39 protein-coding genes, 6 rRNA genes and 1 riboswitch (2 of these 46 running past the window's edge) are annotated in these 57,671 nt (G+C 46.3%); of the genes, 27 read left to right on the plus strand and 18 right to left on the minus strand.

The annotated features are described in order from the left end of the window. Positions 1-646, plus strand: partial view of a prenyltransferase gene (locus AB3Y94_RS08505; RefSeq protein WP_367296501.1) — the 3' portion only. The gene continues 272 nt to the left of window position 1, outside the view; 646 of the gene's 918 nt are visible here — the last part of the coding sequence; its start codon lies beyond the left edge, outside the window; it ends in the stop codon at positions 644-646. Between the two features lie 158 nt (positions 647-804). On the opposite strand, the gene AB3Y94_RS08510 is transcribed toward AB3Y94_RS08505, so the two are convergent. Both AB3Y94_RS08510 and AB3Y94_RS08515 read right to left on the minus strand, forming a co-directional pair. Continuing rightward, positions 805-2,115: an NCS2 family permease gene (locus AB3Y94_RS08510; protein WP_125693174.1), complete on the minus strand. Its 1,311-nt coding sequence runs from the start codon at positions 2,113-2,115 to the stop codon at positions 805-807. 205 nt (positions 2,116-2,320) lie between these two features. Further along, a complete protein-coding gene (locus tag AB3Y94_RS08515) occupies positions 2,321-3,304 on the minus strand; it encodes an aldo/keto reductase (RefSeq protein WP_367295845.1) in 984 nt (327 codons plus the stop codon). A gap of 147 nt (positions 3,305-3,451) precedes the next feature. Between AB3Y94_RS08515 and AB3Y94_RS08520 the strand changes: the two genes are divergently transcribed. From AB3Y94_RS08520 to AB3Y94_RS08530, 3 genes are all read left to right on the plus strand, one after another. Next, positions 3,452-4,054 (plus strand): NAD(P)-binding oxidoreductase, encoded by a 603-nt coding sequence (locus AB3Y94_RS08520; RefSeq protein ID WP_367295846.1) that lies wholly within the window; start codon positions 3,452-3,454, stop codon positions 4,052-4,054. 67 nt (positions 4,055-4,121) lie between these two features. After that, positions 4,122-4,496 (plus strand): hypothetical protein, encoded by a 375-nt coding sequence (locus AB3Y94_RS08525; protein ID WP_367295847.1) that lies wholly within the window; start codon positions 4,122-4,124, stop codon positions 4,494-4,496. A gap of 127 nt (positions 4,497-4,623) precedes the next feature. Continuing rightward, the gene (locus AB3Y94_RS08530) at positions 4,624-5,640 is read left to right on the plus strand and encodes a polysaccharide deacetylase family protein (RefSeq protein WP_367295848.1); all 1,017 of its coding nucleotides are present in this window, start codon (positions 4,624-4,626) and stop codon (positions 5,638-5,640) included. 58 nt (positions 5,641-5,698) lie between these two features. Here the strand turns inward: AB3Y94_RS08530 and AB3Y94_RS08535 are convergent, their stop codons facing one another. Then, positions 5,699-6,841, minus strand: coding sequence for an ArgE/DapE family deacylase (locus AB3Y94_RS08535; RefSeq protein ID WP_367295849.1), 1,143 nt, complete (start codon positions 6,839-6,841; stop codon positions 5,699-5,701). A gap of 176 nt (positions 6,842-7,017) precedes the next feature. Between AB3Y94_RS08535 and AB3Y94_RS08540 the strand changes: the two genes are divergently transcribed. Together AB3Y94_RS08540 and addA are read left to right on the plus strand one after the other, a co-directional pair. Then, on the plus strand, positions 7,018-10,623 hold the full coding sequence (locus AB3Y94_RS08540; RefSeq protein ID WP_367295850.1) for a PD-(D/E)XK nuclease family protein: 3,606 nt from the start codon (positions 7,018-7,020) through the stop codon (positions 10,621-10,623). Next, complete coding sequence (gene addA, locus AB3Y94_RS08545; protein ID WP_367295851.1) at positions 10,607-14,377, plus strand: helicase-exonuclease AddAB subunit AddA; 3,771 nt, start codon at positions 10,607-10,609, stop codon at positions 14,375-14,377. The genes AB3Y94_RS08540 and addA overlap by 17 nt, the downstream gene beginning before the upstream one ends. Before the next feature lie 51 nt (positions 14,378-14,428). On the opposite strand, the gene AB3Y94_RS08550 is transcribed toward addA, so the two are convergent. Further along, positions 14,429-14,620, minus strand: coding sequence for a hypothetical protein (locus AB3Y94_RS08550; protein ID WP_367295852.1), 192 nt, complete (start codon positions 14,618-14,620; stop codon positions 14,429-14,431). 66 nt (positions 14,621-14,686) lie between these two features. Beyond that, on the minus strand, positions 14,687-15,853 hold the full coding sequence (locus tag AB3Y94_RS08555; RefSeq protein ID WP_367295853.1) for an acetyl-CoA C-acyltransferase: 1,167 nt from the start codon (positions 15,851-15,853) through the stop codon (positions 14,687-14,689). Positions 15,854-16,015: 162 nt separating this feature from the next. Between AB3Y94_RS08555 and AB3Y94_RS08560 the strand changes: the two genes are divergently transcribed. Continuing rightward, complete coding sequence (locus tag AB3Y94_RS08560; protein ID WP_367295854.1) at positions 16,016-16,975, plus strand: hypothetical protein; 960 nt, start codon at positions 16,016-16,018, stop codon at positions 16,973-16,975. A gap of 42 nt (positions 16,976-17,017) precedes the next feature. Here the strand turns inward: AB3Y94_RS08560 and AB3Y94_RS08565 are convergent, their stop codons facing one another. Together AB3Y94_RS08565 and lysS are read right to left on the minus strand one after the other, a co-directional pair. Then, a complete protein-coding gene (locus AB3Y94_RS08565; RefSeq protein WP_367295855.1) occupies positions 17,018-18,532 on the minus strand; it encodes a UDP-N-acetylmuramoyl-L-alanyl-D-glutamate--2,6-diaminopimelate ligase in 1,515 nt (504 codons plus the stop codon). Positions 18,533-18,552: 20 nt separating this feature from the next. Further along, the gene (lysS, locus tag AB3Y94_RS08570) at positions 18,553-20,064 is read right to left on the minus strand and encodes a lysine--tRNA ligase (protein ID WP_125684602.1); all 1,512 of its coding nucleotides are present in this window, start codon (positions 20,062-20,064) and stop codon (positions 18,553-18,555) included. A gap of 232 nt (positions 20,065-20,296) precedes the next feature. Here lysS and AB3Y94_RS08575 point away from each other — a divergent pair, with 232 nt between their 5' ends. The 4 genes from AB3Y94_RS08575 to rrf (AB3Y94_RS08590) all read left to right on the plus strand — a co-directional run bounded on the left by AB3Y94_RS08575 (position 20,297) and on the right by rrf (AB3Y94_RS08590) (position 26,887). Further along, complete coding sequence (locus AB3Y94_RS08575; RefSeq protein WP_367295856.1) at positions 20,297-21,478, plus strand: MFS transporter; 1,182 nt, start codon at positions 20,297-20,299, stop codon at positions 21,476-21,478. Positions 21,479-21,992: 514 nt separating this feature from the next. Then, positions 21,993-23,558 (plus strand): 16S ribosomal RNA (locus AB3Y94_RS08580). 224 nt (positions 23,559-23,782) lie between these two features. After that, positions 23,783-26,701, plus strand: a 23S ribosomal RNA gene (locus AB3Y94_RS08585). Between the two features lie 69 nt (positions 26,702-26,770). Further along, positions 26,771-26,887: ribosomal RNA gene (gene rrf / locus AB3Y94_RS08590) — 5S ribosomal RNA — on the plus strand. The 16S, 23S and 5S rRNA genes sit together here, the layout of an rRNA operon. Positions 26,888-26,934: 47 nt before the next feature. Here rrf (AB3Y94_RS08590) and AB3Y94_RS08595 read toward each other — a convergent pair. Further along, on the minus strand, positions 26,935-27,933 hold the full coding sequence (locus AB3Y94_RS08595) for an IS30 family transposase (protein ID WP_367294841.1): 999 nt from the start codon (positions 27,931-27,933) through the stop codon (positions 26,935-26,937). A 556-nt stretch (positions 27,934-28,489) separates the two neighbouring features. Next, the gene (locus AB3Y94_RS08600) at positions 28,490-29,074 is read right to left on the minus strand and encodes a helix-turn-helix domain-containing protein (protein WP_367295857.1); all 585 of its coding nucleotides are present in this window, start codon (positions 29,072-29,074) and stop codon (positions 28,490-28,492) included. Between the two features lie 142 nt (positions 29,075-29,216). On the opposite strand from AB3Y94_RS08600, the gene AB3Y94_RS08605 reads away from it, so the two are divergent. From AB3Y94_RS08605 to AB3Y94_RS08630, 6 genes are all read left to right on the plus strand, one after another. Further along, complete coding sequence (locus tag AB3Y94_RS08605) at positions 29,217-30,119, plus strand: ABC transporter ATP-binding protein (protein WP_367295858.1); 903 nt, start codon at positions 29,217-29,219, stop codon at positions 30,117-30,119. A gap of 3 nt (positions 30,120-30,122) precedes the next feature. Further along, positions 30,123-30,896: an ABC transporter permease gene (locus AB3Y94_RS08610; protein WP_367295859.1), complete on the plus strand. Its 774-nt coding sequence runs from the start codon at positions 30,123-30,125 to the stop codon at positions 30,894-30,896. A gap of 541 nt (positions 30,897-31,437) precedes the next feature. Then, positions 31,438-33,003 (plus strand): 16S ribosomal RNA (locus AB3Y94_RS08615). Between the two features lie 224 nt (positions 33,004-33,227). Continuing rightward, positions 33,228-36,146: ribosomal RNA gene (locus AB3Y94_RS08620) — 23S ribosomal RNA — on the plus strand. 69 nt (positions 36,147-36,215) lie between these two features. Beyond that, a 5S ribosomal RNA gene (gene rrf / locus AB3Y94_RS08625) occupies positions 36,216-36,332 on the plus strand. A 223-nt stretch (positions 36,333-36,555) separates the two neighbouring features. After that, the gene (locus tag AB3Y94_RS08630) at positions 36,556-37,845 is read left to right on the plus strand and encodes a dicarboxylate/amino acid:cation symporter (RefSeq protein WP_367295860.1); all 1,290 of its coding nucleotides are present in this window, start codon (positions 36,556-36,558) and stop codon (positions 37,843-37,845) included. Between the two features lie 606 nt (positions 37,846-38,451). Here the strand turns inward: AB3Y94_RS08630 and AB3Y94_RS08635 are convergent. Continuing rightward, positions 38,452-38,592 carry a hypothetical protein gene (locus tag AB3Y94_RS08635; protein WP_367295861.1) on the minus strand — a complete coding sequence of 47 codons (141 nt, stop codon included), beginning with the start codon at positions 38,590-38,592 and terminating at the stop codon, positions 38,452-38,454. 260 nt (positions 38,593-38,852) lie between these two features. Then, positions 38,853-39,021, minus strand: a riboswitch (M-box (ykoK) riboswitch). Positions 39,022-39,234: 213 nt separating this feature from the next. Between AB3Y94_RS08635 and AB3Y94_RS08640 the strand changes: the two genes are divergently transcribed. Beyond that, positions 39,235-39,798 (plus strand): redoxin domain-containing protein, encoded by a 564-nt coding sequence (locus tag AB3Y94_RS08640; protein WP_367295862.1) that lies wholly within the window; start codon positions 39,235-39,237, stop codon positions 39,796-39,798. Between the two features lie 55 nt (positions 39,799-39,853). Here the strand turns inward: AB3Y94_RS08640 and AB3Y94_RS08645 are convergent, their stop codons facing one another. Beyond that, positions 39,854-40,201 carry a hypothetical protein gene (locus AB3Y94_RS08645; protein WP_125690945.1) on the minus strand — a complete coding sequence of 116 codons (348 nt, stop codon included), beginning with the start codon at positions 40,199-40,201 and terminating at the stop codon, positions 39,854-39,856. 198 nt (positions 40,202-40,399) lie between these two features. Between AB3Y94_RS08645 and AB3Y94_RS08650 the strand changes: the two genes are divergently transcribed. After that, entirely contained in the window at positions 40,400-41,041 is a 642-nt protein-coding gene (locus AB3Y94_RS08650) for an SDR family oxidoreductase (RefSeq protein ID WP_367296502.1), read from the plus strand. Positions 41,042-41,128: 87 nt separating this feature from the next. Further along, on the plus strand, positions 41,129-41,392 hold the full coding sequence (locus AB3Y94_RS08655; RefSeq protein ID WP_367295863.1) for a hypothetical protein: 264 nt from the start codon (positions 41,129-41,131) through the stop codon (positions 41,390-41,392). A gap of 91 nt (positions 41,393-41,483) precedes the next feature. On the opposite strand, the gene AB3Y94_RS08660 is transcribed toward AB3Y94_RS08655, so the two are convergent. The 3 genes from AB3Y94_RS08660 to AB3Y94_RS08670 all read right to left on the minus strand — a co-directional run bounded on the left by AB3Y94_RS08660 (position 41,484) and on the right by AB3Y94_RS08670 (position 44,371). Continuing rightward, entirely contained in the window at positions 41,484-42,119 is a 636-nt protein-coding gene (locus AB3Y94_RS08660; RefSeq protein ID WP_367295864.1) for a helix-turn-helix domain-containing protein, read from the minus strand. Positions 42,120-42,297: 178 nt separating this feature from the next. After that, positions 42,298-43,740: an NADP-dependent phosphogluconate dehydrogenase gene (gene gndA / locus AB3Y94_RS08665; protein WP_367295865.1), complete on the minus strand. Its 1,443-nt coding sequence runs from the start codon at positions 43,738-43,740 to the stop codon at positions 42,298-42,300. Between the two features lie 199 nt (positions 43,741-43,939). Continuing rightward, complete coding sequence (locus tag AB3Y94_RS08670; RefSeq protein WP_367295866.1) at positions 43,940-44,371, minus strand: MarR family winged helix-turn-helix transcriptional regulator; 432 nt, start codon at positions 44,369-44,371, stop codon at positions 43,940-43,942. Between the two features lie 81 nt (positions 44,372-44,452). On the opposite strand from AB3Y94_RS08670, the gene AB3Y94_RS08675 reads away from it, so the two are divergent. Together AB3Y94_RS08675 and AB3Y94_RS08680 are read left to right on the plus strand one after the other, a co-directional pair. Further along, positions 44,453-44,896 carry a GNAT family N-acetyltransferase gene (locus AB3Y94_RS08675; protein ID WP_367295867.1) on the plus strand — a complete coding sequence of 148 codons (444 nt, stop codon included), beginning with the start codon at positions 44,453-44,455 and terminating at the stop codon, positions 44,894-44,896. A gap of 298 nt (positions 44,897-45,194) precedes the next feature. Beyond that, the gene (locus tag AB3Y94_RS08680; RefSeq protein ID WP_367295868.1) at positions 45,195-47,489 is read left to right on the plus strand and encodes a MucBP domain-containing protein; all 2,295 of its coding nucleotides are present in this window, start codon (positions 45,195-45,197) and stop codon (positions 47,487-47,489) included. A 49-nt stretch (positions 47,490-47,538) separates the two neighbouring features. On the opposite strand, the gene AB3Y94_RS08685 is transcribed toward AB3Y94_RS08680, so the two are convergent. Continuing rightward, positions 47,539-48,381: a MurR/RpiR family transcriptional regulator gene (locus tag AB3Y94_RS08685; protein ID WP_367295869.1), complete on the minus strand. Its 843-nt coding sequence runs from the start codon at positions 48,379-48,381 to the stop codon at positions 47,539-47,541. A gap of 195 nt (positions 48,382-48,576) precedes the next feature. Between AB3Y94_RS08685 and AB3Y94_RS08690 the strand changes: the two genes are divergently transcribed. From AB3Y94_RS08690 to ulaG, 4 genes are read left to right on the plus strand one after another with little or no spacing between them, the layout of a single operon-like run. Next, positions 48,577-49,035 (plus strand): PTS sugar transporter subunit IIA, encoded by a 459-nt coding sequence (locus tag AB3Y94_RS08690; protein ID WP_367295870.1) that lies wholly within the window; start codon positions 48,577-48,579, stop codon positions 49,033-49,035. 2 nt (positions 49,036-49,037) lie between these two features. After that, complete coding sequence (locus tag AB3Y94_RS08695) at positions 49,038-50,363, plus strand: PTS ascorbate transporter subunit IIC (RefSeq protein ID WP_367295871.1); 1,326 nt, start codon at positions 49,038-49,040, stop codon at positions 50,361-50,363. A 37-nt stretch (positions 50,364-50,400) separates the two neighbouring features. Beyond that, positions 50,401-50,685 (plus strand): PTS sugar transporter subunit IIB, encoded by a 285-nt coding sequence (locus tag AB3Y94_RS08700; RefSeq protein ID WP_367295872.1) that lies wholly within the window; start codon positions 50,401-50,403, stop codon positions 50,683-50,685. 29 nt (positions 50,686-50,714) lie between these two features. Next, on the plus strand, positions 50,715-51,788 hold the full coding sequence (ulaG, locus tag AB3Y94_RS08705) for an L-ascorbate 6-phosphate lactonase (RefSeq protein ID WP_367295873.1): 1,074 nt from the start codon (positions 50,715-50,717) through the stop codon (positions 51,786-51,788). Between the two features lie 52 nt (positions 51,789-51,840). Here the strand turns inward: ulaG and zwf are convergent, their stop codons facing one another. Both zwf and AB3Y94_RS08715 read right to left on the minus strand, forming a co-directional pair. Further along, a complete protein-coding gene (gene zwf / locus AB3Y94_RS08710) occupies positions 51,841-53,328 on the minus strand; it encodes a glucose-6-phosphate dehydrogenase (RefSeq protein WP_125682330.1) in 1,488 nt (495 codons plus the stop codon). 391 nt (positions 53,329-53,719) lie between these two features. After that, complete coding sequence (locus AB3Y94_RS08715; RefSeq protein ID WP_367295874.1) at positions 53,720-55,810, minus strand: MucBP domain-containing protein; 2,091 nt, start codon at positions 55,808-55,810, stop codon at positions 53,720-53,722. A gap of 712 nt (positions 55,811-56,522) precedes the next feature. Between AB3Y94_RS08715 and AB3Y94_RS08720 the strand changes: the two genes are divergently transcribed. After that, complete coding sequence (locus AB3Y94_RS08720) at positions 56,523-57,368, plus strand: Ig-like domain-containing protein (RefSeq protein WP_367295875.1); 846 nt, start codon at positions 56,523-56,525, stop codon at positions 57,366-57,368. A 196-nt stretch (positions 57,369-57,564) separates the two neighbouring features. Here AB3Y94_RS08720 and AB3Y94_RS08725 read toward each other — a convergent pair whose 3' ends face one another. After that, positions 57,565-57,671, minus strand: partial view of a heavy metal translocating P-type ATPase gene (locus AB3Y94_RS08725; protein ID WP_367295876.1) — the end only. 1,795 nt of this gene lie beyond the right edge of the window; the window shows 107 of its 1,902 coding nt (coding positions 1,796-1,902); its start codon lies beyond the right edge, outside the window — the gene reads right to left on this strand; the stop codon is at positions 57,565-57,567.

Genomic DNA, 57,671 nt, shown 5'->3' on the forward strand with positions numbered 1-57,671 from the left:
AAAACGTGGTGTCGCTCAACTTGCTTGGGGGTTATATTTACTGGCTGCGATTCCTGGCCTAATTTTGGTCTTGAGAACTGGCTGGCCGGTTGCGGTATTTGGCGCAATTGGATACGCTATTGGTATTTTTTACACGGCTGGACCGCACCCAATTAATGCAACACCATTTTCTGCGGCAGTTGTGGCCTTGGCTATTGCCTTTTTAATCCAGTTAACGTGTGTCTACGTGTCCATCTATGGTCAGCGACCCTTATCCTGGACCATTGTTGGTGTGACATTTCTGCTGTGTCTGCCACTTACACTAATCTTCTTCACGCTGCAATTAGCCAATGATACAGCTGACCGTGCTGAGGACATTGCCAATCGACGGTATACGTTGGCTTACTACACTGGAAAAAAAGGGGCCATCCGGTTGATCAAGGTGTTTTTAGCGGTGGGCAGTTTGTGGCCACTACTAAACGTCATCTTGGGATTGGCCCCAGCAATTACAGGTTGGGCAGCCATTTTACTTCCAGTGATGTGGCGCGGCATGGCACCATTCTTTCAGCTCCAAGACAAACAACGGACGTTCATGACAACGGTGAAAAGCGCTTCATTATTCTTCCTAGCCTATCCGGTATTATTTGCAATCGGAACCTGGCTTTAGGAGGAGTGTCTGATTATGGGGCACCATCGTTTAACCCGGGTTATAGTTAGTCGCTAATGTAGTCTTAAAAAGTGAGCGATGCTATCAGCAGTCGTGCTGATACCGGATAAGAAAAGCGTCGCCAGAATTAACTGGCGACGCTTTTAGACGTTCATTGGTTATCCGGCATTCAAAATCCACAGGAAGAGGACAAAGACAACGGCTAGACCATACATCATTGGTCCAACATCCTTGCCCCGTTTAGCAGCTAGCATAGTTAAAGGATATGTGATGAATCCCAAGGCAATTCCGTCTGAAATGCTGTAGGTCAGGGGCATGCCCAAGACAATCAGGAAAGCAGGCGCAGCGACTTCGAATTTTTCCCAATGGATGTTCTTCAGAGATTGAGCCATGAGTACGCCAACGATAATCAGAGCGGGGGCCGTAACTTGGTTCGTTACAACGGCCAGTAGCGGGGAGAAAAAGGCACCAAAGATGAAGAGGATACCCGTAACGATAGCAGTGAAACCAGTTCGGCCACCAACGGCGATACCCGCTGAGGATTCAACGAAGGCACCCATTGGAGAGGTTCCTAACAGTGAACCGACAACCATTGTGCTGGAGTCAGCCATCAAGGCTTTACCAATACGAGGAAGCTTATTGTTCTTAACCAGACCGGCTTGTTCAGCCAAACCAACCAACGTCCCGGTGGTATCGAAGAAGGTAACGAGCAGGAACGTTAAAACAACAACGACTAGTTGCAGGGAATTAATGCTACCCACGTGGGTTAATCCAACCATGAAAGTTGAACTGATACTAGGAATTGCGGAAACGATGTGGTGGGGCATAGGAATCAATCCAGTTGCAAGGCCTAAGACAGAGTTAGCGACCATCCCAATAAAGATAGCACCGGGCACCCGGGCACTCATGAGAATCATGGTGACAATCAAGCCAAAAATAGTCAACCAGGTACTCCCAACTTGCAAAGAACCAAGTGTGACAACCGTTGATTTATCAGCGACAATCAATCCACCCTGACTTAAACCGATAAAGGCGATAAACAACCCAATCCCGGCACTAATTGCCATCTTTAAATCACGAGGAATTGCATCAACCACCATTTCGCGAATCTTAAATGCGGTCAAAATCATGAAGAGAATTGAAGCCACAAAGACACCAGCCAGTGCGGTTTCCCAAGGAACCTTCATACCAATGACCACTGAGTAGGCGAAGAAAGCGTTGATTCCTAAACTAGCGGAGATGGCGATGGGGTAGTTAGCCAGTAAGCCCATCAGGAAACAGCCTAACGCTGAGGCGAAGGCTGTTGCTGTGAAGACGGCCCCTTGACTGATACCAGAAGCTCCTAGCACCTGGGGATTTACAAACAAAATATAGGCCATGGATACGAAAGTTGTGAGACCGGCTAACATTTCAGTCCGGAAACTGGTTCCTAATTCATCAAAATGGAAAAAGTTCGCAATGCGTTGCATAAATGATGCTCCTTAAATTAAATTATTTATGAAAACCCGAACATTTAAATGGAATGTTCGGATATAATTGCTAAATCACTACTTAAAGAGCATATCATTTTTATCAATAGAATACAATCACGAATTACAACTAAATTTATAAAACAATCGTTCGGATAAAGATAAAAGAGCCAGAGCGCTTGCTCTGACTCTTAGGAATGTTCAATTAATCCGGGTCAGCTAGTGATTTGCCACTTGTGACAGTTCGGAAACCAGCGAAAGCTTCGTCAATCGTCTGATATTCGGTAGTGCTCAGTGTCACATCTAAAGCGCCAGCGTTGGCTTCAACTTGAGCGGCTCTTTTAGCGCCAGGGATGACAACGCCAATTAGTGGGTTTTGCATGTACCAGGCTAGGACGGTCTGAGCTACCGTTGCTTGATGCGTTTTTGCAATTGGTCGAATCTTTTCAATAGCTGCTAAGGCCTGACTGTAGCGGGGGTCTTTGAAGTCGCTGATTTGGCTACGAATATCGTCGGCAGGAAAGCTAACATCATGATTATATTTACCTGTCAGCAGTCCAGAAGCGAGCGGAAAGTAGGGGACGAAGCTGATTTGATGATTCTTTAGGTAAGGTAGTAGGTCGGCTTCATGGTCTCGATGTAGGAGACTAAATTCATCTTCAACCACGTCTAGGTAGCCATCAGCATTGGCCTCCTTAACTTGGTCTAGGCTGAAGTTAGAGACCCCAATTGCCCGGATTTTCCCTTGCTCACGTAAGCGTTGCAGAGCACCAACGGCTTCTGCCTTAGGGGTTTGCTTATCAGGGAAATGAATGTAATAGATATCAAGATAATCGGTGTTGAGCCGTTTTAGACTGGCTTCGACTTGGTCAGTTAAAAACTGAGGATCATTGTTGATGACCTGCTCGCCGGATGAAAAATCTTGAGCACCTTTGGTTGCTAATGTAAAACTGTGGCGGTCGAAGGTGTGCATTGCTTGGCCGACCAACTCTTCCGAATGGCCTAAGCCATAAACGAAGGCCGTATCCAAGAGCCTAATGCCCTGATTTAAGCCGGCCTGGACTAGGTTGATACCATCCTCATCTTTGAGATCAGGAAAGAGGTTATAACCACCGACTGCATTGGTACCAAGTCCCAAGGGCGTGGTTTGAACGTCAGTCTTACCAATAGTTACCATATCATGTGTCATAGTTTACCTCCTAATAGTGATGAAACCGGATTCAATACACACTCATTATACCCAAATTGATTGGATTTCAAAATCACTTTATCCAGAAGTTCCTCAGTTGAGATGCTTTCTGGTACACTAGAAGGCAAGGGAAAAGGAGCGGATGATATGACAACTTATTTGATTGTGGGTGCAAGTGCACTGGGCCAATCCGTAGCACGTCAATTGACCCAAGCGAAGGAGTCGACCGTGCGGGTATTGCATGCAGTTGATGACACGCTACCCCAGGATTTAGCGAAACAAGTCGTTGAGCTGACAGGTGATTTAACGAAAGAAACGACTTACCTAGCTGCGTTACAGGATAATCCAATCATTTTTTCTGCGCTGGAAGGCATGGACGTTGATTTAGCCTTTGAAGCGTTGTTCGATGCGCAATATCACAATCAACTGGCATTAACGCGGTTCGTGATGTTGAGTGCCGCTGGTGTGGATCAGGAAGTGACCGGAGCCATCCAATACCCTGGTATTACTGATGTCAAAGAATATTTGAATCAGCAACGGTACGCGGCTAAATTAGTCGATGAGGCAGAATTTCCTTATACCATTCTGCGGCCGGTAACGCTGCTAGATGGTCCGGCCACGACACCCAAAATAATTCCAGAAGGATCAGCGGTACCGGCGGGGACTGTTTCACGTGAAACAGTTGCGACGGTGACAGTTGCGATTTTACAAGCGGGTGGCTACGATTATCAGTCATTAGCAATTTGCTAACGTTTCGTGAAACCTAACGAAATGTTACGTCATTATATGAATTATTTGTTAAAATGGCTGTAGTGGGGTGAATGCATTGGCATTAAATATTGATGATGAGCAGTTACAAGCAATTCGTGAGCGAATGGATGAAGCTAATCAACGTGCCCACTTTGTTATTTTTCAATCTGTTGAAAAGCAAACGGGAAAGGCCCTGCGGTTAATCACAGATATTGAAAGTTTTCGGTCGATTGAAGATCAACATCAGGAAGATTCTGATATGGCCATCATCCAAGACATTGTTCCAATTACGGATGCCTTGGCTCGTTGGGCGGTTGCTGAAAATATGGCAGCGCAACAAGGTGACGATACGGCTGTTTTAGCTGATTTGGAGTACTATACGAATGAAGTTTTGAAGGAAAACCATCAGGCAGTCAATCCACCTGATAGCACCGACGATTAGGTAGTCTAACATCTGTTAGGCTATTTTTTTATGGAGAAACTTGTAAGGCGTTTTGTAGGGCTTGTTACTAGACAACTGGTAAACTAAAGGAGGATACAGGGGAGTCATCTTTTGAGGAGGGATGAGGATGAAGCGAGCAAAATGGTTGTTTACGAGTATTGTGGTAGCCGTCGCTGTCTTAATTGTGGGGATGAGTCCGACAGGGGCACAAGCTAGGAGCACTAATCGGACCGTTACGTTCAGTCAGTTGACAAACAAGAATTCGCATCGGCTGGCTGCCATTCGGCAAGCTGCGCGGCAACAGATTCTGAAACAGAAGAAGGCCAAAGGAAGTCGAGTCAAGGCAGTTTATCAGGTGAAGCTACCGAAAAACATGGCTAAAAAAGCGACGTTGACGCCTAATGGGCTTCGGATGAACCTACTGGCTAATAGTTTTAAGGTCAAAAGGATTACGATTCCTTACGCACAGCTAAAAGGTAAAATCCTGAATAAATACTTACCCAAAGCCAATAGAACGCACCCGGTTAAGACGAATAAAATGGTTGCGTTAACCTTTGATGATGGGCCAGATCCAACGTTAACGCCACGCTTATTGAAAACGCTGAAAAAGTATCACGTTCATGCGACGTTCTTTGAAGTGGGGCAGAGCGTTAGTCGTTATCCTAAAATTTCGCGGGCGGTCTTAGCCGGTGGTAATGAATTAGGGAATCATTCTTGGAACCATCCCGACTTCGACAGCATTGGTACGTCAAAAACTTTTGATCAAATTATGCGTACGAATCGCGCTATTTATCAAGCTACTGGGACCTTACCACAGTACGTTCGACCGCCATATGGAAACATTACGGCCGCCGAGGGACGAGCCATTGAGCAACCAATTATTCGATGGTCAGTGGATTCCCGTGATTGGGCTTACTTGAATACTCAGAAGGATATTAATGAAGTTATGCGTGATACTCGTGGTGGCGACATTGTACTGATGCATGATATTCATGCACAGTCCGTTGCGGCCGTACCGACGATTATTAAGCGGTTAAAGGCTAAGGGATATCACTTGGTGACTGTCAGTCAGTTGTTGAATAGCCAAGCACTACCAGGGTTACAATACTTTGGTGCCCACGATTATCGTCGTGCTGGTAAATAAAAGCAGATAAAAACGATGAGCTTTTCGGTCACAACCGTAAGTTCATCGTTTTTTTGGACTAGCTTAGATACTTTTGAACAAGCTGCTGATAAACATGTTGAACGTGAATGAATAGATCGAGGTCTACGGATTCGTTGAGTGCGTGAGCGTCGGACCACTGACCGGCACCATAAACGATAACTGGAAATTGGTTGGCCGATTTGGTGAATTCGGAGGCATCGGTGGCGCCGTGGATGACCTGAAGCTTAATTGGTTGTGCAAATTCAGCGTCGGCAATTTGTTTCGTCAATTGAACGAGGGGAGAATCTTGCGCACTGATGATCGGTTTAAAGCTATAGTCGACATGTAACTTCAGGTCTTCTTCTTTTTCCTGATTGAGATGGTCGACGATGGCATTTAACCGTTTAATAACGGCGGCATTATCAAATTCCGGAATTGGACGAATATTTCCTTGAATTTCGGCTTTGGCCGGGATGCTGTTAACTTGTTCACCACCATTGAAGACGGTGACACTGTGGACCAGTGGTCCGAGCTCTGGGCTAGTAGGTACGTCATCGAATGCGGTCGCCTCAGCCGTCACATATTTAACCAGGTTAGTGATGGCATTGATACCCTTCTCTGGCATGGAACTATGTACACCCACCCCATGCGAATAAACGTGATAGTTCAGAGAATCGTTATGAGCGTAGACCAGATTGCCACCAGTGGGTTCACCGATAACCATTGCGCTGAGGTCATCAGCGTAGCCTTGTTCGGTTAGCATCCGCGACCCCATAGCGCCGTTTTCTTCACCAACGGTACCAATGAAACGTAGCCGGCCGTTTAAGGGGACCTTTTGATCAGCTAAATTAATCAGAGTGATAACCATTGCGGCTAGACCGCTCTTCATATCGGCTGCACCACGGCCGTATAGTTGATTATCGGCAATGTGTGCTGCAAATGGATCGAAATTCCAGTCAGCTAGATCGCCAGTTGCGACGGTGTCTAAGTGCCCAGCTAGCGCGAAGACCGTCTTGCTATCCGGGTTACCAATTTCGGCTACGATGTTGTCGCGGCCATCCGTGTAAGGGATAATTTTAGCAGAGATATTGTGTTTGGCTAAGAGTTGCTTGATATAAGCGGCAACTTCACCTTCGTTGCCGTTGACAGAATTAATTTGTACAAGATGTTGTAGAATTTGAATTTTTTCGCTATCTTCCATAAAATATTAGCCCACTTTCTCATCGTTTTTTAATGTTAAGTCCTAGTTTATCACGGTTTGCGTTGTATGGCTGAACTAATTTGTAAAGTCCGTGTAAAGGAGACGAACATCAGTTCGCTTTTGGTTAAAGATATGCTAAACTATAATCAATAGCAAAGTGTCCAAGGAGGTTGCTGATGAGTTTACAATTTATTTTAGGGAGTGCGGGATTGGATCACCGCGAGCCGATGGTGACCACCTTGGCTCAACAGTTAACGACGCACCCAGAAGAATCCTATTATTATTTAGTGCCTAACCATATCAAGTTTGAGACTGAAGTGGATGTTTTAACGGCTTTGAAACAGCGGATAGCTCCCAAGCAACGCTTATTTGCACAGACGCAAGTACAAGTGTTTTCGTTTACTCGGTTGGCTTGGTTCTTCATGAAGAACGAGCCGGTCTATCAGTTACCACGTATCTCCACAGCGGGGCTGAACATGTTGATTTATCAAATTATTCAAGAACATGCAGAAGACTTAACTATTTTTCGCGGAGAAGTCGACCGGCCAGGATTCATCAGCCAACTGACCACCCAATTATCCGAATTTAAAGTTGGTCAGGTAACGGCTGCTGATTTAATGAGCGCCATCGGTCAGCTTCCAACTAAGAATGCAGATTTACAGGCCAAGTTGCATGATTTAATGGTGATTTACGAATCCTTTGAAGCAAAGATGCTCGGCAAGTATGTTGAAAATACAGATCTGCTGAATCAATTGGCAGACTACTTAGAAACGAAAATTGATTTAAGCCATGCACATTTTTACTTAGAAGGATTTTCACAGTTAAGTGCGCAAGAGCGTCGGTTGGCAGCCGTTCTAATTCAGCGGTCAGCCAGTGTTACCGTAGCCCTGAACTTAAATAAGGGTTACCCACAGGGCTTACCAGATACGACGGCGCTCTTTTTTCAATCTGCAAAGCTTTATCACCAGCTGTACACGGTAGCGCAGACCAATCACGTACCAGTACTGGTCGATGAACGCGCTAAAGTGTCGCGGGTCTCAGCTGATTTAGGTGCATTAGATGCATATTGGCAGGCTAGTAGTACCCTGTCGCCGATACCTGATAAACCGACAACTCAGCCAACCGATATCCAAATCGTACAGGCAGATAATCGCTACGTTGAGGTGTCTCGAGTAGCAACTCAGATTCGGCAGTTGGTGGCAACTGGGAAATATCGCTATCAGGATTTCTTAGTGCTCGCCCGGCACTTAGATACATATCAGACGGTGATTGATCCAATTTTTCGTGCACAAGAAATTCCGTACTTTGATGATGCTGATGTTCAGATGGCAGATCATCCCTTTGTGGAGTTAATTAATGCTTTGTTTGATGTTCAACGGCGCAACTATCGGTATGCGGACGTATTCCGGGTTTTAAAATCAGAACTCCTGCTACCCAAAGATGATGCGGGTGAACCTATGTCACTGACAAATTATCGTCAGGCGTTGGCGCTTACGGAAAACATGGTCTTGAAGAATGGTTATGAGGGCCAACATCGATGGACACAAGAAAAAGACTGGGTATTTCACCGATTTGCTAGTGGGGACATGGGTGTCCAAACAACGCAGGATGACCGGGTAACGAAACAAGTTAATCAGATTCGTCATTTTGTTAAACAGACCTTACCGCCATTTTTTGCCCGTCTAAAGGTCGCGAAAACTTATACAGATGCAGCGGCAATTCTGTATCAATTCTTGGATGGTGCTGGCGTGAGCCAACGTTTAATGACTTGGCGAGATCAGGCGATTGAAGCAGGTGACTTAGTTCGGGCCGGTCAACCAGAGCAAACGTGGGCGACTTTCTGTCAGATGTTAGATGAATGTCACAGTATTATTGGCGATTTGGCCTTCAGTCAAACAGACTTTCAAACTTTGTTACAGGCGGGATTTGTTGGCGCTAAGTTTAGTCAGATTCCTTCAACGTTAGACCAAGTGACCATTTCAGAAAGTGGAATTGTTCAAGCAAATAATCGAAAAGTCACTTTTCTGATGGGAGCTACTGCCGATGCCATGCCGGATAATCAAGTTCCAACAACACTGTTGGCTGATAACGATCGTCAGGATTTAAGTACACAATTGCAATCTGTTGATGAGACGAGTTACCTACGAGATGATGCGGCTACACAATTAGCAGGTGAGCCATATCTTAACTACCTGGCCTTTCTGAGTGGCAGTGAGCAATTAATTTTTAGTTACCCCGTGAATAGCGATGGTGATCGGAATGGGTTGGAAATTTCCCCCTACGTGGCACGCATTAAGGACTACTTCAACTTGCCGATTATCAAGGCGCAGGCAGCACCTAGTGCAGATGAAACGGCAATTTTACCGTTTGTGGGGACACGACGAAGTACACTTCGTCATTTGGTTCAAGCGAGTCGGGACAGTCAACTACGTGAGGAGCCCTTATCCAAACAGTGGTTGTATGTGTTACGGCTACTTAGAGCAGACCGAAACTATGGGGATCTTACGACAAAACTGCTAGGTAGTTTAAGCTATCGCAATGTGCCAATGCAATTGACTCCTGATATTGTGACCCACTTATATGGACAGAAAATTAGTACATCGATTTCTAAGTTGGAGGAATACTACGCTAACCCATACGCCTACTTCCTTAAATACGGGCTAAAATTACAGGAGAGAGATGTTTTTGAACTTTCACCAGCAAGTACCGGGGAATTCTTCCATGCGACCTTAGACGGACTAATGAAGCTAGTTAAACAGCAGCATTTAGACTTGGCCAGTTTGGACACGCAACAGCTACACGAGTTGACTGATGAAGTCATCGCTAAGGTATTAGATACTTCAGAAAATCCGCAGTTTGCCATCTTAGAGAGCTCCCACCGCATGGGCTATATCCGTCAGCAGCTGATAAAGACGATGCGTCAGATGGCGCGAACCCTTCATGAGCAAAGCACGCGCACCAAGTTACGGCCGCGACGAACGGAAGTGCAGTTTGGACTAGGGGATGAGCGTGGGCTAAAGCCACTATCATTTGACTTGGGTAAACGGCGTCAAGTGTCGGTTCGTGGGCGGATTGACCGGTTGGATGCCTTGGAAGTTAATGACAAGACATTCTTGGGAATTGTAGATTATAAGAGTTCTGAGCATAAATTTAGCTATCAGGATGCCTACTATGGGCAAGCTATGCAAATGTTGACGTACCTAGATGCTGTCAAAAAGAATATGCCAGATTTACTGGATGATGATGAACAAGCGGCCGAACTAGCGGGTGCTGTTTACTTGCACTTACAAAATCCAGTTCTAAAAGCGGCTGATGTTTTAGGTGAGGATCCCTTAGTAGCGTTGTTAAAAGAGGAACGTTATCAGGGACTATTGCTAGATGATCCCGACCTTTTAACGAATATTGATACGTTGTTTAGTGAGCCAGATTATACTGGGAGTTCGCTTTTATTCCAAGGATTACGACGGAAGAAGGATGGGGGCATCACATCATATGGTAAGATGCTCGTTAATCCGACTGAATTAGACCTTTTACTTGGTCATACCGAACGTTTGATTAAACGCGCTGCTAATCAGATTTTTGATGGTCACGTTGATTTGGCACCATTTCGGGAGCAGAATCGAACCGCCTTACAGTTTTCACCGTATAAGTCGATCATGCAATTTGATCCTTTGTTAAAGGAAAATAATTACCGTGAGTTGACCGCTCTGAAAAAGGACGAGGTTATTGCTCGGATCAAAGAAGAACAAGAACAGGAGGACCCAGATGAGCGCAAAATTTAATTTCACTCCCAGTCAGGATCAGGCAATTCACCAGACTGGGAACAATTTACTCGTATCAGCCTCTGCGGGTTCTGGTAAAACGCGGGTGCTGGTTCAACGTGTTATTGAGCGACTAAAGTCAGGCACGGGTATTGATGAAATCTTAATCGTGACCTTTACTAAAGCTGCAGCTGCTGAAATGCGGGATCGTATTCAGACGGCATTGCGGCAAGAGCTGGCTGCTAATCAAGGTAGCGCTGAACAACAGCAGTTCTACTTGCGGCAGTTAAATCAGTTACCAGTAGCGGACATTAGTACGTTGGATGCATTTTGTTTGCGAATTCTGCAGCATTATTACTATGTAATCGATCAAGACCCAGTCTTTCGGTTATTAGCGGATGAAACAGAGAATGCACTGATGCGCGATGAAGTTTGGTCGGACCTACGTGAACAGTTATATGCGGACGATGAAGCCGGACTGTTTGCACGGTTAACGGAGAACTTTTCTGGAGATCGTAACGATGATGGGCTTGCGGAGCTGGTGCAACAAACCTATACGTTTGCCAATGCGACCCCGCATCCCGATGCTTGGTTGGCTAATTTAGCCACACCATATCAGTTAGATAGTGATCAGCTGACGGGGACGACCTTTTACCGTGAACATTTGCAGCCCCTGTTTATGGAACAGTTGAAGCAGATTCAGGCGGATCTGACGAGTGCTTATCAGCTGGCTAATCAAGCAAGTTTATCTAAGCAAGTGGAGCATTTAACAACTGTTTTAGGCAGCATGCAAGAGGTAGTTGAGTTAGCCAGTGATGGCAGTTGGAACGCGTTGCGAGCAGCCATTCAGAACTTCCCATGGGGGCGTATCCCTAGTATTCGCAAAGCAAATGAAGATTATCCCATTTATAACGAACTTAAGACGACTTACTATGATCCAGCGAAAAAGCAATTAGAGACATTAAAGAGGACGTATTTAATTCAGGATGAAGTGCAAGCTACGTCGACCATTGCGGCTTCAGGAGAATTGGTTGCTGAGCTTGGTAAGGTTGTTACAAAGTTTCGGCAGGTCTATCGTCAAGAGAAACAGCGACGCCACGTTTTAGATTTTGCGGACATTGAGCATGCGGCCTTGGAAATTTTGACGCAGGATACCGGGCAATCACACCAGGTAGCGCAACAATTACAAGACCAATATGCTGAAATTATGGTCGATGAGTACCAAGATACGAACAGTTTGCAAGAGGCTATTTTAACAGCGATTGCTCAGCCGGCCCCCGCTGGCAACCTCTTTATGGTGGGCGACGTTAAGCAATCAATTTATCGATTCCGGCAAGCAGACCCCACTTTATTTATGGGAAAGACGGATCGGTATCAGGCAGACAGCCAGGCTGGTGATTTGATTGTCTTGGCTGAAAACTTTCGTTCAATGAAAAACGTGGATGATTTTACCAATTTGATTTTTAAACAACTGATGGATCGCGAGCTGGGAGAAATTGCCTATACGGGTTCTGCCCAATTGAAATTTGGGGCAACGTATTATCCTGAAAAAGTTGAAAGTACTGCTGAACTGTTGGTCTACCTGACCGAAGGGAATGATGATTCTCAAAGTAGTGATGGAGAAGCCATGGATGCTACTTTCCAGGTGGATAATAAACATCAGGGTGAAGTACTACTGGTTGGAAAGAAGATTCAGCAATTAGTTGCGGACAAGACGCCTATCTACGACCGTGATGCCAAGCAAGTACGACCGATGGCGTACAAGGATATTACGTTGCTGACGCCGACGCGGACTAATAACTTGATTATTACTGACGAGTTGCGCCGGTTGGGTATTCCGGTAGTGGTTAATGATGCTCAGAACTACTTTAAAACGACGGAAATTCAAATCATGATGGCTTTACTACGAGTAATTGATAATCCGTATCAGGATATTCCTTTGGCTGCCGTTTTGAGGTCGCCAATTGTGGGCTTGAATGAAAATGAATTGGCGTTGCTACGAATTAATCAGCGAACAGGAGATTATTTCCAAGCTGTTCAGTATTTCCAGCAGACCTTTGCAGCGGGGAGTGCCAGTGATTTCCAGGAGACAGTTTATGATAAGGTCAGTCATTTCTTGGAACAGTTACAAACTTTTCGTGATATTGCTCAGCAAAATGAACTGGTGACATTGATTTGGCGAATCTATCAGGAGACTGGTTTCTTAGATTATGTTGGTGGGATGCCAGCAGGTGAACAGCGGCAGGCCAACTTGCACGCTTTGTATGAACGAGCACAGAGCTATGAGAAGAGTAGCTTTAAAGGTCTTTTTCAATTTGTGCGGTTTGTGGAAAAGTTACAAGAACGAGATGCTGATTTGGCTGGCGCGCCTGTACAATCAGCAGAAGATGCCGTGTCAGTGATGACGATTCATGGGAGTAAAGGGCTTGAATTTCCTGTGGTGTTTATCATGGATGCTTCTCGCCAGTTCAATCGGCAAGATCAGCAGGGAAATTATGTGATGAGTGGAAAGTCGGGAATTGGTATCGACTATTTGAATCCAGAGAGTCGAATCAAGGCGCCCAGCCTACAAAAGTTGGTTACAGCGCAAGCTATTTCACGGGCCAGTCTAGCTGAGGAAATGCGGAAACTTTACGTGGCGTTGACTCGGGCCGAGTCTCGTATTTACATTGTGGGTTCCCATAAGAGTAAGGCTGAGGCTATTTCGGCCTGGGAACAAGCGTATCAAAGCCCGAACTTGGTTTTAAACGCTACTTTACGTGAGAAGAACAACTTGGCTAATTATTTAGACTGGATTGGCATGTGTCTAGTGCGTGATCCACAGTTCGATGAGACTTTACGCCAGGGATCAACGACTTTCAGCGGCTTAGCTGGTGATCCGGCTAAGTTCAAAGTACACTTTGCCACAGCAGCCGATATTGAGCCGGCACAGCAGGTTAATGAAGTGGCAGTTGATTGGTTGGCAAAGACTGCTAAGACGGCCGAGACCGTTGCTGATACAGTTGATAGCACACAAATTAAGCAGATTATGGATTTTCAATACCCACATCAAGCAGCCACAGTAACGACAGCATATCAATCGGTGTCCGAAGCTAAGCGGCTATTTGAAGATCCCGATAATACCTCAATTGGTGAATATCAGCCTGACGAGCATGGCCAAGCGGGGCATCGGTTCGTTACCCACGACTTTGCACGACCGAACTTTTTACAGACTGTGCGAGAACCTTTGCCAACTGAGATTGGGACGGCAACTCACCTGGTGTTACAGCAGATATCCGTGACAACGGAACCAACTACTGATAGCGTTCAGACAGTTATTGATGGACTGGTTACAGATGGTATTTTGACTAGTGAAATGGCTGATCGGATACAAGTTACCGCAATTTTACAATTCTTCCAAAGTGACCTAGGTCAACAAATCTTGACGAACCCAGAAGATTTGCGGCGTGAAGTACCATTTTCATTATTGATGCCGGCTCAGAGCCTCTTCAAGGATTTTCAGGAAGCTGATTCCCAAGTGTTAGTCCACGGGATTGTGGATGGTTACTTAAAGACATCAGAAGGAATTATTCTGTTTGATTACAAAACGGATCACGTTAATTCGCGAAATTTAGCACAGAGTGAGGCCAAATTGATCGACCGGTATGGTGGTCAGGTTAATCTGTACGCTGAGGCGTTACAGCAGATGACACAACAGCCAATTATTGCCCAGTATTTATATTTGCTTGCTGCTGGCCAATTGGTTGCGGTACCTAAGCAAGAGCTTCAAAAATAGTGATGATACAAAAATGAGGTTATACCGTTTAGAACGATACAACCTCATTTTTTATTGATGAATTAATAATAGCGATGTCAGAATGAACAGCTGAACGACTATCACACCGATTAGACCAGAGAATCCTTGGTAATAGTGATGGTTACGATGCCAGAGAAGCCCCAGGATAACTGCTAACGCCACTAGGCCCACAGCAAATAAAATGATTAGTTTTAGTTTTACGTCGAAATCACTGGTCAACATATTTTTCGCTCCTTTGCGGGTTGTGTACGGTTTTCATTATAGCAGAGATTGGGGATTGGTCAGAGACTAGCGTTCAATAATGAGGGCAATTCCCATCCCACCGCCAATACACATGCTGGCTAGTCCACGCTTGCTATCACTGTGGAGCAGTTCGTACAGTAAGGTAACGGCAATTCGCGTTCCTGAAGCACCCAGTGGGTGGCCTAAGGCAATTGAACCGCCATTGACGTTTAGCCGTTTGGCCGGGAGGTGTAGGTCGCGAGCAATAGCGACGGATTGTGAGGCAAAGGCCTCGTTGACTTCAAAACGATCAATGTCGTCTAGGGTCAAATTGGTTTGTGTCAGGACCTGCTGAATAGCGGTGACGGGCGCATAACCCATGATGGCTGGATCAATACCGACTTCTTGATAACCCGCTAACGTTGCCAAATAGGGGATGCCAGCAGCGTCTGCTGTTGATTTACGCATTAAGACCATGGCGGCCGCCCCATCGTTGAGTCCTGCTGAATTGCCGGCGGTCACCGTGCCATTAGGCTTAAATGAAGGCTTGAGAGCAGCTAGTTGTTTTAGGGAAGTATTGGTGCGTACGGCTTCATCATTGGTAATGAGCTTATCGCCCACGGGAACCGGTGTAATTTCATCCGTAAATCGGCCGTCAAGTTGAGCCTGGGTAGCTTTTTCCTGAGAGTCTAAGGAGAAGGCGTCTTGTTCAGCGCGACTGACATGATATTTTTCCGCGACATTTTCGGCGGTGATGCCCATTGGGACGTCATTGAAGGCATCCATCAGGCCATCTTTAGCTAGACTGTCTGTCAGCGTTACATCTCCATATTTACTCCCCCAGCGGGTACGAGGATTCAAGTATGGAGCATGACTCATGCTCTCAGTCCCGCCAACTAAGACGGCGTCTGCGTCACCCATCAGAATAGCGCTTTGGCCTAAACGAATGGCTTTAAGACTCGATCCACAGACCTGATTAATGGTCATGGCGGTACTGGTGACTGGTAAACCAGCGTTTAATTCTACTTGACGGGCAACGTTTTGTCCTTGACCAGCCTGTAACACTGTTCCAAAAATGGTTTGCTGAATCATGGCGGGTGCGAGGCCGCTACGTTCAATGGCGGCTTTCGCAGCGATGGTTCCCAACTGAACGGCGGATATTCCGTGGAAATTCCGGCCAAATTTGCCAATTGGTGTCCGGGCCGCACTAACAATTACTACTTTATCTGCCATGCTAATTGGTTACTCCTTTGCGAAATGGTTTCCGAAACTCTAATATAACGAACTTTTCCGAATTTGTCTTGATTTTGGTAAGGTGTTCACAGGGGATTTGCTTTTTCTTAATTATTTTTCCTATAATAAGGGGGTGGGTTTCAAGATAGGGGAATAGAAGTTATGAAACGAACAGATTCAACAGCTAAATCACTGACGCCAGCAGAATTTTTGACGCCAGAACGATTGGCCCAATTATCGGATAACCAGCAAAAGTTTGCGGCTAGTATTTTGCAGGATGTTTTGCACGCTCGAGAGACTGTCAATATGGCGGCGGGTACTTGGACAGCGCAACAGGTCGCAGCAACCTTGGCGGCCTTACCAACGTTGGTTGATCAACCACACCTTTACTTTGTAGCGGTGGTTCCCGTCCTCATGGCTTACTTCAAGGCGCAGCAACTTCCTAATCTAAAAGAATTAGAAGTGGCCTTGAAAAATGCTCGGCCTGCGTTGGTTGAAAAACACGCCGAGGCAGCTGATGAACAAGCTGCCTATGAAGACGTGGTTGCTTTGGTTGAACAGTGGGTTCAGGATATGGTGGAACAACCTGATGTTGCCAATTTAAAGGCTGCCGACCTACAACACTTTGTGACGATTGTTCATACGATGGCCGAATTGATGATTACGGGGAAACACTTAGAACCTCAGGACTGGGATGTTAAAACCCTCAGCGAAATCATGTTTGGCCCATTTACGCACTTATTAGACGAACAGGACCGGGTGCCAGAGCTATTTAACCTGGTGCCATTTACCTTAACGACCTTATTCAGTTACTTAATGACGCAAGAAAAGTTACCGCAGAGTCAGTCGTTACTGGATTGGGTCGGTGGCCATCACGATGCGTTGGTCACGATGTATGATCCTAAGCTGGAGAGTTTCTTTGAAGAATTAACTACGGCGATGCAGCATGAAGGTATCGATGCAAATGATCATACTAAAGTGGACGCATTTACGCAGGATTACTTGCGCCGTCATCCGGCAGCCAGTCAGGAGCTGTTTGCCACGGATCGGCATCTCACCCACAAAAAGCATATAAAGCAAATCAAATATAGTCAAAAGCGTCGGCGTAAGCGTCGACGGTAAACAAAAAAGAGTTTGGAATTTCCAAACTCTTTTTTGTTAGGTTTATTTTTCGTCTGCCAAACTGTCGATAGCTTCGTGGGCAACGACGGGATCGGAGGCGTAAGGGGTGTCGACCCCATTAATTTTTTGGTAAGCATCCTGTCCCTTACCAGCTAAAACGACTAGGTCGTTATTAGTGGCGGTAGCAATGGCGTGCTGAATGGCTTCTTCACGCTGGGCGATGATGGTCACGTTCACTTTGTTGTGATCAATATGGCTATCAATTTCTTTTGCAATGGCAATCGGGTCTTCGTGACCCGGATCATCAGTGGTTAAGAAGGCAACGTTGGCGTAGTCGTTAAGGGCTTTGGCGAATCCTTCACGCCGATCCTCACCTTTATCACCGGTGCTACCAAGCACAGTGATAATCTGATGGTCAGGAAACTGCGTGTGTAGGAAACTCAGAAGAGCGTTCATGCTACCCCAGTCATGGGCGTAGTCAATGTAGACCGTCCCATGATGCTGGGTCTTAATGAATTCCATCCGACCGGGAATGGTCGTATGGGCCAAGCCGTTCTGCATGTCAGCGACGTGAGCACCAGCTAAGTAACTAGCCAGGATAGCAGCCGTAGCATTACTCTGGTTAAAGTCACCAGGCACTGAGACGTTGAACGTTGTTGCTAAATCAGTTAGCCGTTCGTCGTTGGCCGTTAACCCGAACTCACTATCCGTCAGCGTAGCTTCACTACTCGTGATGGACAGACTGGCCTGCTCCTGATTGAAACCATAAGTGAAAATGTGGTCCGGTTCAGTTGAGACCTTCGCTGCAGCATAGACTTCATCGAAGTGATCCATATCTGCGTCAATGATGCAGTTACGCGAATTAAGCATGAGCTGCATCTTGCAGAAGAGGTAGTTAGCGAAGTTAGGATGCTCATTGACCCCGATGTGATCAGGAGAAATATTGAGGAAAATCCCAACATCAAATTTCAACCCGTACACGCGGTCCAACAAGTAAGCTTGTGACGCGACTTCCATAACCAGCACCTTTTGCCCGTTATCAACAGCCTGCCGCATCTCGTGGAAGAGGTCGAAAGATTCGGCCGTCGTAAGGTGAGCGCGGAACTGATCTTCTGGCCGGGGACCGAGAATGTGGTTGATGGTTGAGAACATGGCTACTTGTTGAGGAAAGGCGTGGTTCAAAATGTTTTTCGTAAAGTAGGTTGAGGTCGTTTTCCCTTTGGTACCAGTATACCCAATGACGAATAGGTCATTCTGTGGGAAACCGAAGTATAGCTGAGCCGTAAGCGATAAAGCTTTGCGAACGTCACTAACTAGGATTACGGGAACGTCAACGTGGTAGTCTTTTTCAGCCAAGTAGGCGCTGGCACCATTTTGAATGGCGGCATGCAGATAATCCACTGAAAAATTGAAGCCCTTGCAGACGAAGAGGCCGTTGGCGCTGGCCTTGCGAGAATCGTAGGTTAACGATGCAAAGTCGACGTCGTCTGATTTAAGCGTGGTACTGCGGAATAAGTTATGTTCCTGCAGTAACGCGATCAGCTGGTTTGCTCTCATTCAAATGCCTCTTTTCGTGGTTAGTCGTTAGGCCGCATGGTAGGGAACAGCATGACATCGCGGATGGAGGTTGAATCAGTTAACAACATCGTCATCCGGTCGATCCCAATGCCCAAACCACCAGTAGGCGGCATACCATATTCCATGGCTTCGACGTAATCGTTATCGATACCGTGAGCTTCTTCGTTACCGGCTGCCCGTTCTGCGTCTTGGGCTTCAAACCGTTGACGTTGATCGACGGGGTCGTTTAATTCAGTAAAGGCGTTACCGTATTCACTACCATCGATGTAAAGCTCGAATCGGTCAGTGAACCGTGCATCCTTGGGGTTCTTCTTGGCCAAAGGTGAAATTTCAACGGGGTGCCCATAAATGAAGGTTGGGTTGACCAGGTTGTCTTGAACCTTTTCTTCGAAGAAGGCGTTGATGATGTGACCAACCTTCCAGTATGGTTCACAATGAATGCCATTTTCTTCGGCAATCTTGTGGGCGTCTTCATCAGACATTGGTTGCCAAAAGTCGATACCAGTGGCATCTTTAACGGCGTCAACCATGTGAACCCGCTTGAAATCACTGTCGAGGTCGATATCTTTACCTTGGTAACTGATTTGACCAGAGCCGTTAACTTTGTTAGCCACGAAGCGGAAAATGTTTTCCGTTAAGTCCATGACATCGGTGTAATCAGCGTAGGCAGTATAGACTTCAACCATGTTAAATTCAGGGTTGTGACGAACGTCAGTCCCTTCGTTCCGGAAGTCTTTGCCCAACTCGTAAACTTTTTCCATACCACCAACGATTAAACGCTTGAGGTAAAGTTCAGTGGCAATCCGTAGGTACAATGGAATGTCGAATGCGTTGGAGTGGGTCACAAATGGCCGGGCTTCGGCACCACCAGCTTCAGTTTGAAGGACTGGCGTGTCGACTTCTAAGTAGCCTTCGCTGTCCAGGTATTCACGAATAGCGCGCTTAATTTGAGTGACCTTAACAAACCGATCAAAACTGTCGCGGTTTGAAATCAAGTCAAGGTACCGTTGACGGTAGATAGTTTCAGGATTAGTTAGGCCATGGTACTTATCTGGTAATGGCCGTAAAGCCTTGGATAAGAATTCAAAGTCAGTGAAACGAAGCGTGAGGGCACCAGTGTTCGTCTTGATGACGTAACCCTTGGCACCAATAAAGTCCCCTAAGTCTAGGGTCTTGTAGAGGCTGTACTTGTCTTCACCAAGTTCGTCTTGTCGTGCATAACCTTGGATGACACCAGTTCTGTCGAGCAAGTCGATGAAACCGGCTTTACCACTACCACGCTTACCGGTAATCCGACCCGCAACAGCAACATAATGTTTGTCTTCCATCAACTCTTCTTTATCATACTTGTCGTATTTTTCAACGAGCGACTTACTGTCGTCAGTTCTATCGAAGCGGTGACCGAAAGGCGCGATGCCCTGTTCTTGTAGATTGTTCATTTTATCCCGGCGAACCTGCATTTGATCATTTAGATCGGCCGGTGTGGCATTATTATTTTTGCTGTTACCCATGTTGTGTCCTCCTATAAAGTATTGATTCAAAGTTCTATGAATCCAGACCTCCCTTAAATTTAGTTGATTTTTACTGAATAAGCAAGTCCCAACGGCGTGTTAAGTCTATGAAGGCGTTTTCTTTCTGCGGTATTTACTAGCTTTCTGACAGGAAGGTCTTTTGGGGGACGCAGTAAACATGATAGACTGAATTTAAACGAACACATAATATAGAAAGAAGGGGAAAATTAACGTGGCAAAAGTGATACGAAAAATGTGGCCATTATTGATATTAGGATTCTTGGTGAACACGGCTTATAGCGTAATGTGGCCACTGACAACCATCTATCTACATGGAGACTTACACTTGAATCTGGTTCAAAGCGGCCTGATACTAGCGGCGTATTCTGGATGTAACGTGCTGGGGGGATATATAGGTGGCGTCTTAACGGATCGATACTCAGCTCGGTTGGTCGGACTAGCCATGCTAGTGGCTTTGCTAGTTGATGCGGGGGTGGGGTTTATTTGGAATGGCATCATTGCCTACCCGATTGTTTTAGTCATCTTTGGACTACTGACGGGGGGCATGCTGACGCTGATTACGGCGATTACAGCACAGCTGGGAACGGATGGCCGCTTGTTTAATTTGCTCTATATCTTCATTAATGTCGGATTAGTGGTTGGTACCGCTAGTATTGGGGTGTTATTTCACCATAGCTTACGGCCAATTTTTGCCCTGCTGATTGGTTGCTATGGGTTGGCCCTGATCCTGTGGGCGAAGTGTGCGGGTAACTTTGAACAGCGGTCCTTATCGTTTGATGTAAAGAACGATCAAACGGCTGTCCGTCAGCCGCGGGTTAAACAGCAATTAACGAAAGCTGGACTAGGGGTCCTCTTATTAACTTTGATATTTATGTGGGTGACCTACGCACAGTGGATGAGTAATGTGTCAGTGTTTATTCAAAATGAAGGACTTAGTATCAAATTGTATAGTTACCTGTGGGTTTATAATGGCATCTTGTTAATTGTCATTCAAACGTTGATGGCTCGCGTGAACCATCCGCGGGTGGTTCCCTGGCAAATCTTGGTAGGCTTGGTGGCAATCGGTGGGTCGTTTCTTCTATTAAGTGGTGCTTCTAGTGTAGGTGTTCTATTTGGTGCAATGACCTTGCTGACGTTTGGAGAAGCAGTGTATGTTCCGGGCGTTCCGGCGTTAATCAACGCGTATACGGTAGGCAATGAAGGGCTGTATCAGGGACTGGTAAATGCTTTTTCTTCTCTTGGGAAAGCGCTAGGGCCAGTTCTTGGTGGTGTTGTAATTAGTTACTCGACGTCCTTTTCGTTGCTGTTTTTCCTGTGCGCCATGCTTGATGGTGTGATTGCTATTTGCTTTTTGGCAGGAATCTGGCCGATTATCCGGCAACGTGAGAGCTAACTAAGAATTGATACGAACCATTATTGGGAGACGGCACAGGGAACGCCCGGTTTATCCGTCTCCTTTTTATTGCTTTCAGAGATAACATTCGCTTTTGAAAATAATTTTCATTTTCTACGTATTTTAGTTGACGGTGGGGCTTGTGGTTGGTATAGTTATATACGTTGTCACGGCGATTCATCAGCTAGACCAATTCGAAAGATTGAAATTAGTTGTTGACAGCTGTGCTGATAAAATGATATATTGTTCTGGCTGTCTCATTGAGACGGTGGTCAACGAGAAACGTTGTTAAATCAAACTTCCTGTTGACATCATATTGATTGAATGATATGATTATTAAGTTGTCTGCGAGAGCAGATAACTGGTAGACCTTTGAAAACTGAACATTGTTTCGACAAACCAAATATGTGTAGGGCGGTTTGATACTTGGTATCAAACCCAAACAATATTTGCGAAGTCAATTCGCTTTTAAAAATGTAACAACAATCGATGAGCTATTCAAGCACATCATCTATAAGATGAGAGTTTGATCCTGGCTCAGGACGAACGCTGGCGGCATGCCTAATACATGCAAGTCGAACGAGCTTCCGTTGATTGACGTGCTTGCACTGATTTCAACATTGAAGCGAGTGGCGAACTGGTGAGTAACACGTGGGAAATCTGCCCAGAAGCAGGGGATAACACTTGGAAACAGGTGCTAATACCGTATAACAACAAAAACCGCATGGTTTTTGTTTGAAAGATGGTTTCGGCTATCACTTCTGGATGATCCCGCGGCGTATTAGTTAGTTGGTGAGGTAAAGGCCCACCAAGACAATGATACGTAGCCGACCTGAGAGGGTAATCGGCCACATTGGGACTGAGACACGGCCCAAACTCCTACGGGAGGCAGCAGTAGGGAATCTTCCACAATGGACGAAAGTCTGATGGAGCAATGCCGCGTGAGTGAAGAAGGGTTTCGGCTCGTAAAACTCTGTTGTTAAAGAAGAACACTTCTGAGAGTAACTGTTCAGAAGTTGACGGTATTTAACCAGAAAGCCACGGCTAACTACGTGCCAGCAGCCGCGGTAATACGTAGGTGGCAAGCGTTGTCCGGATTTATTGGGCGTAAAGCGAGCGCAGGCGGTCTTTTAAGTCTGATGTGAAAGCCTTCGGCTTAACCGGAGAAGTGCATCGGAAACTGGGAGACTTGAGTGCAGAAGAGGACAGTGGAACTCCATGTGTAGCGGTGGAATGCGTAGATATATGGAAGAACACCAGTGGCGAAGGCGGCTGTCTAGTCTGTAACTGACGCTGAGGCTCGAAAGCATGGGTAGCGAACAGGATTAGATACCCTGGTAGTCCATGCCGTAAACGATGAGTGCTAGGTGTTGGAGGGTTTCCGCCCTTCAGTGCCGCAGCTAACGCATTAAGCACTCCGCCTGGGGAGTACGACCGCAAGGTTGAAACTCAAAGGAATTGACGGGGGCCCGCACAAGCGGTGGAGCATGTGGTTTAATTCGAAGCTACGCGAAGAACCTTACCAGGTCTTGACATACTATGCAAATCTTAGAGATAAGACGTTCCCTTCGGGGACATGGATACAGGTGGTGCATGGTTGTCGTCAGCTCGTGTCGTGAGATGTTGGGTTAAGTCCCGCAACGAGCGCAACCCTTATTATCAGTTGCCAGCATTAAGTTGGGCACTCTGGTGAGACTGCCGGTGACAAACCGGAGGAAGGTGGGGATGACGTCAAATCATCATGCCCCTTATGACCTGGGCTACACACGTGCTACAATGGACGGTACAACGAGTTGCGAAGTCGTGAGGCTAAGCTAATCTCTTAAAGCCGTTCTCAGTTCGGATTGTAGGCTGCAACTCGCCTACATGAAGTTGGAATCGCTAGTAATCGCGGATCAGCATGCCGCGGTGAATACGTTCCCGGGCCTTGTACACACCGCCCGTCACACCATGAGAGTTTGTAACACCCAAAGCCGGTGAGATAACCTTCGGGAGTCAGCCGTCTAAGGTGGGACAGATGATTAGGGTGAAGTCGTAACAAGGTAGCCGTAGGAGAACCTGCGGCTGGATCACCTCCTTTCTAAGGAATATACGGAGGCTACACATACTTTGGCGAAACAATGTTCAGTTTTGAGGGGCTTACCTCTCTAACTTGTTCTTTGAAAACTAGATATTATCAATTATTTTCTTATTAATTATTTTTATTAAAGATAATTAAACCGAGAACACCGCGTAATTTTGAGTTCTTTTAATTAGTTTATATCGCTAATACTCAATTAATCAGCGATTACGAAGTAATCGTTAGGTTAAGTTATGAAGGGCGCATGGTGGATGCCTTGGTACTAGGAGCCGATGAAGGACGGGACTAACACCGATATGCTTCGGGGAGCTGTACGTAAGCTTTGATCCGGAGATTTCCGAATGGGGAAACCCAGTAGTTTTAACCAACTATTACAACTTAGGGAATACATACTTAAGTTGAGGCAGACGTGGGGAACTGAAACATCTAAGTACCCACAGGAAGAGAAAGAAAAATCGATTCCCTAAGTAGCGGCGAGCGAACGGGGAACAGCCCAAACCAACGAGCTTGCTCGTTGGGGTTGTAGGACTGAACATTTGAGTTACCAAAGTCAATGATAATCGAAGTGTCTGGGAAGGCACGGCATAGAGGGTGATACCCCCGTAGATGAAATCGTTGACTCTCAGTTCAGGATCCTGAGTACGGCCACACACGTGAAACGTGGTCGGAATCCGGGAGGACCATCTCCCAAGGCTAAATACTCCCTAGTGACCGATAGTGAACCAGTACCGTGAGGGAAAGGTGAAAAGCACCGCGGAAGCGGAGTGAAATAGTTCCTGAAACCATGTGCCTACAATTAGTTAGAGCCCGTTAATGGGTGATAGCGTGCCTTTTGTAGAATGAACCGGCGAGTTACGTTAATTTGCAAGGTTAAGATGTAAAGATCGGAGCCGTAGCGAAAGCGAGTCTGAAATGGGCGTTGCAGTAAGTTGACGTAGACCCGAAACCAGGTGACCTATCCATGTCCAGGTTGAAGGTGCGGTAAAGCGCACTGGAGGACCGAACCCGTGTATGTTGAAAAATGCTGGGATGAGGTGTGGATAGCGGTGAAATTCCAAACGAACTTGGAGATAGCTGGTTCTCTCCGAAATAGCTTTAGGGTTAGCCTCGGAGTTAAGAATCGTGGAGGTAGAGCCACTGTTTGGACTAGGGGCCCGTCATGGGTTACTGAATTCAGATAAACTCCGAATGCCACTGATTTATATCCGGGAGTCAGACGATGAGTGATAAGATCCACCGTCGAAAGGGGAACAGCCCAGACCATCAATTAAGGTCCCTAAATACATGCTGAGTGGAAAAGGATGTGGAGTTGCACAGACAGCTAGGATGTTGGCTCAGAAGCAGCCACCATTTAAAGAGTGCGTAATAGCTCACTAGCCGAGTGATCCTGCGCCGAAAATTTACCGGGGCTAAGCATGTTACCGAAATTATGGATGCGACCAATAGGTCGCGTGATAGGAGAGCGTTCTAAGGGCAACGAAGCTAGACCGCAAGGACTAGTGGAGCGCTTAGAAGTGAGAATGCCGGTATGAGTAGCGAAAGATCAGTGAGAATCTGATCCACCGAATGACTAAGGTTTCCTGGGGAAGGCTCGTCCTCCCAGGGTTAGTCGGGACCTAAGCCGAGGCTGAGAAGCGTAGGCGATGGATAACAGGTTGATATTCCTGTACTAGTTAATCATGTTTGAACGATGGAGGGACGCAGTAGGCTACGGTATGCGCACGATTGGAAATGTGCGTTCAAGCGTCAAGTCTGGTGATGAGTCAAATGCTTATCGCTAAGGACAAGGCGTGACGAGGACCGAATTTTAGTAGGGAAGTGCCAGATGTCACACTGCCGAGAAAAGCTTCTAGTTAGTGATTAATTACCCGTACCGCAAACCGACACAGGTAGTCGAGGAGAGTATCCTAAGGTGAGCGAGTGAACTCTCGTTAAGGAACTCGGCAAAATGACCCCGTAACTTCGGGAGAAGGGGTGCTGCACGCAAGTGCAGCCGCAGTGAAAAGGCCCAGGCGACTGTTTATCAAAAACACAGGTTTCTGCAAAATCGTAAGATGACGTATAGGGGCTGACGCCTGCCCGGTGCTGGAAGGTTAAGTGGATGAGTTAGCTTCGGCGAAGCCCAGAAATGAAGCCCCAGTAAACGGCGGCCGTAACTATAACGGTCCTAAGGTAGCGAAATTCCTTGTCGGGTAAGTTCCGACCCGCACGAAAGGCGTAACGATCTGGGCACTGTCTCAACGAGAGACTCGGTGAAATTATATTACCTGTGAAGATGCAGGTTACCCGCGACAGGACGGAAAGACCCCATGGAGCTTTACTGTAGCTTGATATTGGGTGTTGACACAGCTTGTACAGGATAGGTCGGAGCCGTAGAACTCGGAACGCTAGTTTCGAGTGAGGCGCTGGTGGGATACGACCCTCGCTGTGTGAACACTCTAACCCGCACCACTAATCGTGGTGGGAGACAGTGTCAGGTAGGCAGTTTGACTGGGGCGGTCGCCTCCTAAAAAGTAACGGAGGCGCCCAAAGGTTCTCTCAGAATGGTTGGAAATCATTCGCTGAGTGTAAAGGCAGAAGAGAGCTTGACTGCGAGACAGACAGGTCGAGCAGGGACGAAAGTCGGGCTTAGTGATCCGGTGGTACCGTATGGAAGGGCCATCGCTCAACGGATAAAAGCTACCCTGGGGATAACAGGCTTATCTCCCCCAAGAGTCCACATCGACGGGGAGGTTTGGCACCTCGATGTCGGCTCATCGCATCCTGGGGCTGTAGTCGGTCCCAAGGGTTGGGCTGTTCGCCCATTAAAGCGGTACGCGAGCTGGGTTCAGAACGTCGTGAGACAGTTCGGTCCCTATCCGTCGCGGGCGTAGGAAATTTGAGAGGAGCTGTCCTTAGTACGAGAGGACCGGGATGGACATACCTCTGGTGTACCAGTTGTGCCGCCAGGCGCATCGCTGGGTAGCTATGTATGGATGAGATAAACGCTGAAAGCATCTAAGTGTGAAACTCGCCTCAAGATGAGATTTCCCATTCCTATATGGAAGTAAGACCCCTGAGAGATGATCAGGTAGATAGGCTGGAAGTAGCAGCGCCGTGAGGCGTGGAGCGGACCAGTACTAATCGGTCGAGGACTTAACCAAGTAGAGTTGGTGTTCTCAAAGGAAATAATTGAATAATATCTAGTTTTGAGAGAAGAAGTTCTTTCATAGTGTAGTGGCGATAGCCTGAAGGATACACCCGTTCCCATGCCGAACACGGAAGTTAAGCTTCAGCACGCTGATAGTAGTTGGGGGATCGCCCCCTGCGAGGATAGGACGTCGCTACGCAAAGAGTAAGGAATCCAGTGATGGATTCCTTTTTTTATGACGAATTGTCAAATCAAGTGTAACTTTGTCCCAAAGAAAACTTCAGATGGACTCTTCCAGCCTAAAATCTTGCGTGGTCGGTTATTTAGCACTTCAACGAACTGATAAATATCTTGGTCAGTGAGCTGATCTAAATCGGTTCCCTTGGGGAAGTACTCACGAATAAGGCCATTGGTATTCTCATTGGTTCCCCGTTGCTGGGGCGCATGTGGATCTGGGAAATAGACTGGAATACCAAGTTCTTGACTAACTTCGCGGTATCCTGCGAATTCAGTTCCACGATCCGGCGTAAGCGTACGAACTCGTTTGGGCGTCACAGTATGCAGTAGGTCAATCATAGCTTGCGTGACGTTCTTGGCGTTTACTTTGGAAACTCGTTGAGACAATAAGTACCGTGATTTACGGTCCACCAATGTAACCAAAGCTGAACGCCCAGTTTTACCCCGAACGGTGTCGCCTTCCCAATGGCCGAACCAGCTCCGTTTATTACACGAAACTGGTCGTTCATGAACTGAAAGAACTTCGTTAAACCGACCACGTCGTTCGTTAACCGTTCCTTTGACCTTACGGGTTTTGCCACGGTGGCGCAACTTTCGGGCAAAACCACGAGCACCGTGACTCTTGCGTTTAATCCCTAAATTATCGAGTTTAATTCCGCGATAAATAGTATTGTAACTGATTTGCCATTCGCTATTTTCGTGAACTAAACGGCCTGAGATTTGTTCCGGAGACCATTGGCATTGAACGATGCGGTGAAGGACAAAATCTCGTAGTTTCAAGTCAGCTAAGATCCTAGGACGTCGGCTTTTCAGTCGCCGTCTCTGATAGTTCTCTTGTGCTTTGACAGCTGAATATGCATCACGGCCACCGTTGCGCTTAATTTCGCGTGATACGGTGGCTTTTGAGCAGCCAATTTTCTCCGCAATACCTTGATAAGTATCGTTTAAAGTGACTCCTAACAGTATGCATTCTCGGTCTTTTAAGGTAAGATGATTGTACGGACTCATAGCCTAAGATCTCCTTTAAGTGATTGTTGTGGTGACTTCATTTTACAGGACTCAGGCTATGAGTTCTTTTTTATTTTCTTCTTACTTGTTGCACTTCAATTGTAAATTCGTCATACAAAAAATTAAAAGAAGGTCGGGCGCATGACCATAACGACAGTGTGCCCGGCGACTAAGTGGCGTCAAAAACAAAACGGACGTGTAGCTTCAGATGATTTTCTTGAGCTACTGTTACGGTTTCTATCTATGTATCAGGGAAACGTGCAAACGAATCAAAATCATAATAAGTCATGGACGGTATCTTGCGTTGACGGTACGCTTTCAGATTCTATAATGCTTGGGTTGGGGATGGTCCAATTCAGACATTGATGCGTAGGTGAATTGACACTTATTTCAAATTGCCGATAATAATCGCACGCACTACTGTCAAAAGAGAGCACTTGCCAACTAAGCAAGATTAGAAGAATAGTCAATTTAAAAAGGTAACGGCACTTCAATGCAGGAAGGTCGTTACCTTTTTTGTGAGCAGTTACAGTAGTCCTTATAGATGACGATCACTCTAGCGTTGTGTAACCTTAGTTGATCGCGATTGCCAGTACTTTCTGACCAATGCAATGAAAACGACCAGGCCACTGAATTGGCAGGTCGTCATTAGGCCAAAGCCCATGTTAAAGGCGTTGATGCTCCCACTAACAAGACTGAGTGTGGCAAATACCGTTAAGCCAATCCAATGTATCCGCTTCGTCCAAGTGTTCGGGTGGCGCCGGGCAATGCCCAAGTTGAGCATAAGACCGATCAGCAAGAGGATGAGAAAGTCCATCCAGTAAAGAGCAAGGAACGTTGAAAATTGGGTGACGCGTTCCACTAGGAGAACGCCGAAGAGGACTACTAATAGGCTGGCGTTTGGGTAGGTAACTGGTTTCGTTATGGGTGCGGTTGCTGTGTCCTGTAAGAGGTTATCTACCGGGACGGCATATAGAGTAGCTAATTGGGCAATGGTGGCGATGTCCGGTTGGTTCCGGCCAGTCTCCCAGCTGGAAACGGTCTGCCGTGAGACGTGTAGTTGGTCTGCCAGTGCCGTTTGGGTCAGCTGTTGCGTTTGTCGGAATTTCTTCAAACGTGCGCCTAGTTCTGTCGATGCCATGGGGGCACCTCACTTCCTTGATAATTGCTATTGACTCTATCATAGAGAATCGTCTGGAAATAGCAAGCTATTCTCGCTAGCATCCGTATCATTCGGGGATTTGAACGGGTACGCTGAAAGGGAGTGGAGGAGATGATGTCCAGTGCAAAATGGACAAGCGAAAATGGTTCAGGTAACCGGGCTACGAAAAAGGTTCGGTCGCCATGTGGTCTTGCGTGATGTGAATTTCGCATTTTCAACTGGTGAAGTTGTCGGCTTAGTTGGGCCCAATGGTGCGGGTAAGACGACTATTATGAAAGCATTATTGGGCCTGCTAGCCACGGATGCTGGCAACGTTCGAATTTTGGGACAACCCGTTTCAGTCAATACCCATACTGTTGTGACCCAACAGGTCGGCGCGCTCATCGAACACCCAGCAATTTATCCATTTCTGACCGGCTGGCAACATTTGCAACTGATGACGACTTCCGTGGAACAAATGACGTGGGTAGTGCAGGCCCTCCAAATGGAAGCCTATATTCACCGGCCGGCCAAACGATATTCACTAGGCATGAAGCAAAAACTGGGAATTGCCATGGCGTTGGTGAATCGCCCACGGTTAGTCATATTGGACGAACCGATGAATGGATTAGACCCCCAATCGGTTAAGCGACTACGCCATTTGATTGGTCAGTTGGCAGGGGAAGGGACCACATTTTTAATTTCCAGCCATATTTTGAGTGAGTTGGAAAAGATCATTGATACGGTGATCTTAATTGATCAGGGAGAAGTGTTGCTTCAACGGACGATGACGCAACTTCGGGAATCGGCGCGGCAGGGATTAGTGGTGCGGACAACGGAAAATGCTCGAGGGTTGCAGGTGCTTTTACGGGCAGACTATCCAGTAACACAGCGGGGCAGCAACTTAATCGTGACGAAGTCGGTTGCGTTGACGCCCTTACTGCGTACCCTTCTCGACGCGCATCTTCAAATTTTAAAGGTAAATCAGCACCGGGAAGATTTAGAGACAGTCTTGTTACGCTTATTGGCAGAGAGGAAGGCATAGATCATGGGACAATTAATTCAGCAGGAGATTTTTAAATTTAGACACCAACGTATGGCGTGGCTAGCCCCCGTCATCTTGGTGCTTTTAATGGGCGGACTGGCCATGACGGCCCACGGCGCATCAGTCAGTGATCAGAAATTTTATATTTCATCGGCGTATGGCGGGTTTCAATGGCTGACGATGCTTATCATTGTGATTGGCGCTAGCTGTGTGACAATGGAATTCGAGTATGGGACGATCAAACAGTTGGCGACGCAGGTGAATCATCGCTGGACGATTTTTGTGGGGAAGTATGTACTAGTTCTCGGGTGTAGCGTGTTAGGTCATGGGTTGGCCATCCTCGTGACACTATTGCTCAAGACTAGTGCTGGGCGGGGCCTACACTGGCAGACCATTTACCTCTATCACCAATCACTATTGGCTAATCTAGTGACTAATGCGGGGCTGGATATGTACGGTGGTGTGATGATTATTGGACTGGTTTTCTTGCTGGCAAGCTGTAGTCATAACAATGCGGCGGCAATCGCTATTAGCATGGGTGTCTGTTTCATGGGGGAAGGGGTATCCAGTTTGTTATTGCAGTCGTTTAAGTCGTTATTGCCAGTGATGAAATGGAATCCGTTTAACATGTTCTTCTTACAGGAGGAGTATGCTAATCCCAGTTATCAGCAGAATGTGACCCATTTGACGATCCAGCAGTTGAGTGTCGGCAGTCTTGGGTGGGCGTTATTCTTTGTAGCGGTCGGTGCGGTGATCTTTTCGAGACGGCGGATTTAGGTTTGGCCGGAAACATGAGTTGCAAATTAGACATACTGATAAGCGTCACGGCGACATCCTACCAAAAGAGACTTCTGGCCCGTGATATGGGGAGAGTGAGGGACGGGCCTGGAGCCGCTACCAACGATGGGGTTATCGATATTAATTTGGAATTTTTGTTGACACTGAAACCATGTGCATGGTATATTATCTAAGTTGTCTTTTACGACAGCGGCTCGTTAATTTAAAAAGTTAAATTGCTTGTTGACAAGCGGTCTGACAAAATGGTATATTAATTGAGCTGCTTCATTAGGCAGCCTGCAATTCACAGTTTAATTAACTTAAACTTATTGTTGACATCATATTGATTGAATGATATGATTATTAAGTTGTCTGCGAGAGCAGATAACTGGTAGACCTTTGAAAACTGAACATTGTTTCGACAAACCAAATATGTGTAGGGCGGTTTGATACTTGGTATCAAACCCAAACAATATTTGCGAAGTCAATTCGCTTTTAAAAATGTAACAACAATCGATGAGCTATTCAAGCACATCATCTATAAGATGAGAGTTTGATCCTGGCTCAGGACGAACGCTGGCGGCATGCCTAATACATGCAAGTCGAACGAGCTTCCGTTGATTGACGTGCTTGCACTGATTTCAACATTGAAGCGAGTGGCGAACTGGTGAGTAACACGTGGGAAATCTGCCCAGAAGCAGGGGATAACACTTGGAAACAGGTGCTAATACCGTATAACAACAAAAACCGCATGGTTTTTGTTTGAAAGATGGTTTCGGCTATCACTTCTGGATGATCCCGCGGCGTATTAGTTAGTTGGTGAGGTAAAGGCCCACCAAGACAATGATACGTAGCCGACCTGAGAGGGTAATCGGCCACATTGGGACTGAGACACGGCCCAAACTCCTACGGGAGGCAGCAGTAGGGAATCTTCCACAATGGACGAAAGTCTGATGGAGCAATGCCGCGTGAGTGAAGAAGGGTTTCGGCTCGTAAAACTCTGTTGTTAAAGAAGAACACTTCTGAGAGTAACTGTTCAGAAGTTGACGGTATTTAACCAGAAAGCCACGGCTAACTACGTGCCAGCAGCCGCGGTAATACGTAGGTGGCAAGCGTTGTCCGGATTTATTGGGCGTAAAGCGAGCGCAGGCGGTCTTTTAAGTCTGATGTGAAAGCCTTCGGCTTAACCGGAGAAGTGCATCGGAAACTGGGAGACTTGAGTGCAGAAGAGGACAGTGGAACTCCATGTGTAGCGGTGGAATGCGTAGATATATGGAAGAACACCAGTGGCGAAGGCGGCTGTCTAGTCTGTAACTGACGCTGAGGCTCGAAAGCATGGGTAGCGAACAGGATTAGATACCCTGGTAGTCCATGCCGTAAACGATGAGTGCTAGGTGTTGGAGGGTTTCCGCCCTTCAGTGCCGCAGCTAACGCATTAAGCACTCCGCCTGGGGAGTACGACCGCAAGGTTGAAACTCAAAGGAATTGACGGGGGCCCGCACAAGCGGTGGAGCATGTGGTTTAATTCGAAGCTACGCGAAGAACCTTACCAGGTCTTGACATACTATGCAAATCTTAGAGATAAGACGTTCCCTTCGGGGACATGGATACAGGTGGTGCATGGTTGTCGTCAGCTCGTGTCGTGAGATGTTGGGTTAAGTCCCGCAACGAGCGCAACCCTTATTATCAGTTGCCAGCATTAAGTTGGGCACTCTGGTGAGACTGCCGGTGACAAACCGGAGGAAGGTGGGGATGACGTCAAATCATCATGCCCCTTATGATCTGGGCTACACACGTGCTACAATGGACGGTACAACGAGTTGCGAAGTCGTGAGGCTAAGCTAATCTCTTAAAGCCGTTCTCAGTTCGGATTGTAGGCTGCAACTCGCCTACATGAAGTTGGAATCGCTAGTAATCGCGGATCAGCATGCCGCGGTGAATACGTTCCCGGGCCTTGTACACACCGCCCGTCACACCATGAGAGTTTGTAACACCCAAAGCCGGTGAGATAACCTTCGGGAGTCAGCCGTCTAAGGTGGGACAGATGATTAGGGTGAAGTCGTAACAAGGTAGCCGTAGGAGAACCTGCGGCTGGATCACCTCCTTTCTAAGGAATATACGGAGGCTACACATACTTTGGCGAAACAATGTTCAGTTTTGAGGGGCTTACCTCTCTAACTTGTTCTTTGAAAACTAGATATTATCAATTATTTTCTTATTAATTATTTTTATTAAAGATAATTAAACCGAGAACACCGCGTAATTTTGAGTTCTTTTAATTAGTTTATATCGCTAATACTCAATTAATCAGCGATTACGAAGTAATCGTTAGGTTAAGTTATGAAGGGCGCATGGTGGATGCCTTGGTACTAGGAGCCGATGAAGGACGGGACTAACACCGATATGCTTCGGGGAGCTGTACGTAAGCTTTGATCCGGAGATTTCCGAATGGGGAAACCCAGTAGTTTTAACCAACTATTACAACTTAGGGAATACATACTTAAGTTGAGGCAGACGTGGGGAACTGAAACATCTAAGTACCCACAGGAAGAGAAAGAAAAATCGATTCCCTAAGTAGCGGCGAGCGAACGGGGAACAGCCCAAACCAACGAGCTTGCTCGTTGGGGTTGTAGGACTGAACATTTGAGTTACCAAAGTCAATGATAATCGAAGTGTCTGGGAAGGCACGGCATAGAGGGTGATACCCCCGTAGATGAAATCGTTGACTCTCAGTTCAGGATCCTGAGTACGGCCACACACGTGAAACGTGGTCGGAATCCGGGAGGACCATCTCCCAAGGCTAAATACTCCCTAGTGACCGATAGTGAACCAGTACCGTGAGGGAAAGGTGAAAAGCACCGCGGAAGCGGAGTGAAATAGTTCCTGAAACCATGTGCCTACAATTAGTTAGAGCCCGTTAATGGGTGATAGCGTGCCTTTTGTAGAATGAACCGGCGAGTTACGTTAATTTGCAAGGTTAAGATGTAAAGATCGGAGCCGTAGCGAAAGCGAGTCTGAAATGGGCGTTGCAGTAAGTTGACGTAGACCCGAAACCAGGTGACCTATCCATGTCCAGGTTGAAGGTGCGGTAAAGCGCACTGGAGGACCGAACCCGTGTATGTTGAAAAATGCTGGGATGAGGTGTGGATAGCGGTGAAATTCCAAACGAACTTGGAGATAGCTGGTTCTCTCCGAAATAGCTTTAGGGTTAGCCTCGGAGTTAAGAATCGTGGAGGTAGAGCCACTGTTTGGACTAGGGGCCCGTCATGGGTTACTGAATTCAGATAAACTCCGAATGCCACTGATTTATATCCGGGAGTCAGACGATGAGTGATAAGATCCACCGTCGAAAGGGGAACAGCCCAGACCATCAATTAAGGTCCCTAAATACATGCTGAGTGGAAAAGGATGTGGAGTTGCACAGACAGCTAGGATGTTGGCTCAGAAGCAGCCACCATTTAAAGAGTGCGTAATAGCTCACTAGCCGAGTGATCCTGCGCCGAAAATTTACCGGGGCTAAGCATGTTACCGAAATTATGGATGCGACCAATAGGTCGCGTGATAGGAGAGCGTTCTAAGGGCAACGAAGCTAGACCGCAAGGACTAGTGGAGCGCTTAGAAGTGAGAATGCCGGTATGAGTAGCGAAAGATCAGTGAGAATCTGATCCACCGAATGACTAAGGTTTCCTGGGGAAGGCTCGTCCTCCCAGGGTTAGTCGGGACCTAAGCCGAGGCTGAGAAGCGTAGGCGATGGATAACAGGTTGATATTCCTGTACTAGTTAATCATGTTTGAACGATGGAGGGACGCAGTAGGCTACGGTATGCGCACGATTGGAAATGTGCGTTCAAGCGTCAAGTCTGGTGATGAGTCAAATGCTTATCGCTAAGGACAAGGCGTGACGAGGACCGAATTTTAGTAGGGAAGTGCCAGATGTCACACTGCCGAGAAAAGCTTCTAGTTAGTGATTAATTACCCGTACCGCAAACCGACACAGGTAGTCGAGGAGAGTATCCTAAGGTGAGCGAGTGAACTCTCGTTAAGGAACTCGGCAAAATGACCCCGTAACTTCGGGAGAAGGGGTGCTGCACGCAAGTGCAGCCGCAGTGAAAAGGCCCAGGCGACTGTTTATCAAAAACACAGGTTTCTGCAAAATCGTAAGATGACGTATAGGGGCTGACGCCTGCCCGGTGCTGGAAGGTTAAGTGGATGAGTTAGCTTCGGCGAAGCCCAGAAATGAAGCCCCAGTAAACGGCGGCCGTAACTATAACGGTCCTAAGGTAGCGAAATTCCTTGTCGGGTAAGTTCCGACCCGCACGAAAGGCGTAACGATCTGGGCACTGTCTCAACGAGAGACTCGGTGAAATTATATTACCTGTGAAGATGCAGGTTACCCGCGACAGGACGGAAAGACCCCATGGAGCTTTACTGTAGCTTGATATTGGGTGTTGACACAGCTTGTACAGGATAGGTCGGAGCCGTAGAACTCGGAACGCTAGTTTCGAGTGAGGCGCTGGTGGGATACGACCCTCGCTGTGTGAACACTCTAACCCGCACCACTAATCGTGGTGGGAGACAGTGTCAGGTAGGCAGTTTGACTGGGGCGGTCGCCTCCTAAAAAGTAACGGAGGCGCCCAAAGGTTCTCTCAGAATGGTTGGAAATCATTCGCTGAGTGTAAAGGCAGAAGAGAGCTTGACTGCGAGACAGACAGGTCGAGCAGGGACAAAAGTCGGGCTTAGTGATCCGGTGGTACCGTATGGAAGGGCCATCGCTCAACGGATAAAAGCTACCCTGGGGATAACAGGCTTATCTCCCCCAAGAGTCCACATCGACGGGGAGGTTTGGCACCTCGATGTCGGCTCATCGCATCCTGGGGCTGTAGTCGGTCCCAAGGGTTGGGCTGTTCGCCCATTAAAGCGGTACGCGAGCTGGGTTCAGAACGTCGTGAGACAGTTCGGTCCCTATCCGTCGCGGGCGTAGGAAATTTGAGAGGAGCTGTCCTTAGTACGAGAGGACCGGGATGGACATACCTCTGGTGTACCAGTTGTGCCGCCAGGCGCATCGCTGGGTAGCTATGTATGGATGAGATAAACGCTGAAAGCATCTAAGTGTGAAACTCGCCTCAAGATGAGATTTCCCATTCCTATATGGAAGTAAGACCCCTGAGAGATGATCAGGTAGATAGGCTGGAAGTAGCAGCGCCGTGAGGCGTGGAGCGGACCAGTACTAATCGGTCGAGGACTTAACCAAGTAGAGTTGGTGTTCTCAAAGGAAATAATTGAATAGTATCTAGTTTTGAGAGAAGAAGTTCTTTCATAGTGTAGTGGCGATAGCCTGAAGGATACACCCGTTCCCATGCCGAACACGGAAGTTAAGCTTCAGCACGCTGATAGTAGTTGGGGGATCGCCCCCTGCGAGGATAGGACGTCGCTACGCAAAGAGTAAGGAATCCAGTGATGGATTCCTTTTTTTATACCATAAAATATACAAAAATTGTAATAGCGTACATTAATATGTGAATATTAGAAGAATATACGGCTGAGGTGGTTTGCCAAACGGAAGGCTTGTGCTATTATAGTTGTTATTACAAGATTTAGGACAACTTGAGTTATTAGTCAACTCGTAAGATCTTACATAAGAGAGAATAGGTGGAATGAGAATGAAAAGATATCGACAGTATCGTCTTAGCCTAGGTTGGCAGATTTTAATTGGATTAATTCTAGGGGTCATCCTTGGTGTGATTTTTTACCAAAACAAAATGGCTATCACCGCTATGCAAAATATCGGGAACATGTTTATTGGGTTGATTCAAATGATCGTTCTACCCATCGTGGTGTCCTGTTTAACCGTCGGAATCGCTAACATGGGTGATATTAAGCAGTTAGGTCGAATCGGCGGTAAAACGTTGATTTATTTCGAAGTAATGACCACCATCGCGATTGCTTTGGGGTTACTGGTTGGGAATATTTTCCAGCCTGGTTCATTCATTGATATTCACCAACTGCAAAGTACCGACATCAGTCAGTATGTGTCTTCCGCTAAGTCAGCTAAGGACTCGGGCATTTGGGCAACGTTGATGGGAATTATTCCGACTAACATATTTAAGTCTCTGGCAGAGGGTGACATGATGCCTGTCATCTTCTTCTCCGTTTTCTTTGGGTTAGGGACTGCGGCCATCGGAAAACAGGGTCAGGTCATCACACAAGCGTTAGACGCCGTCTCGCAGGTGATGTTCCGGGTGACTAATTGGGTTATGCATACTGCACCAATCGGTGTCTGCGCGTTAATCGGAGTTACTGTGGCGCAAATGGGTTTATCCGCATTAGCACCATTAGGGTATTTCATCATCTTGGCTTACGCAACCATGGCAGTGTTCGTCTTGGTTGTAATGGGAATTGCTGCTAGAATCTTTAAATTCAGCCTCAAGGACCTGTTATTTGTGATTAAAGATGAAGCGGTCCTGGCATTCTCAACCGCTAGTTCCGAAGCTACACTACCACGGTTGATTGATAAAATGGATAAATTTGGGGTCAGCAAGGGAATTGTCTCCTTCGTTATCCCAACCGGATATACCTTCAACCTGGATGGTTCAGCTATCTATCAATCGTTGGCCGCACTCTTCTTAGCACAGGCCTACCATATTCATCTGAGTTTGGGTCAACAGATCACGTTACTGGTGGTGCTGATGATTACTAGTAAAGGGATGGCCGGTGTGCCAGGCGCTTCATTTGTGGTGTTACTAGCTACGATTTCAACGATTGGGGTTCCAATGAGTGGTTTAACCTTTATCGCTGGGATTGACCGTCTCGTTGATATGGGTCGGACGGCAGTTAACGTTGTTGGGAACTCGCTGGCAACGGTAATTATTGCCAAGTCCGAACATGAATTTGATGAAGGTAAGAGTCAGAAATTCCTAGAACATATGAAAAATCGGCGGGCTAAAGCCTAATAAATAAAAATTGTGTGATATTTGGTGTTGATGGAGAAATCCAGCGACACCATTTTTTGTAGAATAAAAGGGACACACTGCCCCACATCAACATAGTCGACCAAAACCAATTGAAAATGACAATATATCCCAAGACCAGTTTTAAAAAAATCTCCTACAGATTAAAGACCAAGATATTAATCATTTTAAAGTTCGGGATAATTCTCAGGATGCTTTACAGAGCTACGCTGATCTGTCTTGCTCCACTTGCTAAGGCTAAAAAAAGCAGCCGTTCAATTCATCGAGAATTGAACGGCTGCTTTTTGCGTATTGAACGCTTGGGAATACCAGCTCATCAATAACGCAGGACAACGCGTGCGGGGTGATTCCCATCAGCCCATGGGCAGTTGACAGTTGTTATTGATAACCAGTGATTGGTTTGGTATTGAGTTATTCGTATCGACCATTAGAAGTTAAAAACCAACTTATTTGAAACGGCGTCAGTTACTGGTTATTTTCCTCCCCACAGGGTTCCCCCAATGGTGAAGCATCGTCACGAGTGGTAACGCTATTCGGACTAGCACGTCAATGCATCATAGTTGAATAGTGCCGAGAAAAAGACGTAACTCAAGCTTGTGTTTTCCAGGTAAGAGGCTTGAATCCAACTAGCTCACGAACGAGTTCAGAGAAGGCCAAACGAGTTACGGTCGGTTGCAACGCCGACAGCGTTTGGGATAAAGTGGCTAGTTGATTCTGTTTAAAGTCCATTAGTCGAACCTCCGCATCAAGCTACGGGGTCCGGGAAAGGGAAAGCTAGAGTAATGTTCTTCTCAAAGCGTCAACCAAGAGGTGTGAACAGACTGTAACTTTCCCACCGGCGAGTAATAACACGCTCCGGGATCATCTAAAAGTTGCGTTGTCATGTTCAATCACCTCCTTAATGTATTGACGACAGTGACAACTGGCGATAAATTAAAAGCGCTTAGCCATAACTAGCTAAGCGCACACTGAAAGACATTTTGTGAACGGAATTTAGCTAGTCGTTGAGTTTTAGCACTATACGGCGTAGTTAATTGTTCATAACAGCTACATTAGAGCAGGCCTTAATTTGACCTGACCAGCTGACTCATTGGCGTTTCTCGACGTTTCTGAGCAGTAGCATTTTCCGTATAGGAGCCTCACCTAACAGCTTCTAATTTATCTATGAATCTAGTTTAACGTATTTTTCCACCCAACGCAAGCAAAACCGTTCATACCCATTAAATAATAATTATTGTAACTAACTAAGCGTCCAATACACCGAAATATGGGATGTTTTAGCGCCTACATTAGAATGATTATTGATAAAAGAAGCTAAAACAGTTATGCTGGGAGTGTGCCAAAACGACATAACTGAAGGGAGTTGTTCATATGAATTTCATTGGTTCAGCTTTACCAGATTTTTCGGTTCAGGCGTTTCAAAAAGGGGAGGTTACAACCTTAACGCCAGCCGATTTAAAGGGTCATTGGTCAGTCTTATTCTTCTATCCCGCTGACTTTTCATTTGTTTGTCCAACGGAGCTGGGAGACTTAGCCGAACATTATGCTGCCTTTCAAGCACAGGATGCAGAAATCTATAGTATTTCAGAGGACACAGAATTTGTTCATCAAGCTTGGCACGAACAGAGTCCAGAAGTGGGGCAGGTAGCCTATCCCATGATTGCTGATCCAGCCGGTCAATTAGCACGGCACTATGAAGTCTTAGATGAGTCTGCCGGTCAAGCTTACCGAGGTGTTTTTATCTTAGACCCACAGGGAGAAGTTCGGTCGTACACCATCAATGATATGGGAATTGGCCGCAATGCTGGTGAAATTCTACGGACTTTAACGGCGGCTCAATTTGTGGCGGAGCACGGTGATCGGGTTTGTCCAGCTAACTGGCACCCTGGCGAAGAAACTTTAAAACCAGGGACGAATCTTGTTGGTAAAATTTAACTGTCGATTAAAAAAGGATTGTCCGGTTAGGACAATCCTTTTCACATATCTAGCGTTACTTTCCTTCTGGAATCCCAACGTATTGCTGCTTGTACCAACCGTCCCAAGTGAGGTCCTTAAGGGCACCACTGGCGCTGTACGCTAAGTTGACGGTCTTAAGAATTGTGAGGAATAAATCTGACTTATTTGCCAGTACACCAGCAACTAACTCATCGGGCGAGAAATATTTATTAGAATAAAGGTACATATTAATGTCGTTCATGGCATAGTCGACCTTGAACTGAGATAAGATTTCCAAATCATTGGTCCGGTAGTGCCGAATGTAAAAGTGAGCAAAGTCACTCAGTGCGGTCTGCCGGGCGTTCTCATCTAGGTCGGTAATCGTTAAATCTTCGTTTTGCAAAATTGGAGACCTCCTCAAAAATTCTAAACTGCGTCGAGTATCGGTCAAAGTCGGTCGGTGCCCTTAAGTCCATTATGGCACATTTTTATGATCCGTGATAAGTTGTAGCGTAATTTTTTTGTCGTTTAGCGGCTAAGCTAGACAAATTACCTAGTGTATAATGTTTAAGTGATGATTGAGAAGGGAGTTATTAGACAAATGCGGGTATTGATTGTTGGTGCCAATGGTCAAGTCGGTCGCTTGCTGGTCACCCAGCTTTTGGCAAAGGGGGATGAACCCATTGCCGGACTGCGGCCGGATGAGGATGGCGAAGACTGGGAGGATTTAGGTGTTACGGTGCGCCGCTTGGATTTGCTGACGAAGCCGGAGCAGATTGCAAGTGCTTTAATGGGCGTTGATGCCGTGGTATTCGCAGCGGGGTCCGGCGGTCGAACAAAGGATGATATGACGTTGTTGATTGATTTAGACGGTGCAGTCAAGACGATGCAGGCTGCCGAGATAGCTGGTGTTCACCGATTTGTCATGATCAGCATGTTATTTGCCGAGGATCGTAACCGGTGGGCCGATCCGTTGAAGTCACTCTACGTTGCTAAATTTTATGCCGATAACTGGCTAGTTCATCAAACTAATTTGGCATACACTATTGTACAACCCGGGGCCCTATCCTTTCACCCGGCAACTGGCAAAATTCAGAGCGATCCGTTGGCAGTTGGGAGTATTCCCCGAGCAGATTTAGCAGCTTTCATGGTGGCTGCGCTTCATGCGCCCCAAACAATTGGTAAAACGATCCCGTTGCTTAGTGGTACTCAGTCAATCAATCAGGTTATTAATCAACTATGAGCATAATTGTCGCATCCTATGGACGATTTTGCTAAACTATAAATAGTTAGAAATGCCCCTCAGATTTTTGCTAAGGAGGTTACGGTTATGACTGAGAACATGGTATTGGCCCCGCCGGAAGCCCTGGAACTAGCGAAACACCTTGATGAATGGGCTAAATGGCGTCAGACAGTTGATCGGGCGACAGCAGACTTAGATTGGAATCAATTTATTGAAAAGAGTCGGGAGAAGGCAGAGTGGGAAGCGGGCTTAGCGACCGAAATTGCCCACTGGGAGAGCCTCCACGCGATTCAACTAGCATTGACGGATAACTTAGCAGGTGTGACTCACGGCGGCCATACGCGGCAATAATTATCCAATAACCAGTAAGCTAAATAAAAAATGCTAACCAATTGGTTAGCATTTTTTGTTGGATAATCTGGTCTTTTGGGGATGTTTAGATCTATTTTTGTTTGGTAGCCAGTTTTTCTAGTTCTTTGAGCTGACTGATTCTGTTCATTACCCAAAGGCAGGCCAGGCAGGCCCAGCCAACGATTGCGGTAGAGAATAAGTTATAGACAGCGGTCGGCGAACTGGCCCACCAGGGGCTGGCAATCATGGCACCAGTGGTAATAAGGTTACATAGCAGCGTCGGCAACCAACCAGCTTGCCATCGTTGAATAGCAATTGGTAACGGATTGAGCCGCTCTTCAAACTTTTGCAGATAGAGAAACGCTAATGTGTTCGTGATAAAGACGGCTAGCAGGGCCCAGAGGCTATAGCCACTGGATAGAAAAAACGTAAAAATGATTAAAAAGAGATAGTTTGATGTCAATAATATCAGGTGAATCGGTCGCAGCCGTTTGAGAATCGCCGGCTTACGTAAATAATTCATGAGGCCAGGATCGCCCTTGATCAGGATATCTAGTGATTGTTCATATAGATCACTGAGGACGACCAGACTATCGATATCCGGATAGCTATTACCGGTTTCCCAACTTGAAATTGTTTGTCGCGAAACGTGAACGTGTTCCGCCACAGTTTGTTGGGTGAACTGCTGCGTGGTACGTGCTTGTTTCAATTTTTCTCCGAGTGTCATGAAAATCCTCCCCTGAATACGCGTTTAATCATATCAAATATGCCAGTAACTGTCGCGGTGAGTTTGCTGGCAGGGTTGATGGACTGGCCTTTTGGATTTGTAAATTGAAGTGCAATTACAAAAAAGCTCACGACCGAAATGGCCGTGAGCTTTGCTACTATTATGTTTTAAATGGCGTCTATTGTTCTTCGTACCAGCTGTAATGGAAGTTTCCATCGCGGTCGTTACGTTCGTAGGTGTGGGCACCGAAGTAATCCCGTTGTGCTTGTAACAAGTTAGCAGGCAAGACTTCAGCACGGAAGCTATCGTAGTAAGTGATAGCAGCTGACAGACTAGGAACGGGGATGCCGGCTTGGACAGCCATAGCAACCACGTCACGAATAGATTGTTGGTACTTAGTAGCAATGTCCTTGAAGTAGCTGTCGAACAATAAGTTGGTCAGCTTAGGATCCTTGTCAAAGGCATCGGTGATGTTTTGCAGGAATTGGGCACGGATAATGCAACCGCCACGCCAGATTTGAGCTAATTCACCGAACTTCAAGTCCCAATCGTTAGCTTCAGAAGCGAACCGAAGTTGTTCGAATCCTTGGGCATAACTCATCAACTTACCAAAGAAGAGGGCTTGGCGAACTTCTTCAACGAACTTGTCCTTATCACCAACGTCAACGTTGCTTTGCTTTTCAGCAGCTGGCAAGTACTTAGAAGCCTTGACACGTTCGTCCTTTAACATAGAGATGTAACGGGCGTAAACGGCTTCGGTGATAACTGATTGTGGAACCTGAACGTCTAAGGCGTCTTCGGAACTCCACTTACCAGTTCCTTTGTTGTTCCCACGGTCCTTGATAGCGTCAACAATTGGTAAGTTTTTGTCGTCGCCCAAGTCATCTTTACGGGAGAGGATATCGGCAGTGATTTCAACTAAGTAGCTGTCCAATTCACCCTTGTTCCATTCCTTAAAGATGTCGGCCATGTCATCCACGGAGATACCGGCAACGTTACGCATGATGTTGTAGCTTTCATCAATCAGCTCTTCATCACCGTACTCGATACCGTTGTGAACCATCTTAACGTAGTGACCAGCACCGTTAGGGCCGATGTAAGTAACACATGGTTTGCCATCTTGAGGGGCCTTAGCTGCAATCTTAGTCAAGATAGGTTCAACTAAGTCGTAAGCTTCTTTTTGACCACCAGGCATCAGTGAAGGACCTTGCAAGGCACCTAATTCACCACCGGAAACCCCCATACCAATGAAGTTGATCCCGGATTTGTCGAGTTCTGCGTTCCGCGCCATCGTGTCGTGGAAGTTGGTGTTCCCACCATCGATCAGAACGTCACCTTTGTCTAAAAGTGGAAGTAATTCATGAATAACGGCGTCGGTTGGCTTACCAGCCTTAACCATCAAGAGAATCCGCCGTGGCGTTTCCAGTGATTTAACGAAGTCCTCAACTGTGTAACTAGGAACTAACTTCTTTTCGCTGTGATCTGCCATAACTTTTTCCGTCTTGTTAGATGAACGGTTGTAAATGCCAACGGTGTAACCGCGGCTTTCGATGTTCAGGGCTAAGTTCTTGCCCATAACCGCCATACCAACAACACCAATATTTGCTTTTTGATCTGCCATTAGTAACCTTCCTTTGTGTTTAAAATTAGGAACGACTTTCCATCCATTAGTGTAGCATTGAACAATATAAAAGGAAAATCATTTGACCCCATTCTTGAAAGAATTTTTTCTTTTTCAAAAGCTAATTTAAAAGTGGTAACGGTTACTTAACGGTGGCACTAGCGCTGAGTTTAATCAGTAAGTTATTGCCAGTGTGGTGCTACTTTTGTTCATGCTGGAAGGCACGGATGTTTGTAGCTACTTTACCTAGCAATTCTTCGAGAAGGGCCTTTTCTCCAGTTGATAAGCCAGCGGTTCCGGCGGTGAGAATGGACTGTTCGTATTTTCTAAGGGCGGGGTACATGGCTTGGCCCTTAGCGGTAGCCTTGAGTAGACGTAATTTTTTGTTGTGGCTGTCGAGTTGGCGTTCAACAAAGTCATGGTTGGTCAACTTACGAACGGTTCTCAGGCAGGTGGAAGGGTCAACGTGTAATTGATCAGCTAACTCAGTTTGGGTGATGCCGGGGTTCTCAACGATTCGCATTAAATAGATGAATTGATTGCTTTGCAAGTCGTCGGGCTTAAAAACGCGATTCCCAATAACGGCGTTGGCCCGAGCAATCAAACCGATACTTCTAAAATAATTTTGCATAACTTTTCCTCCGATAGTTGCATTTGCAATTAAAAGGTGTCATAATATAGCTACATTATAACACAAAGGAAGTCGTGTATTATGACTAAATGGTTATCTTACGGATTAGAAGACATGTCTGCAATGAATTTATATAAAGTTGCATATGAACGTATTGAAACTTTTGTAGTCGCGCAGAAACGGATTTATCAAGAAATTGATGACGTTGATCCGGTTGCACGCCACATTCTAGGTTATCAGGATGGTGAACTGGTGGCTTACGCCCGAGTCTTCATGGACGGAGATCACGTTACCTTTGGCCGGGTTCTGACTGCACCGGCACACCGTGGAGAAGGGTTAGGTCGTCAGTTGATCATGCAGATTGAGGCCGAAATCAAGCGGAGCTTCCCGGGGGAGCCAATCAGCATTGAAGCCCAGGTCGACAAGCAACATTTTTATGAGAAGTTTGGCTATCAGGTTGAAGGGGATATGTTCCTGTTCAATAGTACGCCGCATTTGCAAATGGTTAAGGCGGCTTTAGTTTAAAGGGACAGTTACCCATCGCTGCCTAGAGTTCTGGCCGAGATTGTACCCAGAGCAATGGCGGCCGGTATTGTGGGCAGCGGATGAATAGATTTGTTGAGGCGTTGGCTGCTGGCTGACGCTTCTTTAGGCTAAAAATTATCGCAAAATTAGATTGCGAGCAATTAAATTTCACATAGCGTAGAATTCACTTCATTTTATGGACATACGCCCACTTTCCTCACAGTATCAGGTACAATGCGGGGGTCAGTGGGGGACTGATTGGCAGTCCCCACGTTAAGGTTTTTAGGGGGAGGTCTCTATGAATAAGAGAAGTGATATGAAGGTCCATTATAAGATGTTTAAGAGCGGGAAAGCGTGGGTGTTTGCGAGCATCACGGCTGGAGCGTTGGTCGTTAGTTTTGGGGGTGTGACTGCCCAGGCGAATGAACAGAGTGTTGCAATGGTTACCACGGAGGTCGAAGTTGCTCCAACCACTACCGCTGCTCAAACCAATTTGGATGAATCGGAAGCGACCACCGCTGACCATGGGGAAACGTCAGAAGTACCAGTGTCGACAATACCCGTTGACTCCGCAGCTAGTAGTGAGCCAGCGACCGTTTCCGTGTCTGAGGAGCAACCAACCGTAGCAGCGCCTGCAACATCGGCTACGGATCCCGCAGCGTCAATGGCAGATCAGCAGTCTGATCCGGCAGCCACGACGCGACCAGCGCAAGCAATGACGGTCGTTGAATCTGCGGCTCCGGTCAGTGCCACACCAGAACCAACGACTCGTCCAGCAAATGTAACCGCTTCATCCGCGGCGAATCAAGCGGGGGCCGACCATACGATTGTTGCTGTGCCACTGGTGCAAGCTGAATTAGCTAAGCCTGCAACGATGCAACTTGCTCATAATAAGGATACAGCGACGATTGATCTGTGGATGCCTAATAAAACGTTGCAACAAGTTGTTTTATTAACCCTACAAGGGTTGAATGGTGTGGGTAAGACCTGGGATAGTGTTGCTGACATCACGCAGGAAGATTTGGCGTTGTTGAAATCCTTAAATATTCGGGGATTTGAAGGGTATTCAACCTATATCGATGGTAAGACGGCGTTCTCAATTGAAGGCCTCGAGTATGCTGTTAACTTGGAGAGCATTGATATGGGGAATGATTTTAACGCATCGCCAGGTGCTTACTTTGGAGATTTAGTGGATATTAAACCGTTGGCTAACTTGCAGCACCTGACAACGGTTGCACTACAGGGAAACCGAATTAAGGACGTGACACCATTAGCAAATTTACAAAACGTGTCGGCATTAACCATTTACTACAACCACATCCGGGATTTTTCAGCGCTGAAAGGGCAGCACTATGATGAGTTCAAAAATTTTAGTCAGTTTATTTTGCTAGATAAGGTGATGATCAATCAGGCTACGCAGACCGGGCACCTGCAGATTCAATGTTTAAACGCTGACGGTTCTGTGGCTCCCTTGGCGGTCTACGGTAGCGTGGTTGGTGAGCCGGTCTTCAATGATCCGGCTGCTGATGAACCGTTCTATCACTTTTATTATGTGGGAGGGAATGCTGTAGCCGATGGTAACGGCGGGCTGAATTATTCATTCATTCAGCCACAGAAACCAGGTGTGACGGAATCACCAGTTCCGGGCTTCGGCGTGGCGCCGTTGCCAGATTATTATTATTTGACGGGCGTAAACCGACCTGCCGACAGCGCTATTCCCAACTTTGTGGTGATTCAACCCTATGCCCTGTCCGAGGTCGGCGCAAATGTAGTCGTTCATCATCAAGATGCGGCGGGCAACCAGCTGGCACCGGATTCAACGTTAGCGGCTGGACTGGTGGGTGAGAACTACAGTACGGCACCAGTAACCATTCCGGGATATACGTTAACGACGACGCCAGACAACGCGACGGGCCAGTACGGTGAAACGGCTATTGAGGTAACTTATGTGTACGCCCAGAATGATGGGGAAACTCAGGTTAAGCCGCCAGTAGTGACACCACCAGTGACGCAAACGACAGTCACCGTTCATCATCAAACGGCAACGGGTCAGACGGTGGCGGCTGATCAAATTTATGCGGGGCAACCGGGGATGACCTATACCACCCAGGCGGCCCAGCTGACGGGGTACGTCCTGCTAACAACGCCCGGCAACGCACAAGGGACGTTTGGTGACACGAATATTACGGTGACCTATATTTACGCCCCCTTGCAAACGGATGGTGGCGGTGATCAGGTAAATCCAGGAGAAACGCCGGGAACGACTAATCCGGATGATGGCCAGCAACCACAACCGGGCGACCAAGGTAATCCAGTGGGGCCATCAACTAGCACCACTGAGGCTACTGGTGACCATGAACCAGTAGCTGATGGCGTAGCGATTGGTGGCGGTAGTGCTAGCGTAACGCCGGGGCAGGTACAACTGGCACACCATCCAGCAGCAACTGTGACTGGCTCCACGGCTAATGCTCTACCAGAGAACCAGACGGCAACGTTACCGCAAACAGGAAATCGACAGTCGCCGGCAATTTGGGGAGTTGCTTTATTAATCAGTGTACTAGGGCTATTTGGATTGAAACGGCGGATTAAATAAATAAAAAAATCGTGGCGCTTCAAATTGATGAAGGTCGCGATTTTTTTATTTATTGATGTTTTTTGAGAATGACCTGGCGGATATCTTTTAAAACGTTATCAGCCGCATCGCCAAAGTATTGGGCAGTCAGCATGTATAGGCAATCATTTATCGCTAGTTGTGACGTTAACGATAGGAGTGCTTCTGATCGATAACGAGAATCTTCAGAGATTGAAAAGAAATTTACGTTACCAAAGTCAGCTAAAGGTGAGTTGGGAAAGCTAGTGATGACGATAATGGGGACGTGCTTATGCTTTAGAGCACGGGCAATATCTAAGGTGTCGGTGTCGTTGCCAGTATGGGAGGTGACAACAGCACAGTCATCTTCGGTTAATCTTGAAGCCTGCATAAGGGCTAGGTGGTATTCGTCGTCGTGCAAAACCGTTAGCGGTACCCGTAGAAATTTATGATAAGCGTCAAGGGCAACGATGTTAGAGCCACCGAGTCCAAAAAATTCGAGCCGGTTTGAGTGTACGATGTAGTGAATAGCCCGTTTAAGGTCATCTTCATTCATCAAGTCAAACGTACCATTCAAGGTTTCAATGTTTGCATCCAGCGTTTTTTTGGCAACCATCATGGGGGTGTCGGTGTCTGAAATTTCCTGAATAATTGGCGTGTCTTCTTCCATCTGATTGGAGAGCGCCCATTTTAATTGAGAATAGTTTGTGTAGCCGAGTTGCTTGGCAAAACGGGAGATGGTGGCAACAGACACGTGACAATCAGTTGCCATTTCGGTAACGGTTTTCGAAGAAGCGTTGGTCCCGTTGATAATGATGTAATCGGCTATCCGTTTACTGCTTCGACCCAGTTCTGGATATATTTTTTTGATACGTTCGATAATGCTAAGTTCCATATTTAATTCTCCCTTAAGTATTCGCCAGTGAGTTTGTGTCATAACCTTAACATTTGAATTTCTGTTTTTCTACCTTGCAATGAAAGCGCTTATGAGTATAATCGAAAATGTAAAAAAGAATCAAATAATTTGTTTTAATAATGACGAATATTTACATAGCGTTTCAGCTTTTATTCATGTAAGGGGGACTTATAGATGGCTAAAAATCCAAATTTGTCGATTGATCAAGTCCAATTAAAGGTTCATGCCGATGATTGGGAAGACGCGATTAAGGTTGCAGCACAGCCGTTAGTAGACAGTGACAACATCACGGATGGTTATGTGAACGCAATGATTCAATCGGTTAAGCAATTGGGGCCGTATATTGTTATTGCACCGGGATTAGCTTTAGGTCATGCTAGACCTTCAGCAGATGTTCATCGGACCGGCTTTGCTATTGCAACGTTGCGTGATCCCGTGAAGTTTGGGAACAAAGATAACGATCCCGTAGATTTAGTCGTTATTTTAGCCTCCGTTAATGATACGGATCATTTGGCTTTGTTGCAAAAAATTGTGGCATTTCTTAATGAACCAAGTAATTTGAGAGTCTTGAGAAATGCAACGACCGCTGTTGAAGCTCAAAAAATCGTTAATCAGATTAATGGGGGGAACTAGACATGCAAGTGATAAACTTTTTGGTTTACCAGGTTCTCAGCAACGAAACGATCTTTCTAGGTTTAGTTGCTCTGGTAGGCTTGCTATTACAACGAAAAAAATTCCCACAGGTGATTGATGGTACTGTAAAAACGGTCATTGGGTTGACGGTGCTCTCTTCGGGTGCTGGTATTTTAATTTCGTCGTTGTCGCCAGTGGTTACGAAGCTCAATTCAACACTACATGTCAAAGGCGTTTTACCTACCAACGATGCTGTGTTTGGGGTCGTCTTACGGTTTAGTACGATTGCAAAGGATACGGTTATTACATTCTTATTGGCGTTCTTCCTACACTTGATCTTAGTAAGGATTACTCCGGGTAAGGACTTTAAAAACGCTTATTTGACGGCTCACCTAATGCTTTACCATGCAGCTTTTATGAACGTGACGTTGCCGGTGGTCTTACACACAAATGGTTTCTGGACCGTGGTGGTTGGAACAATTTTAAACGCCATTTACTACACGTACTCACCTGCAATTCCACGAATCATTTCTCGCCCATGGATGCATGATGTCTCAACGTTAGGATTTATGGATCAAGTAGGGTCGGTTCTGGCCCACTTTATTGGCAAGTGGTTTGGTAGTTCAAAGCCAGAACAAGATGCTGATAACATGAAACTCCCTAAGTGGGCCTCAATGTTTCGTGACAATACGATTGTCCTGTTTTTCTTGATGCCAATTATCTTTATTGGCATTGGCTTAGCTGTTGGTCAGAGTGGGATTCAGTCTTTAGCTGGAACTGGTCCGGATGCGATTAACTGGATTATGTGGCTGATTATTCAAGGATTTACGTTTACTGCTGGAATTGTCATCTTATTGTCTGGGGTTCGGATGTTCATCGGTTCAATTGTCCCAGCGTTTAAAGGAATTTCTGATAAATTCTTGCCGGGAGCCATTCCAGCTTTGGATGCACCAACGATTTTTCCTTACTCCCCGATGGGTGGCATGTTTGGTTTCTTGGGTTCCACGGTTGGTTGTATTTTAGTGACGTTTGCCACGATCCTATTCCATTCGCCAGTGATTGTTTTCCCAAGTCCTATCATTATGTACTTTGATGGTAATGTCATGGGGGTATTTGGCAACAAGGCTGGCGGCTGGCGTGGTGCAATTATGGCTGGGCTTATCACAGGTATTATTTCTTCAGCCGCAGTTATTCTGTTCTACCCACTAACCGGTGCCGTTTATGGTAGTGGCTTAACTTGGTCAAACATTGACTACGCGGTTGTCTGGATGCCATTGATGTACTTATTGAAGGTGATTCGAACGTTAGTGGTTGGCATGATTCTTTAAAAAAGATGTCTCAGAATAAGATTTGGAGGGCTCTATCATGAAAATTATTGCGGTATGTGGTTTAGGTGTTGGTTCCAGTGTTATTGCCAAGATGAATATTGAAAGTATCGTCTCAGATGAAGGGAAAGATGATGTCACAGTTGATACGATTGACTTAGGAAGCATTCGCAGTGCACCTGCAGATATTTACGTTACAACGCGTGAACTCTTTGATAACTTTCCAGAAGAGGATAAGGCTAAGACGATTGTTCTGACAAATTTTGTAGATAAGAACGATATCAAAGCCCACTTGGACCCTAAGATGGCAGAACTTCAAAAGTAACGCTTTTACGTGAGGAGCATGAATAAACAATGGTAGTAGATAACGTAAATGATGTGACTGAGCAGACTTGGAAAGATGAAGTTTTTCCCGAGTGGGGGACGTGGTTGAACGAAGAAATTGATCGAACAAAGGTTGCTCAGGGGAAGTTCGCAATGTGGTGGCTGGTCAACATGGGAATCTGGATTAAGTCCGATCAACAGACTAGTGTGGCCATCGATTTGTGGTGCGGGACTGGTAAAACGACACATGATAAGCCGGATATGTCTCCGCGCCATCAATGGTCCCGATTGACTGGTGGTCGGAAAATTCAACCCAATTTACGGGCGCAACCGATGGTAATTAATCCGTTTGCGATTCACCACTTGGATGCGTATTTAGTTACCCACTTTCACCACGATCACATTGATATGAATGTCGCAGCGGCAATTCTGCAAAACGTTGAAGAGCCGATTCCTTTTATTGGACCCAAAGATGTGGTTGATCAGTGGCTAGATTGGGGAGTACCAGCGGATCGGTGCCAGGTGGTCAAACCGGGTGATATTGTTAAAATAAAAGATGTTGAAATTGACGTGACTGATTCTTTCGATCGTTCTGTCTTGATTACTGATCCGGATGAAAAGAATTTACCGGATGATAGTCAGGTGCCAGACATGGATGAGCGAGCCGTTAACTACGTCATCAAGACGAGTGCCGGCAATATTTATGATGCTGCCGACTCTCACTACTCAGCCTATTTTGCAAAACACGGACAGGATTTTGATATCGACGTTGCCGTGGTGGCGTACGGCGAGAACCCAATCGGTGTCCAGGATAAGATGACCTCAGTGGATGTTCTACGTGCTGCAGAAGCCTTACAAACGAACGTGGTTATTCCCTTGCACTGGGATGTTTGGTCGAACATGTTGGGTGATCCTACAGAAGTAGAACAAGTCTGGAAGCTGCGAAAAGAACGCTTTGATTACAAGTTCCATCCATTCTCATGGTTACCGGGTGGGCATTTCATTTATCCGGATGATAAAAATAAGCTGGAATACTATCATGAACGTGGTTTTGAAGACCGCTATACGCATGATATCAACCTGCCCTATAAGTCGTTCCTATAATTAATCAAAAAACCGCTCATCGGAATTTCGATGAGCGGTTTTTGTTTCATGATTAGTTGTTCAAACGGTAGATCCATTCACGGTGGTCGCGTTGAATTAATTCTTCAGCAGCGGCTGGACCCATTGAATGTGGCGTGTAGTTAGGGAATTGTGGTTCTTGTAAGTCCCAAACACGACGGATTTGGTCAACGAACTTCCATGCGTAGGAAACTTCTGGCCAGCTGGAGAAGTTGGTTCCATCGCCATTCAAGACATCATGGATCAAACGTTCGTATGGTTCTGGCGTATCCTTGGACTTTTCAGCATCAACCAAGTAATCCAACTTGATTGGTTCCGTTGAGAAGCCGGTGTCGTTCGTCTTGGCGTTCAATTGCAGTGAGAACCCTGCGTGTGGTTCAACGAAGATTGTCAAAACGTTGGCAGCCAAAGGTGTGTTTTGTGATTGTGGGAAGGCAAAGATATCAACTAGTGGACGCTTGAAGACAACGTCAACTCGCGTGAACTTGTCGGCTAACATCTTACCAGTCCGAACGTAGAATGGGGTGCCTGACCAGCGATAGTTATCAAATAATAACTTACCAGCAACGAAAGTTTCAGTCGTTGAATCAACTGGAACGTTGTCTTCGTGACGGTAGTCTGGTTGATCGTTAACGGCACCGTATTGGCCACGAACGAAGTTAGTTGCGGCGTCAGCAACGTTGTAGACCCGCAGGCTCCGTAAAGCCTTCACTTTTTCAGCCCGGATATCAGTATCCGTGAAGGCAACTGGTTGTTCCATGGCTAACAAGGAGACAATTTGCATGATGTGATTTTGGACCATGTCACGCAAAGCACCGCTGTTATCGTAGTAGGAAGCTCGTTCTTCAACCCCTAATTTTTCGGACAACGTTACTTGGATGTTATCAATGTAACGGTTGTTCCAAAGGGATTCAACTAGGGTGTTCCCAAAGCGTAAGGCTTCAATATTTTGAATCATTTCCTTACCTAAGTAGTGGTCGATTCGGAAGATTTGGTCTTCTTCGAAGGACTTGCTTAAAGCATCGTTTAATTCCTTAGCGGAGTCGTAGTCACGGCCAAATGGCTTTTCGATGACCAGACGGTTGAAGGCGTCCTTGTTCGTAGACATCAGACCTTGTGTCTTCAAGTCTTGGGCAATGGTACCGAAGAATTGTGGTGCCATGGACAGGTAGAAGATTCGGTTGCCGTCTAATTTGTATTTCTTATCAAGCTTGTCAGCGGCGTCCTTTAAGACGGAGTAGTGAGCAACGTTCGTAACGTCATGTGCTTGGTAGTAGAAGTGAGAAATGAAGTCAGTTGCTTCCTTAGAGTCTGAACGGTTACCGCTATCAGCCAGAGACTTCTTGATAGCTGCCCGGAACTTTTCATCGTCAAGCGTTTGACGGGAAGTCCCGATAACTGCGAAATGAGACCGCAAGTTACCCTTCCGATAGAGGTTGAACAGACTTGGGTAGAGTTTCCGGTAAGCTAAGTCACCAGTACCACCGAAGAATACGAATAAAGCTTTACGTTCAGTTGCCACGAGATCGTCACTCCTTAAATTTTAAGTACGTTATATGAGTAGTATCTACAAATAGAGAAAACAATAATTAATCGGTTATTCAGTGTGGGAGCAAAACCACACTGAGTCCGCGAGTTATCTAAACGACTGTCTAGACCACTTCAAAAAGGAATTATACACTACTTCGTCATGAAAAGCTAACTTTTTAAAGCAAGAATTTTAAATTTAGACAACCGGTTGCAATGCTGTACAAACAACGTTTTCAGCCGAAACTCATTTTCATGAAAGCAAATCAATTTGTATAGATTATAATGGAAACGGCTTTCGTTAATCGGTTAAAATGAAATCGCTAACACTTGTAGTTTAGCAGAAAGCCCCGTCACTGCAAGCATAACGGGGTCAAATACTGAAATTAGTTTCGCTTAATGAATACTTTCCCTAACCAGGTGAGGCTAAGTAGGCTAGCTAACCCTAGTAAAACCAAGAACGAGGATGATTGGTCGCTCGTTTGGGGTAAAGTGGCTTGGGATTTTGTGGCGTGCTCGTGATTCAAGTTAGTGGTCGATTTCCGAGTAGCAGGTATTTGAACAGCCTGTGCGTTAGCTACTAAGGCGGCACTGGCATGCCGAGAAGCTGTCTGGCCTGAGCTGAAGGCTTCTTTAGTATCATCAATTGCATCGCCAGAGCCACCATTAACGACGATCGTCGCGATTTCTTGCTGTTGGGGATGACTCACGGGCTGGGTTTGGGCGGCTGGTGCGCTTGTCGCGGTTGCTGCTACGGTTTGCGTGACCATCTTCTGAATGATGGCTGCAGCCGTAGTGGTGACGTGGTCGGCCGTACTACCAGTATCTGCACCTGGCGGTGTTGGAAGATCACCCGTGATGTCAAAGCCAACAATTGGTGAGGGGGCCAGCTGTTTCTTGAAAATTAGCGTGATTGCTTGAGGATCAATCGTATAGGTTCCCGCTAATTTACCCATTTGGCCAGCTGCTAGTTGGTAGTCTTTTAGCTGCGTGAGGGAGATTAAATTGTAGGTATCGCCCAGTTGGGCAGCGGCACCAAGGGTGGCATCAGCCTGCAAAACGTTTCCAGCTTCATCTGTGAAGGAGACAGTCACAGTTGGTGAGGCCTGCCAGTGGGCTAAGCGGAAGATACGGGTATCGTAATCCAGCTCAGCCCCACCTGCATACGTAGCTTTAATGTAGGCAATGTTTGGCGAGGTGCTTCCCCGAATGAAGCCGAGTTGACCGTATGTGATGTATTGTGAAAAGCCATCACTGGTAATTTGTTGGGGATTATCGAAATAGATTTGGCCATTGTCAAGGTTAGTAATTGGCGTATAGGTTCCCACGTCAGCGGTATTAAAGGAATAGGTTTGGCCGTTCGCTAGAAGCCGTCCGTCTAAACCATACGATTCGTCGGGGGTAAGCGTCACTGGCTGACCGATGACAACATTCACTTGATGACTGCTGTAGAAGGATTCGCCAATCGCCAGGATTTGCGTGTCAGCTTTGATACCACCTAGTGAGGAAAAGTCTGACAAGTTGTTTCCAGAGAGGTCGATTTGACTGAGCGGTGAATTACCTAGCTGGTAGCCATTATTACCAATGATGGTTAACCAGGGGGCTAGCAGAGCCAGTTGGCGATTTTGTAAGGCTTGGTAGTCATTGGAATAGGTATTTCCTCTGAGAGCAAATCGAGCTATCTTAGTGGGATCAATTCGGGTGAGCTGATTTAGCATATCGTCGCTAAGGTAGCCGGAGTAGTAGTCAGTGATTGAGAGGTCAGTGAACCGTAGATTGGTTAATGGTGTGAGGTCGAAGTAAGGAGAAGCCGTTCCGTCAGCCCTGACGGGGGAGTATGTCAAGGATAAGTTGATCAGTGCAGTTGAGGGGAGGTACTGAAGCGCCTCTAGTCCACTTATATCGTTGATAGTAGGCAGGTTCAAGGTTAACGTGGTTCCTTTGAAATGCCGAATGGCACCAACGGTTAGATTACCAGTTGTTGTTAGGCCCAAAGCTGACTTAATGGCTGCGGTTAAACTGGTATCCTTAATCGCTACAATGTGGTCGTCACTGGGAGCGGCCGCGCTTGGTACTACTGATTGGTTAACCTGATGAGTGGCGCGGGCTGGTGTGACAGGTGGGGTGGTCTCTTTGTCACTGTTGGTGATCGTTTTTTCTTCAGATATATTAGCAGTTGGTCCAGTCTGGGGCTTACTAGGTGAATCGTTAGTTTGGTTATCTGAATCGGTATTTTCTGAAGTGCCAGTTGCGTTGTTAGAAGCTGATGGGGTTAGCACTGTCGATTTAGGTGGAGCTGAACTAGTGTCTTCTTTAGGAAAATTAGTCTCACCGTCTTGATTAACTGGTGTTGAATCAGCGTGGCCGACGGTAACAGTTCCACCTCCTAGTAGGAGTCCGCCAACTATTGTGGCAAGTGCCCAATGCGTTTTTAGAGATAAAGGTTTAATGTGTCTATGATTACTGTCCACTTTCATGCTAACCCCTCCAATAAGTTATTTACATGGTCAGCGTACGCTGGTAATAGAGTGGTTACTACACCAGAATGTGTATTATATAACCATATTAAATTACTACAGAATTAACGGAGTGAATAATTATAATATTTAAATAAGCAATCGTGCTAAAGTGAGCTTGGTTTAGAAAAGCGAAAGGCAACGTTGTCACGGCCGATTTTTGAAGAACGGGCGCCAATTCAGGTGGGCGGTCGAAAGCAGTGGGGTCCTTTAAAATGGAGGAGTTAGCGCCCTATGATGATTTCAATGAAATGGGTGCGCGGTTCTTGGCAGCTAAGCCAGGTAGTGTGTGGTAGGCAGTCATCGGACGGCACTGGTCTTTTCAATGCGCGACCTAGTGTGAATACTACCGGCAACGGGACTTAACTGAGGGCTTGAATTAGACGCAGTTCCTTGCTAAATTATGGACAGCCAACGGCTACTAATTCGATGGTAATTTATTACGACATCTAATTGTTTTCTTCATTAAAAGAGGTTGGATTTTACCGGGTGTTTTTTAACGAATGTTTGGCCCATTAGCCATGTCTATTAAAGATAGTGTTAAGCCTTATTAAAAAACCGTAAACTCCTGTTCGGTACTGGCACTAATTTGTACAAAATCTGTTATACTACTAGTCGGTTATAAAAATAAATACCGGCTAGAAATCGCCGGTAGATTAAGGGGTCAGGAATAATGAAGAAATTTATGGTTGCATTGACCGGGTTGGTCACATTAGCCACGGTAGGCGCTACGGTCCCAGCTACGGCGATCACTCCAGCATCAACAACTACCGCACACGCTGCGACGAAACACATCGGTCCCAGCCTGAGTGTTAATGCTATTTCCAAGTCTTCCAGCAAGGTTTCGGGGACGGCTACTAAGGGTTCTAAGGTGACGGTTAAGGCAACTAAGAATGCTAAGAAGAACCTTGCTAGTGGAACTGCTTCTAAGACGACTGGGAAATTCTCCATTAAGTTATCTAAGAAGTTGAAGAAGGATGCGAACGTCTACGTTTACGCAACGAACCCAAAGACGAAGGCTTACTTCTACCGGATCATTCGGGTTCAAGCCGCTTCAGCTAAGGCTGCTACGACCAAGAAAGTAACCACTAAGAAGACTACGTCTAAAAAAGCAACAACCAAGAAGGCAACCACTAAGAAGACGGCCACCAAAAAAGCTTCAACGAAGAAGAGCACGACTAGTTTCTCCGTGAAGACACCTACTGGTACTTGGAAGTCCAACACGGCTAACAAGTACTCACAAAAGATGGTTTTCAGTCAAAAGTCTGGTTTTAACCAATACCTTTATAAGAATGGTAAGAAAGTTAAGACATTAGTTTCTTATGCTAAATACAGTGTAGATGCTAAGACGCCGACGTTCTGGAAGATTTCATACACCCCTAAGGGTTCTAAGTCCTCCAAGACACTTTACCTGCGCTTCACTTCCGCTAAGAAGTTCAAGATTGTTAACAGCAAGAACAAGGTCGTTGCCGTTAAGGCCGGTGTTGCCCCAGCTGCTAAGTGGACTTTCACGAAGTAAGCTTTAAAATTCAAAATTAACTTGTGAGGGGTTTGGGACAAAAGTCTCAAACCTTTTTTGGCGTTCCGAACGTCTATCGGGGCTAATGCTCATTGACTAAATGTGGCTCACGCGCCTTTTTTGAGAATAGAGGATACAAATAGCGGCCACTCTCCAAGAAGGGTGGCCGCTATTCGTGAGTTGTCAGAGGTAAGCGTTAGTTCGTTGCGAGTTGCTGTGCCACTGGCTTAGCATCCTTGGTACCACGAGGATGGTAACCAATCAGCCGCATGGCGTTGAAGATGACGACTAGGATCGAAGCTT

The organism is Levilactobacillus yonginensis (assembly GCF_964065165.1).
Lineage (GTDB): Bacteria > Bacillota > Bacilli > Lactobacillales > Lactobacillaceae > Levilactobacillus > Levilactobacillus yonginensis_A.

Excerpts from the sequence above, each read along its gene's own strand:
- AB3Y94_RS08610 (WP_367295859.1), top strand. The coding sequence starts at position 30,123 with ATGGGACAATTAATTCAGCAGGAGATTTTTAAATTTAGACACCAACGT.
- AB3Y94_RS08595 (WP_367294841.1), bottom strand. The coding sequence starts at position 27,933 with ATGAGTCCGTACAATCATCTTACCTTAAAAGACCGAGAATGCATACTG.
- AB3Y94_RS08520 (WP_367295846.1), top strand. The coding sequence starts at position 3,452 with ATGACAACTTATTTGATTGTGGGTGCAAGTGCACTGGGCCAATCCGTA.
- AB3Y94_RS08660 (WP_367295864.1), bottom strand. The coding sequence starts at position 42,119 with ATGACACTCGGAGAAAAATTGAAACAAGCACGTACCACGCAGCAGTTC.
- AB3Y94_RS08640 (WP_367295862.1), top strand. The coding sequence starts at position 39,235 with ATGAATTTCATTGGTTCAGCTTTACCAGATTTTTCGGTTCAGGCGTTT.
- AB3Y94_RS08555 (WP_367295853.1), bottom strand. The coding sequence starts at position 15,853 with ATGGCAGATAAAGTAGTAATTGTTAGTGCGGCCCGGACACCAATTGGC.
- AB3Y94_RS08510 (WP_125693174.1), bottom strand. The coding sequence starts at position 2,115 with ATGCAACGCATTGCGAACTTTTTCCATTTTGATGAATTAGGAACCAGT.
- AB3Y94_RS08680 (WP_367295868.1), top strand. The coding sequence starts at position 45,195 with ATGAATAAGAGAAGTGATATGAAGGTCCATTATAAGATGTTTAAGAGC.
- AB3Y94_RS08515 (WP_367295845.1), bottom strand. The coding sequence starts at position 3,304 with ATGACACATGATATGGTAACTATTGGTAAGACTGACGTTCAAACCACG.
- AB3Y94_RS08695 (WP_367295871.1), top strand. The coding sequence starts at position 49,038 with ATGCAAGTGATAAACTTTTTGGTTTACCAGGTTCTCAGCAACGAAACG.
- lysS (WP_125684602.1), bottom strand. The coding sequence starts at position 20,064 with ATGGGTAACAGCAAAAATAATAATGCCACACCGGCCGATCTAAATGAT.
- AB3Y94_RS08690 (WP_367295870.1), top strand. The coding sequence starts at position 48,577 with ATGGCTAAAAATCCAAATTTGTCGATTGATCAAGTCCAATTAAAGGTT.
- AB3Y94_RS08670 (WP_367295866.1), bottom strand. The coding sequence starts at position 44,371 with ATGCAAAATTATTTTAGAAGTATCGGTTTGATTGCTCGGGCCAACGCC.
- AB3Y94_RS08535 (WP_367295849.1), bottom strand. The coding sequence starts at position 6,841 with ATGGAAGATAGCGAAAAAATTCAAATTCTACAACATCTTGTACAAATT.
- AB3Y94_RS08540 (WP_367295850.1), top strand. The coding sequence starts at position 7,018 with ATGAGTTTACAATTTATTTTAGGGAGTGCGGGATTGGATCACCGCGAG.
- AB3Y94_RS08700 (WP_367295872.1), top strand. The coding sequence starts at position 50,401 with ATGAAAATTATTGCGGTATGTGGTTTAGGTGTTGGTTCCAGTGTTATT.
- AB3Y94_RS08655 (WP_367295863.1), top strand. The coding sequence starts at position 41,129 with ATGACTGAGAACATGGTATTGGCCCCGCCGGAAGCCCTGGAACTAGCG.
- AB3Y94_RS08630 (WP_367295860.1), top strand. The coding sequence starts at position 36,556 with ATGAAAAGATATCGACAGTATCGTCTTAGCCTAGGTTGGCAGATTTTA.
- AB3Y94_RS08635 (WP_367295861.1), bottom strand. The coding sequence starts at position 38,592 with ATGGACTTTAAACAGAATCAACTAGCCACTTTATCCCAAACGCTGTCG.
- AB3Y94_RS08560 (WP_367295854.1), top strand. The coding sequence starts at position 16,016 with ATGAAACGAACAGATTCAACAGCTAAATCACTGACGCCAGCAGAATTT.
- AB3Y94_RS08530 (WP_367295848.1), top strand. The coding sequence starts at position 4,624 with ATGAAGCGAGCAAAATGGTTGTTTACGAGTATTGTGGTAGCCGTCGCT.
- AB3Y94_RS08720 (WP_367295875.1), top strand. The coding sequence starts at position 56,523 with ATGAAGAAATTTATGGTTGCATTGACCGGGTTGGTCACATTAGCCACG.
- AB3Y94_RS08650 (WP_367296502.1), top strand. The coding sequence starts at position 40,400 with ATGCGGGTATTGATTGTTGGTGCCAATGGTCAAGTCGGTCGCTTGCTG.
- AB3Y94_RS08600 (WP_367295857.1), bottom strand. The coding sequence starts at position 29,074 with ATGGCATCGACAGAACTAGGCGCACGTTTGAAGAAATTCCGACAAACG.
- AB3Y94_RS08550 (WP_367295852.1), bottom strand. The coding sequence starts at position 14,620 with ATGTTGACCAGTGATTTCGACGTAAAACTAAAACTAATCATTTTATTT.
- AB3Y94_RS08715 (WP_367295874.1), bottom strand. The coding sequence starts at position 55,810 with ATGAAAGTGGACAGTAATCATAGACACATTAAACCTTTATCTCTAAAA.
- gndA (WP_367295865.1), bottom strand. The coding sequence starts at position 43,740 with ATGGCAGATCAAAAAGCAAATATTGGTGTTGTTGGTATGGCGGTTATG.
- AB3Y94_RS08685 (WP_367295869.1), bottom strand. The coding sequence starts at position 48,381 with ATGGAACTTAGCATTATCGAACGTATCAAAAAAATATATCCAGAACTG.
- addA (WP_367295851.1), top strand. The coding sequence starts at position 10,607 with ATGAGCGCAAAATTTAATTTCACTCCCAGTCAGGATCAGGCAATTCAC.
- ulaG (WP_367295873.1), top strand. The coding sequence starts at position 50,715 with ATGGTAGTAGATAACGTAAATGATGTGACTGAGCAGACTTGGAAAGAT.
- AB3Y94_RS08565 (WP_367295855.1), bottom strand. The coding sequence starts at position 18,532 with ATGAGAGCAAACCAGCTGATCGCGTTACTGCAGGAACATAACTTATTC.
- AB3Y94_RS08675 (WP_367295867.1), top strand. The coding sequence starts at position 44,453 with ATGACTAAATGGTTATCTTACGGATTAGAAGACATGTCTGCAATGAAT.